The following is a 56,861-nucleotide window of genomic DNA, read 5'->3' as shown; positions in this document are numbered from 1 at the left end:
CGCGCTGTCCCTGGAACGCCTCGACGCCCTGCTCGACGCGCCGGCGCAGCGCATCGGACTCTCGGCGACCGTGGAGCCCGTCGCCGAGGTGGCCCGGTACCTCGCGGGCGGCCGGCCGGTGGAGATCGTCCGACCGCCGTCGACCAAGGAGTGGGATCTCGAGGTCGTCGTGCCGATCCCGGACATGTCGGCCCTCGGAGAGGTCATCGAGGAGGACCTCTCCGGCCCGGCGTCGGGAGCGGAGCGCCGCGCCTCGATCTGGCCCCACGTCGAGGAGCGCATCGTCGACCTCGTCGCCTCGCACCGGTCGACCCTGGTCTTCGCCAACTCCCGACGCCTTGCCGAGCGACTCACGGCACGGCTCAACGAGATCTGGGACGAGCGCCTCGAGACCATGCGCGAGGTCCGCGGCGACGGCCCGCCCGAGCCGCCCGAGCCCGCTCCACGGCATCCCGCCAGCCGCACGCCCGCGCAGCTGATGGCCCAGTCGGGGGCCTCGTCCGGCGCTCCTCCGGTGCTGGCTCGCGCCCACCACGGCTCGGTGAGCAAGGAGCACCGCCAGCTCATCGAGGAGGACCTCAAGGCGGGCCGGCTGCCGGCCGTGGTCGCCACCAGCTCCCTCGAGCTCGGCATCGACATGGGGGCCGTCGACCTCGTCATCCAGGTCGAGTCACCGCCCTCGGTGGCGTCGGGGCTCCAGCGGGTCGGCCGCGCCGGGCACCAGGTCGGGGCGGTGTCACGGGGCGTGTTGTTCCCCAAGTTCCGCGGCGACCTGGTGCAGACCGCGGTGGTCGTCGAGCGCATGCGGGCGGGCGCGATCGAGTCGTTGCGCGTCCCGGCCAACCCGGTCGACGTGCTCGCCCAGCAGATCGTCGCCATGTGCGCCCTCGACGAGTGGACGGTCGACGACCTCGAGTCCGTGGTCCGCAAGGCCACTCCCTTCGCCTCGCTGCCGCGGTCGATCCTCGAGTCGGTGCTCGACATGCTGTCGGGGCGGTACCCGAGTGACGAGTTCGCCGAGCTCCGGCCCCGCATCGTGTGGGACCGCGTCACCGGGGTGCTGACCGGGCGACCGGGGGCCCAGCGCCTTGCCGTCACCTCCGGCGGCACCATCCCCGACCGTGGGCTGTATGCCGTGTTCCTCGCCTCCAGCGAGGGCGCCGGACGGCGGGTCGGCGAGCTGGACGAGGAGATGGTCTACGAGTCCCGGGTCGGCGACGTGTTCACCCTGGGCACCTCCACGTGGCGGATCGAGGACATCACCCACGACCAGGTCCTCGTCACTCCGGCACCGGGTCTTCCCGGGCGACTGCCGTTCTGGAAGGGCGACCAGCAGGGCCGGCCCGCCGAGCTGGGTCGAGCGGTCGGCGCCTTCGTCCGCGAGGTGGTCGGGCTCTCCCCCGCCCGGGCACGCGACCGGGTGACGGCCGCCGGTCTCGACGAGTGGGCGGCGGACAACCTGCTCGGCTACCTCGCCGAGCAGCAGGAAGCCACCCGCCACGTCCCTGACGACCGGACGATCGTGGTCGAGCGGTTCCGGGACGAGATCGGCGACTGGCGCGTGGCGGTCCACTCACCGTTCGGAGGCCAGGTGCACGCGCCCTGGGCCCTGTGCGTGTCGGCCCGGATGCGCGAGCGCTACGGCGTCGACGTCCAGGCGATGCACGGCGACGACGGGATCGTGTTCCGGCTGCCCGACCTCGAGTTCGAGGACGAGGGCGCCGGGACCCGAGGGGTGGGGGCCGAGTTGCTCGAGCTGGTGCGCCTCGAGGCCGACGACGTGCACGACCTCGTCACCTCCGAGATCGGCGGGTCGGCGCTGTTCGCCGCCCGGTTCCGGGAGTGCGCGTCACGTGCGCTGCTCTTGCCCCGTCGGCGCCCCGACCGTCGCCAACCCCTGTGGCAGCAACGGCAGCGCGCCGCGCAGCTGCTCGAGGTCGCCAGCCAGTACGCGTCGTTCCCGATCGTCCTGGAGACGGTCCGCGAGTGCGTGCAGGACGTGTTCGACGTGCCCGGCCTCACTTCCCTGATGCGCTCGATCGAGGCTCGTGAGGTCACGCTCGTCGACGTCGAGTCGGCTCAGCCGTCGCCCTTCGCGCGGTCACTGATGTTCGGCTACGTCGCCCAGTTCCTCTACGAGGGCGACTCGCCGCTGGCCGAGAAGCGTGCCGCCGCCCTCGCGCTCGACCCCACGTTGCTGGCCGAGCTGCTGGGCCGGGGCGAGGGGCTGTCGCTGCGTGACCTGCTCGACCCGGCCCAGGTCACCCGCACCGAGTCCGAGCTGCAGCGCCTGGTCCCCGAACGCGCCTGCCGCGACGCCGAGGACGTGGCAGACCTGCTCCGCGTGCTGGGACCGCTGCCCCTCGACGAGATCGTCCGCAGGTCACAGGACTCGTTGGCGCGCAACGAGATCGGCGCCTGGCTCGTCGACCTCGAGGGGGCGCGCAGGCTGATCCGCGTGCGCATCGCCGGCCAGGAGCGCTGGGCCGCCATCGAGGACGCGGGTCGCCTTCGTGACGCCTTGGGCAGCTCGTTGCCGGTCGGCATTCCGCAGACGTTCCTCGAGTCGGTCCCGGATCCGCTCGGTGACCTGGTGCGCCGCTACGCCCGCACCCACGGCCCCTTCCCCGCCGCGGCCGTGGCCGCCTGGTGGGGCGTCGGTCCCGCCATCGCCCTGGACGCCCTGCGACGGCTGGTCTCCTCCGGTCGGGTCGTGGAGGGTGAGCTGCTCCCCACCGAGAACGGCGGGGGGCTGCACGGCCTCGACTACTGCGACGCCGAGGTGCTGCGCCTGCTGCGACGTCGCTCCCTGGCCGCCCTGCGCGCCGAGGTCGAGCCCGTCCCGGCCGTCGAGCTGGCCAGGTTCCTCCCGCAGTGGCAGTCGGTGGGTGGGGGCCTGCGCGGACGCGAGGGACTCGTCCGCGCCGTCGAGCAGCTGGCGGGGGCGGTCCTGCCTGCGAGTGCCGTCGAGAGCCTCGTGCTGCCGAGCCGCATCGTCGACTACTCGCCCGCGCTGCTCGACGACCTGACCAGCAGCGGCGAGGTCCTGTGGCGCGGCCACGGATCCCTGCCCGGCGACGATGGCTGGGTGTCGCTGCACCTGGCGGACACGGCCCACCTCACCCTGGCTCTCCCCGCTGATCGGGGGCTGAGCGAGGGTGAGCAGGCGATCGTCGACGCCCTGGCGGGGGGCGGCGCCTACTTCTTCCGCACCCTCGCCGATGCCCTGGGCAGCACCGACGACGAGTCCCTCCTGGCCGACCTGTGGGCGCTCGCCTGGGACGGCAGGGTCACCAACGACACGCTCACCCCCCTGCGGGCCCTTCTCGCCGGCGGCCGCACCAGCCACAAACGCGGCCGTTCCGGTCCCCGCACCACCAGGTATGCCGGTCGGCGCGGCTCGCTGGGCACCCTCTCGGGCCAGCGGGGGTTGGGTCGGCCGACCGTGCCGACCCGCAGTGGTCCGCCCTCGGGAGCCGGACGGTGGTCGCTGCTGCCCGAGGTCGAGCTGGACGCGACCGTGCGCGCCTACGCGACCGCCGAGGTGCTCCTCGACCGCTACGGCGTTGTCACGCGTGGCTCGGTGGTCGCCGAGGACGTCCCGGGCGGGTTCGCCGGCGTCTACCGGGTGTTGGCCGCTGCCGAGGAGTCGGGCCGGGTCCGCCGCGGCTACTTCGTCGAGTCGCTGGGCGCCTCGCAGTTCTCCACGACGGGCTCGGTCGACCGGCTCCGCGCGGGCGCCCGGGCGGTGGGCGACGAGGCCGACCGAGCCGTTCCCGCCATGGTGCTGGCAGCCACCGACCCGGCCAACGCCTATGGGGCGGCCCTGCCCTGGCCGGACCGGGCCACCGAGCCGGATGACGGGGCCGATGGAAGCTCGCCCGGGGCGAAGTCCGCGGGCGGCAAGCGTGGCCACCAGCCGGCCCGCAAGGCAGGCGCCCTGGTGGTCCTGGTCGACGGTGAGCTCGTCCTCTACGTCGAGCGCGGTGGCAAGACGCTGTTGTCCTGGACCGACGACGAGCAGGCGCTGCAAGGCGCTGCCGATGCCCTCGCCCTGGCCGTCCGCGAAGGTGCGCTCGGCCGGCTCACCGTCGAGAAGGCTGACGGCGGAGCCGTGCTGGGGTCAGCCCACCCGCTCGCCTCGGCGTTGGCCAAGGCGGGCTTCCACGCCACCCCGCGCGGACTGCGGCTGCGACGATGAGCGCGTCGACGGCGCCCGACCGGATCCGCCGTGCCTGAGGGCGACACCGTCTGGCGCACCGCCCGACGACTCGACCAGGCCCTCGCAGGCGCCGTGGTCGTCCTGAGCGACCTCCGCTTCCCCTCGGTGGCCACCACGGACCTGCGGGGGTCGACCACGGTCGAGGTCGTGAGCCGCGGCAAGCACCTGCTCCATCGCTTCGACAACGGCCTGACCCTGCACTCGCACCTGCGCATGGAGGGTCAGTGGCGGGTCGCGGCACCAGGTGACACGGCGGGCTGGCTGCGCCGCGACGACCTGCGCGCCGCGGTGGGGACGGACTCCTGGACGGCACTGGGGCTGCGCCTCGGGATGCTCGACCTCGTCCCCACTGCCGAGGAGGCTTCCGTGGTGGGCCACCTCGGACCGGACCTGCTCGGGAGGGACTGGGATCGCACCACAGCGCTGGCCAACCTGCGCAGCTCGGACACCACGATCGGGGCCGCGTTGCTCGACCAGCGCAACCTCGCGGGGCTCGGGACCCTGTGGGCCAGTGAGGCGCTGTTCCTCTCCCGGCTCGGACCCTGGACCCACGTCACCGAGCTCGCGGACCCGGCGCTCGAGGGTCTCGTGACCCGGGCGCAGCAGCTGCTCGACCAGGCCCGACACCATGCCATCCAGGCCAGCACGGGTACCCGTCGCCACGGCGAGGAGTCGTACGTCCACGGACGCTCGGGTCGGCCCTGCCGTCGCTGCGGAACCACTGTCCGCGTGGCGATGATCGGCCCCGCTATGCGCGAGCGCACGATGTTCTACTGCCCGGGCTGCCAGGGCGGCCTGGGACCGAGCGACGACGGTCGCCCGCAACGTCCGCTCGGCGCCAGCGCGGGGCGCGGGAGCAAGGGGACGGCGCGAAGCACGGGCCAGCGTCGAGGCTGAGCTGACGCGCGTCAGGCGGAGGCGCTAAAGGCCTTCAGGAGGTCAGGCCGCGGAGGCGGAGACCAGGCCAGTCGCCGGAAGCGGCAGCGACACCGGCACCGTGAGCGCCTCGGTCTCGGCGACACGCTCGGACACCTGCCCGAGCACCTGCGACAGTGGCAGCCGCAGAGCCCCACAGATCGATGCGAGCAGTTCGGAGGAGGCCTCCTTCTCACCGCGCTCCACCTCACTGAGGTAGCCGAGCGACACCGAGGCGGCGGCCGAAACCTCGCGCAGGGTGCGTCCTTGCGACTGGCGCTGCTCACGGAGCACGTCACCAAGTTCACGACGAAGCAGAATCATGACGCCTCCTCACTGCTCGATAGCCGGTAGCCGAAGCACCCACGGTACCCCGCGCGCCTGACGCCGCGCGCGCAGGAGCGCAGAACACGCGGTACGACGTGGTCAACGGTTCACAGCGTGAGAATCTTCCGCACCCCTCAGCAGCTCGAGCACCAGGGCCAGCGCGTGCTCCACGGTCTGACATCGGATCGACGCGCGGTCCCCGGACAGCGCCAGCTCGCGCACGGCCACCTGTCCGTCGAACGCCGCCGCCACGAACACCGTCCCGACTGGGTGGCCATCCTGCGGATCCGGGCCGGCCACCCCGGTGGTGGCGACGCCGAGGTCGGACCCCACCACCCGGCATACCCCGGTCGCCATCTGTCGTGCCACCTCGGCCTGGACCGCGCCCCCGGCTGCGAGCAGGTCGGCGTCGACGTCGAGCACGCGCGCCTTGAGCTCCGTCGCGTAGGCCACCACGGCACCCCGCACCACGGCGGACGCGCCCGGCACCGCGGTCAGCTCGGCGCAGACCAGGCCGCCGGTGAGGGACTCGGCCGTGGCGATGCTGTGCCCCCCCGAGACCAGGGCAGCGACCACCTCGCCTGCCGTGCTCATCCTTGGCGGGCGGCCCGGCGGGCGCGCTTCATCGCGGATCGCTCGCTGGTCTGCCGCATGCGCAACGCCTTGATCACGATGTCGAGGCCGGTCACGACGGTGACGACGACCGCGAGCCCGAGGACGCCATCGGCGACCCGGGTCCAGGCTCCCGCTCCAGCGAAGGAGCCCAACGGCAGCGTGAACATCAGCAGGCCGAAGAACTGCAGCGCCGTCTTGACCTTGCCGCCACGACCGGCGGGCATGACCCCGTGGCGGATGACGAAGAACCGCAGCACCGTCACCCCCCACTCGCGCACGAGCACGACGACGGTGACCCACCAGGGCAGCTCGCCGAGGACCGACAACCCCACGAACGCCATGCCCATCAGGGTCTTGTCCGCGATCGGGTCGGCGATCTTGCCGAAGTTGGTGACCAGGCCACGCTTCCGGGCGAGGTCGCCATCCACGCGGTCGGTGAGCGTCGCGAAGACGAAGACAGCGGCAGCCGTCCACCGCATTGCGGATCGTTCCCCGCCGTCGAACAGCAGCAGCCAGCCGTAGACCGGCACGAGCAGGATCCGGGTGACCGTGAGGGCGTTCGCGATGTTCCACGAGCTCGGCGGCGGGACGGCCACCGGTGTCGCGGCCGGGTCGGGCGCCGGAGCGGACTCGCTCAGCATCGCGCGGCCAGCAGGTCGATCCCCTCGGTCCCAGTCACGACGGCCCGCACGATGTCGCCGACCGCGACGTCGGGGAACTCGCCGGGGTCGAGCATGGTCACGCCATCGACGTCCGGCCCCTGGTGGGCCGCGCGGCCCACGACCGAGGTCTCCTCGTCCTCGTCGTCCCCCGCGGGGACGGACTCGACGAGCACGTCGACGACCTCACCGATGCGCTCCTCGGCACGCTGGAGGTTCAGCTCCTCGATGAGGGCGGAGAAGCGCGAGACCCGCTGCGCCACGACGTCGTCCGAGAGCTTGTCGCCGTAGGTCTCGGCCTCGGTGCCGTCCTCGTCCGAGTAGCCGAACACGCCGACGACGTCGAGCCTGGCGGCCACGAGGAACGCCTCGAGCTCGAGGAGGTCGTCCTCGGTCTCACCGGGGAACCCCACGATGACGTTGCTGCGGATGCCGGCCTGCGGCACCCGGGCACGCACCTCGTCCAGGAGCCCGAGGAACGCCTCGCGACCACCGAACCGCCGCATCGAGCGCAGCAGGGGGGCCGACGCGTGCTGGAACGAGATGTCGAAGTAGGGCACGACGCCGGGCACGGTGGCCATCGCGTCGAGGAGAGCGGGGCGGATCTCGGCGGGCTGAAGGTAGCTCACCCGCACCCGTTCGATCCCTGGGACCGCCGCAAGGTCGGGCAAGAGCTTCTCGAGCAGGCCGATGTCCCCGAGGTCCTTGCCGTAGGACGTCGAGTTCTCGCTGACCAGGAACAGCTCCTTGACGCCGCGCTCCCCCAGCCACCGCGCCTCCGCCACGATGTCGTGCGGACGCCGCGACACGAAGGCCCCTCGGAACATCGGGATGGCGCAGAAGGCACACCGTCGGTCGCAGCCGCTGGCGATCTTCAGGGGGGCCCAGGGGCGACCGTCGAGGCGGGCCCGGATGACCCGCGGCCCGGATGCCGGGAAGGGACCATCCGGGGCTTCGCCATGGCCCGGCAGCGCGACGCCCGCCGAGCCTTCCTGCCGCTGGACCGGTGACAACGGCAGCAGCCGGCGCCGGTCGGAGGGAGTGTGCGAGGCGGGAGCGTGCCCGTCGAGGATGGCGCGCAGGTGGGCCGACATGTCGACGTAGGAGTCGAAACCCAGGACCGCGTCGGCCTCGGGCAGCTCGTCGGCCAGCTGCTGGCCGTACCGCTCGGCGAGGCAGCCCACCGCCACGACCTTCTGGGTCTTCGACTGCCCCTTGCGGGCCGAGGCCTCGAGCAGCACGTCGATCGAGTCCTTCTTGGCCTGCTCGACGAACCCGCAGGTATTGACCACCGCCACATCGGCGTCGTCGGCGTCGTCGACGAGCAACCAGCCCTCAGCGGCCAGCCGCCCCGCCAGCTCCTCGGAGTCGACTTCGTTGCGGGTGCAGCCCAGGGTGACCAGGGCGACGCTGCGCTGAGCCGTCGGAGCGCCCTGTGCCGTCGAAACCATGCCCCCACTCTAGAGGTGGGTAGCGTGGCGCCATGACCGCGACAGTCGATGCGACCCCCGCCCGGATCAGCGCGCTGCTCCAGCGCCACCCCGTCGTCGACGGGCACAACGACCTCCTGTGGGAGGCGCGCGCTCGGGTGGGCTACGACTTCGCCCGGCTCGACCTCGAGGCGGGTGGCACCCCGACCCACACCGACCTGCCGCGCCTCGCGCAGGGCGGCGTCGGCGGTCAGTTCTGGTCCGTCTTCGTGCCCGCATCGATGAGCGGGGACGACGCCGTGAGCGCGACGCTGGAGCAGATCGACGCGGGTCACCAGATGGTGGCCAGGTATGCCGACCGGCTGGCTTTCGCGCGCACCTCGGACGAGGTGGCCCGTGCATGGGAGTCGGGACGGATCGCGTCCCTGCTGGGCGCCGAGGGCGGTCACTCGATCAACAACTCGCTGGCGACCCTGCGGATGCTGCACGTCCTCGGGGTGCGCTACCTGACCCTGACGCACAACAGCAACGTGGACTGGGCGGACTCGGCCACCGACGTGCCCGTCCACCAGGGGCTGTCTGCGTTCGGCGTCGAGGTCGTGCGGGAGATGAACCGGATCGGCATGCTCGTCGACCTCAGCCACGTCTCGGCCGACACGATGCGCGACGCCCTGCGTGTGGCGCAGGCGCCGGCCATCTTCAGCCACAGCTCGGCGCAGGCGGTCTGCGACAGTCCCCGCAACGTCCCGGACGACGTCCTGGAGTCGCTGCGCGACAACAACGGTGTCTGCATGGTGACGTTCGTGCCGACGTTCGTGAACGCCGAGGCGGCGGCCTGGCGCCTGGAGCTGAATGCCGTTGCGGCAGAACAGGGAATCACGCCGACCGACGCGGACGCATACACGGCGTTCTACGACGAGTACTGCCTCACCCGACCCACCCCCAAGGCGACGCTGGACGACGTCGTCCGCCACGTCGAGCACGTGCGCGACGTGGCGGGGGTCGACCACGTCGGACTGGGCGGCGACTACGACGGTGTGGCGGCCCTCCCCGCAGGGCTCGAAGACGTCACCGGGTACCCCCGGCTGCTCGGCGCCCTGGCCGACCGTGGCTGGTCCGACGACGACCTCGGCAAGCTCACCAGTGGCAACATCCTTCGGGTGATGCGGGAGGCCGAGGCGGCGGCGAGGGCGCTGCAGGAGCAGCGCGGTCCGAGCCTGGCCACCATCCGCGACCTCGACGCAGAGCCGCCGGCTCCTGGCTAGGTGCGCCAGCGCGTGATGGTCAGGCCCACGACGCGGGCGATGATCAGCGCCACGTACATCACGCCGGCGACCTGCTCGATGATCACGACCGAGCGCGCGAGCGGCAGGACCGCGGTCACATCGGACAGCCCGACGCTGGTCAGGTTGGCGAAGGACAGGTAGAGCAACTCGAGGAAGGTGCGGTGGCCCTCCCCCTGGAACGCCGTGAACGAACCGGGCTCAACTACCTGGACGGCACTGAACAGATGGGCGAACATCCACGAGACGACCGTGAAGTTCGCGCCCACGGCGAAGATCTCGTCGCGGGTCACCCAGGAGTCGTCGAAGAGGTAACGGATCAGGCCGTACCCGGTGTAGCCGTAGAACACTGCGTGCAGGATCCCCGACCAGAACACCACCGCCTGGTTCGTCGGGGCCAGGCCCTCCGCGACGGTCAGCGCCACGACCGGGACGCCGATCACCACCGCGACCCAGGTCAGGGCCGGGGTGGCGCGCACGGCATACACCGCGATCGACAGCACCAGCACGCCGAACACCCCGATGACGGTCCGCCCGATCGGGGTGTCCCCGGCGAAGGGGTACGCCAGCACCTCCAGCAGCTGGGCCGCGAGGAGCACCCCACTCGGATGTCCCTTGACGGCTGCGAGCCAATCACGCATGGCGACACCCTAGGTGGGCGTGTCACCTCTGTGCTGGCGGCTGTCAGCGCGTGGTCTCCTCGACCAGCAGGATGCGGTTGCCGTCGGGGTCGCGGAAGTACGCCATCGCCGGCACGGGACCCTCGCCGCCCATCAGGTCCTCGAACTTGATGCCGCGCGAGCTGAACTCGGCCATCGCCTCCTCGAGGTTGGGCGTGTCGAAGCCGAACGGCGCATTGCCACCAGGCTGTGGGGCCTCCTCGCCCATCGGCGGCACGAGGGCGATCACGGTGTACGCACCGGCTGGAGCCACCTCGACCCAGCGGAATCCCTCGCCGAACTCGGTGTCAGTGCGGACCTCGAAGCCGAGCAGGTCGCGGTAGAACGCGAGCGAACGGTCCTGGTCGCTCACCGGGAGGTACACGGTGCCCACGCCGGGGATGTGCTGGACGGTTGGGGTGGCGGTCATGCGGATGCTCCCTCCGAGTCGAAGTGACCACAGTAGCCGTCGCGACGGCAGCGGTACGGGTCCTCAGGGTGTGGTCCGGTGCGACTTCCAGTCCCCGACCCGACCCAGGCGTCGACGCTGCTGACTGGCAGCGCCGCGGTCGAGGGCGTGGTCGCGGTGGTCGAGCTGGTCACTGACACGAGCCCGGTGGTCGACGGGGTTGGCGTCGTCGTACTTGAACTTCGCGTCGACAGCGAGGATCTGCAGACGGACGCCGCGGATGCCGGGCAGCAGGCGTCCGTAGGGCGGCGCGTCGACGGCCACGGGGGCGTGTCCACCCTCAGGCTGGAGATCGGCGAGCTGGCTCTCGAGGATGCTCACCTTGCCGGCAGGGTCGTCGACGACGATGGGGCGACAGACGAACTGCACCGAGGCGTAGTAGCTGGTCGGCACCCCGTCTTCGTCAGGCCCGCCAGCCTTGGCACGCCAGTGGCCGGGGATGAAGGCGTAGTCCCCGACGACGGCCAGACGCACCTGCGTCGCTGCCTCGAGGTGCGGCCAGACCGGGTTGGGCCGGGCCAGGTGCAGCAGGAGCTCGCCCTCGCCGATGGTGAAGTGGGTGGGCAGCACCAAGGGCGCTGACGCGGGGTCCACGTTGTTGACGGCCAAGACACCGAAACGGTCCGTCCCGGCCAGCCAGTCGCGCCACTCCGCCGCGTCCAACGCGGCGTCCCAGGGGTGGATCAGCATCTCAGAGTCCTTTGCAGTGAGCGACACACAGCGACACACCCGGGGAGGGCGCGCGGCGCCGCCTCAGGTCGTGACGACGCTCACGCGCAGGGTACGGGCGGCCACGAGCGCCGCCAGCGAGGCGGTGACCGACATGACCAGCGCCATGGGGACGGCCGAGCCCGATCCCATCATCCCGATGAGCGGGGCTGCCGCGCCACCGATCACGAACTGCGAGGCGCCGAGCAGTGCGGCGGCGGTCCCGGCCGCCTCCCCGTGACGCGTCAGGGCGAGGGCCGGAGTGTTGGGCAGCGTGAGGCCGCACGAGAACAACAGGAACCACAGCGGGCCGAGGACCATGGGCAGGCCCCCGACTCCGGTGACCGCCGACGCCAGCAGGAGCAGCGCTGCAACCGCACCGATCGTCACGCCCGCCCGGACCAGCTGGCGCGGCTGGAACCGCTTGAGCAGGAAGGGGTTCACCTGCGACCCGGTGAGGAACCCGAGCGAGTTGAGGCCGAAGGCCAGCCCGAACTGGGTCACGCTCAGGCCGTAGATGTTCTGGAGCACGAACGAGGAACCGCCGATGTAGGAGAACAGCGTCGCGAACATGAGGCCACTGATCAGGACCAGCCCGACGAAGGTCCGGTCGCGCAGGAGCATGCCGTAGGTGCTGAGCACCGGGCGGAGGGCCATCGGCCGGCGGCGCTCGGGCGGCAGGGTCTCCCGCAGGGCGAGGCTGGCCAGCGTCACCAGCAGCACCCCGGCCACGGCGAGGATTCCGAAGACCCCGCGCCACGACGTGAGCCTGAGGATGAAACCGCCCAGGGTTGGCGCCAGCACGGGGGCGAGCCCCATGACGAGCATCAGCCGGGAGAGCATCGTCGCCGCCGCGGAACCCGCGAACAGGTCGCGCACCATCGCCATCGAGACCACCGCGACGGCGGCGTTGCCCAGCCCCTGGACCGCCCGTCCGACGGTCAGCAGCTCGATGGACGGCGCGAACGCGCAGAACACCGATGCCGCGATGTGCAGTGCCAGACCCGCGATCAGCGGCCGACGGCGACCGACGGCATCGGCGAGGGGGCCGACCAAGAGCTGCCCGAGCCCCATGCCGAGCAGGATGCCTGTCAACGTGCCCTGCACCGCCGACTCCGACGCTGCGAGGTCGCGCGTGATGGAGGGCAGCGCCGGCAGGTAGGTGTCGATGGTCAGCGGCCCGATGGCGATGAGCGCGCCGAGCACCAGGACGAAGCGCACGTAGGAGCGGCCCGTCGGAGCGGCAGTCGGAGTGAGAGTCGGAGCGGAGGTTCGAGTCGGGGTGGCGTCAGTGAGGGTCTCAGGGGCGGCAGTCACCTCTGCGCAACGACGAGGGGCACGGGATCCATTCCACCCCGTGCCCCACGTCTCGCAGTGTGTGCGCTTCGCCCGTGTCCAGCAGGCTCAGTCGCGCCCGGTGAGCTCCCAGGCGTCGAGGGACTCCTCGACCTCCTCCCGACCGGCCAGGCTCCTGGCGACCGGGTCGTCGGCGTACCGCGGGTCCGGCGCCGCGGCATACCCCGTCCGGACCTCGTCGGTGCGGTCGACGGAGTCGTGGGTCACCCCCGGTGACGAGGACAGCGCCTCGCCGTCGAAGACCGGCTCCGGGTCGGGGACCTCGTCCCCGCGCATGAGGGCCAGCGTCATCGGCAGGTCGTCGAGCTTGATGAGCACGTCACGCGCCTTGGAGCCCTCCGAGGGGCCGACCACGCCGCGGGACTCGAGCAGGTCCATGAGGCGCCCGGCCTTGGCGAACCCGACCCGCAGCTTGCGCTGCAGCATCGAGGTCGAGCCGAACTGGGTCGTCACGACGAGCTCGGTCGCCTGCAGCAGCAGCTCGAGGTCGTCGCCGATGTCGTCGTCCACCTGCTTCTTGGCCGCGACCACGGTCACGTCCTCGCGGTAGCTGGGCTTGAGCTGGCCGGTCACGTGCTTGACGACCTGCTGGATCTCGGACTCGGTGACCCAGGCGCCCTGGACGCGCATCGTCTTGGACGAGCCCATCGGCAGGAACAGCGCGTCGCCCTGTCCGATCAGCTTCTCGGCACCGGGCTGGTCGAGCACGACCCGGCTGTCGGCCAGCGAGGACGTCGCGAAGGCCATCCGCGAGGGGACGTTGGCCTTGATCAGACCGGTGACGACGTCGACCGAGGGACGCTGCGTGGCCAGCACCAGGTGGATGCCGGCGGCCCGTGCGAGCTGGGTGATCCGGACGATCGACTCCTCGACGTCTCGCGGCGCGACCATCATCAGGTCGGCGAGCTCGTCGACGATGACCAGCAGGTACGGGTAGGGGTGGATGGTCCGCTCCGACCCCGGCAGCGGCTTGACCTTGCCCGCCTTGACGGCCTTGTTGAAGTCGTCGATGTGCTTGAACCCGAACTGGGCCAGGTCGTCGTAGCGGGTGTCCATCTCGCGGACCACCCAGGCGAGCGCCTCCGCGGCCTTCTTGGGGTTCGTGATGATCGGGGTGATGAGGTGTGGGATCCCCTCGTATGCCGTGAGCTCCACCCGCTTGGGGTCCACCAGGACCATGCGCACCTCGTCCGGCGTCGCGCGCATGAGGATCGAGGTGATCATCGAGTTGACGAAGCTGGACTTGCCGGCGCCGGTGGCGCCGGCGACGAGCAGGTGGGGCATCTTGGCGAGGTTGGCGATGACGTAGCCGCCCTCGACGTCCTTGCCGACCCCCATCACCATCGGGTGCTCGTTGCCGCGCGCCGCCTGGCTGCGCAGGACGTCACCGAGGCTGACCTTCTCGCGGTCGGCGTTGGGGATCTCGATGCCGATCGCGGACTTGCCCGGGATCGGCGACAGGATGCGGACGTCCGCGGACGCCACGGCATACGCGATGTTCTTGGAGAGCGCGGTGACGCGCTCGACCTTGGTGCCGCGGCCGAGCTCGACCTCGTAGCGGGTGACCGTCGGGCCGCGGCTGAAGCCCGTCACCTGGGCGTCGATGTCGAACTGCTCGAGCACCTGGGTGAGCGACTCGACCACCCGGTCGTTGGCGGCGCTGCGCGTCTTGTGCGGCGAGCCGGGTTCGAGGATCGCGTTGTCGGGCAACGTGTAGGTGATGTCGCCGGCCAGCGCCAGCTGCTCGACGCGCTGGGGCAGCGGCGTCGTCGGTGGCGCCTCCAGGGCTGCCTTGACCTCGACGGCGGGGGTCCGCATCGGAGACGTCGGGTCGGCCGGTGCCGACGGGGCCAGCACCCCGGGCGAGGTCGGGCGCTTCTCACCCGGCCGGAACCTGCGACCGTCCGGGGCCACCAGCGCGGCCTGCTCGAACGCCTCGTCCCCCTCGAGGGGACCCTCCGGGTCGATCACGCGGCGACGACGCTTCGGCTTGTCCTCGACCACGTCGGTCGGCGCATCGGGGCCTGAGTCTGCGGCCCCTCGGTGCAGGAGGTGGTCGCGCAGCTCGGCCAGCCGGGTCGGCACCATGTGCACCGGCGTCGCGGACATCACCAGGACGCCGAAGAAGCCGAGCATCAACAGGATCGGCACGGTGCCGTAGACCGAGACCGCGGCCGCCAGCGGGCTGGAGGCCAGGAACCCGATGATGCCGCCGCCGTTGCGCATCCCGTCAGCGCCGTGCGGCGGTGACGGGATGCCTGCGGCCACGTGGGCCAGGCCGCACGCGGCGAAGGCGAGCGCTCCCAGGCCCACGCCGATGCGTGAGTTGGCCGAGTCGTCCTGCGGTGCGCGCAGGAAGCGGATGCCGAGGAAGAGCAGGGCGAGCGGCACGGCATAGGCCACGCGCCCGAACGTGCCGGCCACGACCGCGTGGATGACGTCGCCGATCGCACCGTTGAAGGCCCACCACTCGCGGGCGGCCACGACGATCGACAGGCCGATGAGGGTGAATCCCAGGCCGTCACGGCGGTGCTCGGGCTCGAGCTCGCGGGCGCTGCTGCCGACCTTGCGCACCGCTCCGCCGGCGACGTGCGCCATGCCCATCCAGGTGCCCCTGACGGCGCGCAGGGGAAACGGCAGGCCGCCACCACTGGTCTTGCCGCGGGCAGGCGACTTGCGGGGGCCGCTGCTCTTGCGGTTGGCGGGGCGTGTTGCTGTGCCACGGCCCGCGGAGGAGCGTGTCGAGGTGGACGGACGTGTCGCCATGCTCCGCAGGCTACGCGAAGGTCACACCGGACACACGCGTCACACGCGTTGCACCAGGGACCAATGTGCCGGCGACGCGCCGGATTCGGCCTCGACCGAACGGCCGACGTGCGACCTCCGATCGGGCACGAAGGCCGGACAGCCCTTACCGACGACGCACCGCTGGTGGAAGGCTGGGCCCTGCGTCTGGCGGGGCTTGTGCCGACGACCGAGCCGGTCGTCGGCACAGGCGCGAGCGGGGAACACGTCACGCGAGGCACGAGGCGCGGTGCCACCCGCAGCCCTCCCCGGCCGCCCCATCTCAGATCGCGGGAACCCGCGCCCACGTTCTGGATCCGTCCGCGCGGGGGACGCTACCCTCGACGACAGGTCATGAGTGTCAGCGCGAAGCCCCGGCTTGCTGACCAGCAACCCTCCTCCGCGGTGGGGTGCTCCGGGTGACGACCGGGCCGTCTGCACCCGCAGCCGGCAAGCGCGGACTCGTGAGCTCTCTCGGGTCCCACCCGGACCAGGAGCTGTACCCATGTCGATCGCGAGCACCCCGCCTCCCGCCTTCCGTCGCAGTGCGCCGCTCGCGCACGCCCGCGTCCAGAGCCACCTGCGGCCCGTCCCGGATGCCGGTTCGCTGGTCGAGGTCGGCCCGCTGCCGGCCGTCGTGTCCGAGTCGCTGCTGGTGCCGACCGTCGACGGCGCCGTGGACTACGCCAACTTCGACCACGCCGCCTCGACGCCGGCCCTGATGAGTGTGAAGAAGGCCGTCGACAATGCCCTGCGCACCTACTCGTCGGTGCACCGGGGTAACGGCTGGGCGTCGCGGGTGACCTCGGCCTGGTACGAGCAGGCGCGCGCCGAGGTGCGGTCCTTCGTCGGGGCCCGGGAGGGCGACGAGGTCGTCTTCACCCGCAACAGCACCGACTCGTTCAACCTCCTGGCGCGCTGCCTGCCCCGCGACACGCAGGTCTTCGTCTTCGAGTCCGAGCACCACGCGGCGCTGCTCCCCTGGCCCGCGCGCCGGACCCACCGGCTCCCCGTCCCGGGCAGCGTCAGCGACGCGCGTACCCTCCTGCGCACGGCGCTGCGCGATCACCGCGGTCGTCATCGCCTGGTCGTCCTCGCCGGCGCCTCCAACGTCACCGGCGAGATCTGGCCGGTCCGCGAGCTTGCGGCGATCGCGCGCCAGGCGGGCGCGCGGGTGGTCCTGGACGGCGCCCAGTACGCCCCGCACCGCCGGGTCGACCTCGACGACCTCGGGGTCGACTACGTCGTGCTGTCCGGGCACAAGCTCTACGCACCGTTCGGCACGGGCGTCCTGGCCGGTCGGGCCGACTGGCTCGACGCGGCGACGCCCTACCTCGCCGGCGGAGGCGCCACCAAGGCCGTGACCGACCGCGGCGTGGTGTGGCAGGAGGGCGCCGCACGCCACGAGGGCGGCAGCCCCAACGTCATCGGTGCCATCGCCCTGGCGGCCGCCTGTCACACCCTGCGAGCCCATGAGGCCGCCGTCGAGGAGCACGAGCGGACCTTGGGCCGGCGCCTGCTGGAGGGCCTGGCGGCCATCGACGGCGTGCAGACCTACTCCCTCTTCGGCCCCGAGCACGAGCGGGTGGCCGTGGCGACCTTCACGGTGGACGGCGTCGACTCCTCACTGGTGTCCGCCGCGCTGTCGGCAGAGCACGGCATCGGGGTGCGGGATGGCAAGTTCTGCGCGCACCTGTGCGTCGACGCGCTGCTCGAGACCGACCCGTATGCCGAGGGCCCGGCGACCGCGGTCCGTGCCAGCGTGGGGCTGGCCACCACGGCTGCTCACGTCGAGCGGCTGCTCGCGGCCGTGGCCGAGCTCGCGGCGCACGGCCCGGCCCACGACTACCAGCTGACCGCCGAAGGCTGGGTCGTGGCGGACGACCCCCGGGACGTCCTGCCGCCCCGACCCTGGTAGCAGGCTCCGGCCCCGCTCACCCTTGGTCGCCCGCCCGCTCGTGGGCCCAGGCGATCAACAGGAGTCGATCAGTGTGCCCAGTTGTGACGGCCGTCGGTGGGCCGCGAGTCGGCGCCGAAGTACCACGCGGCGATCGGGAGGGCGATCAGCAGAGCCAGTGCGATGAAAGTAGCCATGGCAGTAATTCTGCGCGCCGCCGCATTCTGCCACGAGTGGCAAAGATGACGCAGTACGCATTTTTTCTGCCAGCCGCTCCTCGTCGAGGGCCCAGCCCAGCCGTCAGCCCAGCCGTCAGCCCAGCCGTCAGGCCTGGATGACGACCGGGATGATCATCGGGCGGCGGCGGATCTTGCCGCCGACCCAGCCGCCGATCGCCCGGCGCATGACCTGCTCGAGCTGGTGGGAGTCGGTGACGCCGTTGCCCGTGGCCTCCGCGAGCGCCTGCTCGATCTTGGGCCGCACCTGGCTGAAGATCTCGTCGTCCTCGGCGAAGCCGCGGGCCTGGATCTCCGGGCCGGCGGCGATCTTGCCGGTGGCGGAGTCGATCACCACGATGACCGAGATGAACCCCTCGTCGCGCAGGATCCGGCGGTCCTTGAGCAGCGCCTCGTCGAACTCGCCCACCGAGGAGCCGTCCACGTAGACGTAGCCACACGGCACCGCGCCGACGATCCGGGCGACACCGTCGACGAGGTCGACCACCACGCCGTCCTCGGCCAGGACGACCTGCTCACGCGGGATACCCGTCTGCACCGCGAGCTCGGCGTTGGCGACCAGGTGGCGCCACTCGCCGTGCACCGGCATGACGTTGCGGGGCTTGACGATGTTGTAGCAGTAGAGCAGCTCGCCGGCGCTGGCGTGACCGGAGACGTGCACCTTGGCGTTGCCCTTGTGGACGACGTTGGCGCCCAGGCGCATGAGCCCGTTGATGACCCGGTAGACGGCGTTCTCGTTGCCGGGGATCAGCGACGACGCCATCAGCACCGTGTCGCCCACGCCCACATCGATGCGGTGGTCGCGGTTGGCCATCCGGGACAGGGCCGCCATCGGCTCACCCTGGGAACCGGTGCAGATGAGCACGACCTGGTCGTCGGGGTAGTTGTCGAGCTTCTTGACGTCGACCAGGACACCGTCCGGCACGTGGAGGTATCCCAGCTCGGCCGCGATGCCCATGTTGCGCACCATCGAGCGGCCCACCATGGCGACCTTGCGGCCGGCCGTCTCGGCGGCGTTGAGCACCTGCTGGACCCGGTGCACGTGCGAGGAGAAGCAGGCGACGATGATCCGCCGCTGGGCGTCGCGGAACACCTTGTCGATCGCCGGCGCGATCTCCCGCTCCGGGGTCGTGAACCCGGGGACCTCGGCGTTGGTCGAGTCCGTCATGAACAGGTCCACGCCCTCCTCCCCCAGCCGGGCGAAGGCGCGCAGGTCGGTGAGCCGGTTGTCCAGCGGCAGCTGGTCCATCTTGAAGTCACCGGTGTGCAGGATCGTCCCGCCGGGCGTGCGCACGAAGACGGCGAGCGCGTCGGGGATCGAGTGGTTGACCGCGACGAACTCGCAGTCGAAGACGCCGAGCTTCTCGCGCATCCCCTCCTTCACCCCCAGGGTGTAGGGGGTGATGCGGTGCTCCTTGAGCTTGGCCTCGATGAGCGCCAGCGTCAGCATCGACCCCACGATGGGTATGTCGCGCTTCAGCCTGAGCAGGTAGGGCACCGCCCCGATGTGGTCCTCGTGGCCGTGCGTGAGGACGATCGCCTGGATGTCGTCGAGGCGGCCCTCGAGGTACTCGAAGTCCGGCAGGATCAGGTCGACGCCGGGGTGGTGGTCCTCGGGGAAGAGCACGCCACAGTCGATGACCAGCAGCTGGCCGGCGTGCTCGATGACGGCCATGTTTCGGCCGACCTCGCCGAGGCCGCCGAGGGCGATGATGCGGACGCCGTTCTTCGCCAGCGGCCGGGGGAGGTTGAGCTCGGGGTGGGGATGACTCACAAAAGTCCTGACTCGGTGAGACCGGCGCGCAGCTGCACGACCTGGTCGGGGGTGGCTTCGACGAGGGGCAGGCGCACGGTCGCGGAGTCGATGACCCCGAGCTCGACCAGGGCGGCCTTGGCCATGATGGCTCCCTGCGTGATGTTCATGACGGCGTTGACGGCCGGGACCGCCTGCCGGTTGAGCTCCTGCGCCCGGGCCAGGTCGCCCTTGTCGACGGACGCGAGCATCTCGGCCCAGAGGTCGCCGGCGACGTGCCCGACGACGGACACGACGCCGATGGCGCCGTTGGTCAGGTGGGCGAGGTTGAGGGCGTCGTCGCCGCTGAACCACAGCAGGTCTGTCTGCCGCATCACCTCGGTCGCGGCGAACAGGTCGCCCTTGGCGTCCTTCACCGCCCGGATGCGCGGGTGGCGGGCCAGCCGCAGGTGGGTCTCGGTGTGGATGGGCACCCCGGTGCGGCCCGGGATGTCGTAGACCATGACGGGCAGCTCGCTGGCGTCGGCGACCGCCTCGATGTGGCGGGCGATCCCCTCCTGGGGAGGCTTGTTGTAGTACGGGGCCACGACCAGGAGCGCGTGGGCCCCCGCCTTCGTCATGGCCCTGGCGAGCTCGACCGAGTGGGCGGTGTCGTTGCTGCCCGCCCCCGCCGTGATCGCGGCCCGGTCACCGACCGCCTCGAGGACGGCCTTGAGCAGGTCGACCTTCTCGGCGTCGGTCGTGGTGGGTGACTCCCCCGTCGTGCCGCTGACGACCAGGCCGTCGTGGCCGTGGTCGACCAGGTGGGTGGCCAGTCGCTGGGCGGCGTCCAGGTCCACGGTGCCGTCGGGACGCATCGGGGTGACCATGGCTGTGACCACCCGGCCGAACGGAGACGTCGCACTCATACCGGCAGGTTATCGCCCCGGGGTGCACCGCTCGCGTCCTGCACACCCCGTGGTCGCTGATTTGGCGGGAAGGCGCCGACGCGTGGCGCCAACGACCTCACCCCCGGTGTCCCCGGCCGGGGTTACGCTGCGTCCGTGCAGCAGTATCTCGACCTCCTCGACCACGTCATGACGACCGGCACGGACAAGTCCGACCGCACGGGCACCGGCACCCGCTCGGTGTTCGGGTACCAGATGCGGTTCGACCTCTCCGAGGGCTTCCCGGTGCTCACGACCAAGAAGCTCCACCTCAAGTCGATCATCGGCGAGCTGCTGTGGTTCCTGCGCGGCGACTCCAACGTGCGGTGGCTCCAGGAGCGCGGCATCACCATCTGGGACGAGTGGGCCGACGAGCACGGCGACCTCGGACCGGTCTACGGCTACCAGTGGCGGTCCTGGCCGACCCCGGACGGCGGACACGTCGACCAGATCGCCAAGGTCATCGAGTCGATCCGCACCAACCCCGACAGCCGACGGCACATCGTCTCGGCGTGGAACGTCGCCGACGTCGACTCGATGGCGCTGCCGCCGTGCCACACGATGTTCCAGTTCTACGTGTCCCCGGCCGTGGACGGACGCCGGGCCAGGCTGTCCTGCCAGCTCTACCAGCGGTCCGCGGACATCTTCCTGGGAGTCCCGTTCAACATCGCCTCCTACGCCCTGCTGACGATGATGGTCGCGCAGGTCTGCGACCTCGAGCCCGGCGACTTCGTGCACACCCTCGGCGACGCGCACCTCTACTCGAACCACTTCGAGCAGGCCAGGCTCCAGCTGACCCGCGAGCCGCTCCCCCTGCCGCAGATGAAGATCGCCTCCGGCAAGGACATCGACCAGTTCGACCTCGGCGACTTCGAGCTGGTCGGCTACCAGGCCCACCCGTCGATCAAGGCTCCGATCGCGGTCTGAGCCGCGCGCCTTCGGCCGACTGCTCCCGACCGCCGTCTTGGCACGGTCGCTACCCTGAGCACATGACCAATGTGACGCTCATTGCCGCCGTCGGGCGCAACGGCGTCATCGGGGCGGACAACGACATGCCGTGGCACCTGCCCGAGGACTTCGCGTTCTTCAAGCGGACCACGATGGGTCACCCGATGGTCATGGGACGCAAGACCTTCGACTCGATCGGCCGGGTGCTGCCGGGCCGCCGGACCATCGTCGTGACGCGCCAGCCCGACTGGAGCCACCCCGACGTCGAGACCTCTCACTCGCTCAGCGAGGCACTGTCGCTCGCCGGTCCGGCAGCCGAGGTGTTCGTCTGCGGGGGCGGCCAGGTCTACGCCGAGGCGATGCCGTGGGCGCACCGGTTGCTGATCACCGAGGTCGACCAGTCACCCGAGGGTGACGTGCGCTTCCCGGCCATCGACCCGGCAAACTGGCACGAGACCGGACGCGAGCCGCGCGACGGCTTCAGCTGGGTCACCTACGAGCGCGCCTGACGCGGTCCGCAGGACCGATGGCAGGATGCAGGGCATGGTTCACCAGCACGACCACGTCGGCCACCCGGCCACCCCAGGGCCACTCGCCGACGCCAGCGTGCGGGTGGCGCGCGAGTCCGACGCCCCTGCCGTGGGGCTCGTCCAGGCCACCGTGTGGCGCGAGGCGTATGCCGCCGTGCTGCCGCCGGACGTGCTGGAAACCTTTGAGCCACAAGCCTTCACGGCCGTGTGGCGCCGGTCCCTGGCCGCGCCTCCGCAGGGGGTGTACCGGCTGTTGGTGGCTTGCGCTGGAGACCAGGTCGTCGGGTTCGCCGCCATCGGTCCGAGCCAGGACCCTGACGCGTCGCCGGGCACCGGCGACCTGTCCGCCCTCGGCGTCCACCCCCAGGCGCGTCGGGTGGGGCACGGGTCGCGCCTGCTCAACGCGGCGGTCGACACCCTGCGCGGCGCGGGTGCGGACAGGCTGCACACCTGGGTGCTGGCCGACGACGAGGGGACGCGGGCCTTCCTCCTCGACGCGGGCCTGCACCCCGACGGCGCCTTCCGCGACCGGGTGATCTCCCCCGAGGGCGACACTGCGCGCGAGGTGCGGCTGGTCGCGGACATCACCCCGGAACCCCCGGCCGGGTGAGCACGGCCCTCTCCCCGGAGCGTCGGGCCCGCGTCATCCGGCAGGCCCTGTCGGTCGCCGTGGCGACCGGGACCTACGGGATCAGCTTCGGCGCCCTCTCGGTCGCCTCCGGCCTGTCCATCCTGCAGACGCAGGCACTGTCGCTCCTGTTGTTCTCGGGCGGCTCGCAGTTCGCCTTCGTCGGGATCATGGCCGCCGGGGCCTCCGGGGGCCCGGCCGCCATCGCCACGTCCACCCTGCTCGGAGTGCGCAACGGCCTGTACGGCCTGCAGGTCGCGCGGATGCTCGACGTGCGCGGGCTCCGCAAGGTCTTCGCGGCCCAGCTCACCATCGACGAGTCGACAGCCGTGGGGGTCGCACAACCCGAGGCAGCCGCGGCACGCCTCGGGTTCTGGACCACTGGCCTGGGGGTCTTCATCCTGTGGAACGTGGCGACTCTGGTCGGGGCCATCGTGGGGGACGCCATGGGCGACCCGCGTCGCTACGGGCTCGACGCTGCGGCGGCCGCCGCCTTCTGCGCCCTCCTGTGGCCCCGTCTGAAGTCGAAGGACGCGGTGGCCATCGCGGCACTCGCCGCGGTCATCGCCGTGCTCGTCGCCCCGCACGCCCCGGCCGGCGTCCCCGTCCTCGTGGCTGCCTGCACCGCGCTGCTCGCGGGCGTGTGGCGACGCGCCCACCACGACCCAGCGCCGCCGCACCAGTGGCCACACGACGCGCCGGGGACCACGGGCACCGCTGGACCGGAGACCGTGACATGAGCACCTGGACCGCCCTGCTCATCGCCAGCGCGCTGGCCTTCGTGCTCAAGTTCCTCGGCTATGTGGTGCCGGCCTCGTGGCTCGACGGCGAGAGGACCACCAGGATCACCTCGGCCCTGCCGATCGCCCTGCTGGCCGCCCTCGTCGGCGTCCAGACCCTGACCTCGGCCCACGGCACGGTCACCCTCGACTCGCGGGCCGGCGCAGTCGGCGTCGCCCTGGTGGCGCTGCTGCTCCGTGCACCGTTCATCGTCGTGGTGGTGCTGGCCGCCCTCGTCGCGGCAGGGTTGCGGCTGCTCGGCTTCCCCTGACGGCATGGCCTCAGGGCATTCCGGCCCGCCACGCGCGGACTGCGGCACGGTAGTGGGCCTGCTCGCCCTTGCGGTCCTGGGCGAGCCGGCAGGCCTCCGCCTGCGCGAGCTCGTCGGCCCAGGCGCCGTCGGCCCCGGTGGCGCGGGCCTGGGCCATCATCCGCGCGCCGTCGCGGGCCAGCCGGACGAGGGGGACCATCGCCAGCAGCGCCACCACGGGGATGAGGATGACGGCGACGCCGAACAGCACGGCCACGGGCCGACCGTCCCGGACCAGCTCCACCCCGCGCCAGCCGATCGTCACGGAGTAGAACCCCAGCACCGCGAGCAGGACGACCGCGGTGACCTTCTCGCGCACTCAGTCGTCCAGGCCGAGGTAGTGCTCGAGACCGACCGTCAGTCCCGGGTGCGCGGCGACGCCGCGCACCCCGGCGAGGACCCCGGGCATGAAGGAGGTCCGGTCGAACGAGTCGTGGCGCAGGGTGAGCATCTCGCCCTCTCCCCCGAGCAGCACTTCCTGGTGGGCGACCAACCCCCGCAGCCGGACCGAGTGCACCGGTATGCCGTCGAGGCGGCCACCGCGGGTCCCCTCGGGGTCCTGGGTGGTGGCGTCCGGGACCGCACCGAGACCGGCCTCCGCGCGGGCAGCGGCGATGAGGCCGGCGGTGCGGGCCGCCGTGCCCGAGGGGGCGTCCACCTTGGCGGGGTGGTGCAGCTCGATGACCTCGGCCGACTCGTAGAACCGCGCCGCCTGCTGGGCGAACCGCATCATGAGGATGGCGCCGATCGCGAAGTTGGGGGCGATCAGGACGCCGACCGTGGGGCGCTCGGCGAGCTGGTCGCGCACAGCGGCCAGGCGCCGGTCGTCCCACCCGGTCGTGCCGACGACCACGTGGACACCACGGTCCACGCAGTGCGCCACGTTGGCCGGTGAGGCGTCCGGCACCGAGAACTCCACGACGACGTCAGCCCCGCCGAGGTCTGCGAGGTCGTCGCCCTGGTCGAACGTCGCGACGAGCTCGAGGTCGGGGGCCTCGGCGACCGCCCGGCATACCTGCGAACCCATCCGGCCGGCGGCGCCGATGACGGCCACCTTGATCGTGTCACTCACGATCGCCAGCGTAGCGAGCGACGTGTCAGGGCAGATCCTCGAGGGCCACGTCGGGGTCGGCCAGCTGGTCCGGCGGCACCACCGACCTGGACCGGATCAGTGACTTGAGGGCATCCCCGACGTCCCACACGTTGACGTTCATCCCGGCGGTGACCCGGCCGTCCCGCAGCCAGAACGCCACGAACTCCCGCGCCGCGAGGTCGCCGCGCACGACGACCTCGTCGTCGGGGCTCCCCAGGCCGTGGTACTCCATCCCGAGGTCGTACTGGTCGGTGTAGAAGTAGGGAAGCTCCGGCTCGGGCCCCTCCTGGTCGAGCATCGCGGCGGCGACCAGGGACGGCTGGTTGAGGGCGTTGGCCCAGTGCTCGACGCGGATGCGCTGCTGGAGGAACGGGTGCTCGACGTTGGCGACGTCCCCCACCGCGAAGACGTCAGGGTCGCTCGTGCGCCCCGTCGCGTCGGCCGTGATGCCGTTGTCGACGTCGAGCCCGGCCGCCTCGGCGAGCTCGACGGCGGGCGCCGCGCCGATGCCGACGACGACGGCGTCCGCCGGCACGACCACCCCGTCCGCCAGCCGCACCCCGGTCACGGCGGAGTCGCCCTCCACGGCCTCGACCGTGACCCCCGTGCGCAGCTCGACGCCGTGTGCGCGGTGCAGGTCTGCGAACACCTGGGCGACCGTCGGCCCGAGCACCCGCACCAGGGGAAGGTCGAGTGCCTCGAGCACGGTGACCTCGGCCCCCGCCTCGCGCGCGGCAGCGGCCACCTCCAGCCCGATCCACCCTCCCCCGATGAAGACGATCCGCCGCCCGGGGACGAGCACGGCACGGATCGCCTGGCTGTCCTCGATGGTCCGCAGCGAGAACACGCCGTCGAGGTCGGCGCCGGGGATCGTGAGCCGTCGCGGAGTGCTCCCGGTCGCCAGGACCACGCGGTCGTATGCCGTGCGCTCACCGGTGTCGGTCACGACCTCGTGGGCGTCACGGTCGATCCCGCTCACCCGGGTGCCCGTGCGCAGCTCGACGTCGTGGGCGGCATACCAGTCCTCGTCGTGGACGAAGACGTCCTCGAGCTTCTCACCGGTCTTGAGGTAGTCCTTGGACAGCGGCGGTCGCTCGTACGGCAGGTGGGGCTCCCCTGCGAAGAGCACGATGCGCCCCTCGAAGCCCCGCTCGCGCAGGGCCTCGGCGGTCTTGGCGCCAGCCAGCCCGCCACCGATCACGACGAAGGTCCGCTCAGCTGTCATGGGGACAGCCTTCGGGGTGCGCCGCCCCGACGCAAGCGGGCCGGCCCACCGTGAGGTGGACCGGCCCGCTGTGTTCAGCAGAGACCGCGGGTCAGGCTTCAGAGCCCTCGGGACGGTCGTCGCCGCCACGGCCGCCACGACGGCGGTTGCGGCTGCGTCCACCCTCACGACGCTCGCCACGGTCCTCGCGGTCCTCGTGGTCGGCGCGGGGGGCATCGGCCTCGGCAGCGCCGTCCGACGCAGCGTCGGAGGAGGGAGCCTCGTCATCTGCCTCGGCGTCGCCGCCCTCGCCCTCGGCCAGCACGGCCGCCAGCGAGAGCTTGCCGCGCGGGTCGATCTCCTTGAGCTCGACCTGGACCTTCTGGCCCACGGCCAGGACGTCCTCGACGGCGTCGATCCGCTTGCCACCGACGAGCTTGCGCACCTCGGAGATGTGCAGCAGGCCGTCCTTGCCCGGCAGCAGGGAGATGAACGCACCGAACGTCGTGGTCTTCACCACGGTGCCCAGGAAGCGCTCGCCGATCTCCGGCATCTGCGGGTTCGCGATGGCGTTGATCTGCGCCCGGGCAGCCTCGGCCGAGGGGCCGTCGGTCGCACCGATGTAGATCGTGCCGTCGTCCTCGATCGAGATCTGGGCGCCGGTCTCGTCCTGGATCTGGTTGATCATCTTGCCCTTCGGCCCGATGACCTCGCCGATCTTGTCGATCGGGACCTGCACCGAGATGACGCGGGGAGCGAAGGGGCTCATCTCGTCGGGCGCGTCGATGGCCTCGTTCATGACGTCGAGGATGTGCAGGCGAGCGTCGCGGGCCTGGGTCAGCGCGCCGGCCAGCACCGAGGCGGGGATGCCGTCGAGCTTGGTGTCGAGCTGGATGGCCGTGACGAACTCGCGCGTGCCGGCGACCTTGAAGTCCATGTCACCGAAGGCGTCCTCGGCACCGAGGATGTCGGTCAGCGCGGCGTACTGCGTCTGGCCGTCGACCTCGTCGGACACCAGGCCCATGGCGATGCCGGCGACCGGGGCGCGCAGCGGCACACCGGCGTTGAGCAGCGCGAGGGTGGAGGCGCAGACCGAGCCCATCGACGTCGAGCCGTTGGAGCCGAGAGCCTCGGACACCTGGCGGATCGCGTAGGGGAACTCCTCGCGGGTCGGCAGCACCGGCATGAGCGCACGCTCGGCGAGCGCTCCGTGACCGATCTCGCGACGCTTCGGCGAACCCACCCGACCGGTCTCACCGGTGGAGTAGGGCGGGAAGTTGTAGTTGTGCATGTAGCGCTTGCGCGTCACCGGCGACAACGTGTCGAGCTGCTGCTCCATGCGGAGCATGTTCAGCGTGGTGACACCCATGATCTGGGTCTCGCCGCGCTCGAAGATGGCCGAACCGTGCACGCGCGGCAGCACCTCGACCTCCGCGCTCAGGGCGCGGATGTCGGCGAGGCCACGGCCGTCGATGCGGACCTTGTCGCGCAGGATGCGCTGACGGATCAGCTTCTTCTGCACGGACCGGTAGGCCGCGGACAGCTCCTTCTCGCGTCCCTCGAACTCAGCGGCGAGCTTCTCCTTCATGGAGTCCTTCAGCTCGTCGATGCGGTCCTCGCGCTCCTGCTTGCCGGCGATGGTGAGCGCCTGCGCCAGGTCGTCGGAGGTCGCGGCCTCGACGGCGGCATACGCGTCGTCCTCGTAGTCGAGGAAGATCGGGAACTCCTGGACCGGCTTGGCGGCCTTGCTGGCCAGCTCGGCCTGGGCCTCGCACAGGACCCTGATGAACTTCTTGGAGGCCTCGAGGCCCTCGGCGACGACCTCTTCGGTCGGGGCCTGCTTGCCCTCGTTCTTGACGAGGTTCCAGGTGGACTCGGTGGACTCCGCCTCGACCATCATGATCGCGACGTCATCGCCCGCGATGCGGCCGGCGACGACCATGTCGAAGGTCGAGCGCTCGATGTCGGAGAAGTTCGGGAACGCGACCCACTGGCCGTCGATCAGCGAGACGCGGACGCCACCGATCGGACCGGAGAACGGCAGACCCGAGATCTGCGTGGAGGCGCTGGCCGCGTTGATGGCGAGCACGTCGTACTGGTGGTCGGGGTTGAGCGCGAGCACCGTGATGACGACCTGGACCTCGTTGCGCAGGCCCTTGGTGAAGGTCGGGCGCAGCGGGCGGTCGATCAGGCGGCAGGTGAGGATCGCGTCGGTCGACGGGCGACCCTCGCGGCGGAAGAACGAGCCGGGGATCTTGCCCGCGGCATACATCCGCTCCTCGACGTCGACCGTCAGGGGGAAGAAGTCGAAACCTTCGCGCGGGGACTTCCCGGCGGTGGTGGTGGAGAGGAGCATCGTGTCCTCATCCAGGTAGGCGGCAACGGCGCCGCCGGCCTGCTTGGCCAGGCGTCCGGTCTCGAACCGGACCGTGCGGGTGCCGAACGAACCATTGTCGATGGTCGCTTCGGCGAAGTGGATCTCTGGACCCTCCATTGGGCCCTCCTTCTCTTCTGTTGAGAGTCATGTCTCTCAGCTGAACCTTGTGCATCGTCGTTGTGCACGGGTTTCTGTCGTTCACATGCTGTCGTTCACATGCTGTCCTGCCTGCGTCCCTGAGTCGGAACGCAGTCATGCGGGCCGGCATCGATGCCGGCCCCATGCGAGAGGGACGGCCCTCATGGAGGACCGTCCCTGTCGAATGCTTAGCGGCGCAGACCGAGGCGCTTGATCAGCGAGCGGTAACGCTCGACGTCGACGCTCTCGAGGTAGCGCAGCAGCCGGCGACGCTGGCCGACCAGGAGGAGCAGGCCGCGGCGGCTGTGGTGGTCGTGCTTGTGCTGGCGCGAGTGCTCGGTGAGGTCGAGGATGCGCTGCGTCAGCATCGCGACCTGGACCTCGGGGGAACCGGTGTCGCCCTCGTGCGTGGCGTACTCGGACATGATCTTCTGCTTGACGTCTGCGCTCAACGGCATGGGTCGGCACTGCTCCTTCGTGTGATCGTTGCGCGGTGCACCAGGGCTGGTTCACCTGGGCTCTCTGGATCCGCGGCCGGTCTACGGCGTCACCAAGGTTACCAGCGGCGTGCTCCGCAGCCCTAATCGCCCGCGCACGGAGCCAGCCAGGGGACAGCAGGGCGCGAAGCGATGGTTGGATGGCGACATGCAGATGCCCAAGCACAGTGACGAGGCCAAGGCGCACTTCCGGGGTCTGATCAGCGAAGCACCAGGTGTCGAGGTCAAGCCGATGTTCGGCAGCCTCGGCGCGTTCGTCAACGGCAACATGTATGCCGGGCTGTTCGGCGACGCCGTGGGCGTCAAGCTCGACGAGGCCGGGATGGCCGAGCTCGCGGGGATGCCGGGCAGCGGTTCGTTCGGACCCCAGGAGCGCCCGATGAGCGGGTGGCTCTCGCTGCCGTCCGACCTGTCCGACGAGGAGCTGTCCACCTGGACGGACCGGGCACGCGACCACATCGCCACGTTGCCGCCGAAGGTCAAGAAGCCGAAGAAGTAGTCCCGGCCGACCACTCGTCCGCCAGCAGGGCATAGATCGCCAGGTCGGTCCACTGCTCCTTGAACCACGAGGCCTTCTCGAACAGCGCCTCGCGACGCATGCCCAGCCGCTCACAGATCCGCGACGAGGGGGTGTTCTCCGGTTCGAGCTGGGCCCACACGCGGTGCACTCCGAGTGAGCCGAAGGCCGCCTCCAAGAGGGCGCGAGCCGCCTCCGTGGCGTAGCCCTGCCCCGCCAGGTCCGGGGCGAAGACCCAGCCGATCTCGGCCTGCCGCCCGTCGGCGCCACCCAGACCGGCCAGGTGGATGAGCACGTCACCGATGACGCGCCCGTCGAGCTCGACCGCCAGGGTCAGGATCGGGGACCTCTCGTCGACCCGCCCGGCCGTGGCCCGCTCGGCCACGAGGTCCGCCACGTCCTCGCGGGTCTTGGGCTCGCCGGGGATGTACCGCACGACGGACGGCACCGACCGGTAGGCGAAGACGTCCTCCTCGTCCCCCGGGCGGAAGCTGCGCAGGGTGAGCCGAGGGGTCGTGATCGGCAGGCTGACACGCGGCATACCGGCAGCTCAGAGGTTGATCATGTGACCGGCGATGCCCTCGACGGCTTCCTTGACCGCCTCGGACAGCGTCGGGTGCGCGAAGACGTTGCGCGCCACCTCGTCGGCGGTGAGGTCCCACTTCTGGGCGAGGGTCAGCGCGGGGAGCAGCTCGGTGACGTCGGGGCCGATGAGGTGGGCGCCGATGATCTCGTTGTGCGTCGCGTCAGCGACCACCTTGACGAAACCGACGGCGTCGCCGAGCCCCATCGCCTTGCCGTTGGCGGAGAACGGGAACTTGGCGACCTTGACGTCGAAGCCCTTCTCCTGTGCCTGCGCCTCCGTGTAGCCGAACGACGCGATCTGCGGCTGGCAGTAGGTCGCCCGCGGGATGAAGTCGTACTCGACCGGCATGGTCTCGGCACCCGCCATGGTCTCGGCGGCGACGACGCCCTGGGCCTCGGCCGTGTGGGCCAGCATGAGCTTGCCCGTCACGTCGCCGATCGCGTAGACGTTGTCGACGTTGGTGCGGCAGTGGTCGTCGATGACGATCGCGCCGCGCTCGGTGGCCACCCCGAGTGCCTCGAGGCCGTAGCCCTCGAGCCGCGGGGCGAACCCGATCGCCTGGAGGACCTTGTCGGTCTCGATGACCGTCGAGTCGCCTCCCGCCGCGGGCGACACGGTCACGCGGACCTTCTCGCCACTGTCGTCGATCGACTCGACCTTCGTGGACAACAGGACGGTGATGCCGAGCTTCTTGTAGTGCTTGAGCAGCTCCTTGGACACCTCGGCGTCCTCGGTGGGCACCATCCGGTCGAGGAACTCCACGATGGTCACGTCGACACCGAAGTTCTTCAGGACGTAGGCGAACTCGACGCCGATCGCGCCGGAGCCGGCGATGACGATCGAGCCGGGCAGCTGGTCGGTGAGGATCTGCTCCTCGTAGGTCACGACCCGGTCGGACAGCGAAGTGCCCGGGATCAGCCGGGTGGTCGCGCCCGTGGCGATGATGAGCTTGTCGAAGGTGACCGTCTGCTTCTCACCGGAGTTCAGGGCCACGTCCATCGACGTCGGGCTGGTCAGCGTGCCCCAGCCGTCGATCTCGGTGATCTTGTTCTTCTTCATCAGGAAGTGCACGCCCTTGACGATGCCCGCCGACACCGACCGCGAGCGCGCGTGCGTCGGGCCGAACGACATCGTCGCGTCGCCCTCGATCCCGAACTTCTCCTTCTCGTGCTGAAGGATGTGCGACAGCTCGGCGTTGCGCAGCAACGCCTTCGAGGGGATGCACCCGACGTTGAGGCAGACGCCGCCCCAGTACTTGGACTCGACCACCGCCGCCTTGAGACCGAGCTGGGACGCGCGGATCGCCGCGACGTACCCGCCAGGACCAGCACCGAGAACTACGACATCGAAGTCAGCCATGGCGTCAGCCTACTGACACCACCGGACGGCCCCCACCGGTGGTGGACCTCACCTCAGGGTGCGCAGGACCTCGTGGATGGCCCGCGCCGCGGGCGCCGCGGTGGCCGCACCCAGCCCGCCGTGGCCGATCACGACCACGACGGCATACCTCGGCTTCGTGGCCGGTGCGTAGGAGGCGAACCAGGCGGTGTCCTGCGCGCCGAAGGACTCGGCGGTCCCGGTCTTGCCCGCGATCGGCCACTGCTTCAACGGGAACCCCGCGAACGCACCCGCCGCCGACCCCTGCGTCACGACCCCCTCGAGCGCCCCGTGCAGGAAGGCGAGGGTCCCTGGCGGGAAGGGCACCGTCCCGGTCCGCACCGCAGCCACCGGCTCGGTCGCGCCACGCGGTCCCACGAAGGCGCGCGCGACCTGCGGCTTCCACAGCGTCCCGCCGTTGGCGATGGCCGCGTAGACCTGGGCCATCTGCAGCGGCGTCACCGTGATGTCCCCCTGGCCGATGGCGAAGTTGGCGGCGTCGCCGGCCCGGAACTGGAACCCCGTGCGGCAGTTCTCGACGGCCAGCGCCCGCAGGTATGCCGCGCGGCTCGGGTCGGTGGCCGCCACCTCCGGGTAGCCGGAGGTGCCACGCCTGCAGGTCTGCGCCCGGGTCTGGTCCCACTGGCGCTGCTTCCACGCGCGGCCCGGGATCCGGCCGGCCTGCTCCCCCGGCAGGTCGATCCCGGTGGGCCGGCCCAGTCCGAACGCGTCGGCCATCGCGACGAAGGGGTCGTGGGCATCGGACGTCGCCGCGAGTCCACCCTGGGCAAGCCAGGACCGGTAGGCGAAGTCGTAGAAGATCGTGTCGCAGGAGACCTCCACGGCCTTGCGCAACGAGATCGGTCCGTACGCCCGCGACTCGAAGTTGGCGAACCTGCGGTTCCCGATGGTGTAGCTGGACGTGCAGTCGTACGTCCCACCGAGTGAGTTCCCGGCCCGCACCGCGGCCGGCAGGCTGACGACCTTGAAGGTGGACGCCGGCGAGAACGCCGCGGAGGTCACGCGAGAGACCAGCGGGGTCCCCGCCGTGGGGGCGGTGAGCCGCGCGAACTCCGAGGCCGTGACACCACCGGTCCAGACGTCCGGGTCGTAGGACGGGTAGCTCGCCGCCGCGACGACGCCGCCGTTGGCGACGTCCAGGACCACGGCCGCGGCCGAGTCGGCCCGGTAGCCGCGGGTCCGCGCGGACGCCACCGCCGTGGCGAGCGCAGCCTCCGCCGCCGACTGCACCCGGGCGTCGAGGTTGGTCACGACGTCCAGGCCGGGGACGGGGTCTGTCTGGCGGAGCGTCCGCGTGACGATGCCGCGAGGGTCGACCGCGACCGTGCTCGTCCCGGGAGTGCCTCGCAGGCGGGCGTCGTACTGCTGCTCCAGACCTGACCGACCGACCAGGTCCAGGTCGCCGATGGCGCCGTGGGACGCCGCCACGTCGTCGGCGTTCGACCGCGCGAGGTAGCCGAGCAGGTGGGCTGCGTTGACCGTCTTCTTCGCTGGGTAGTCACGCACAGGCTGGGCCGACACCCCCACTCCGGGAAAGAGATCCGGACGTTCGAGCAGGCTCAGGGCCCTGCGCGGATCGACCCCGCTGACCAGCGGGATCGGCACGTAGGCCGAGCCTGCCCAGCAGACTGGCGGCCGCGGGGCGTCCTTGACCCCGCACAGCTGGGTGCGCCCCCAGAGCTGGTCGACGTCCGACCCCAGCACTGCGGCGACGCGACGCACGAGGTCGCGTCCCCCGTCCTTCGACTCGACCAGCACCGACCGGTCGAGGGTCACCACGGTCTGCGTCGTGTTGTCCACCAGGGGCAGTCCGTTGCGGTCGAGGATGCGGCCCCTGACGGCGGGTTCGGTGACCGTGCGGGTGTCGAGGGTGGCCGCCGCCCGCTCGTAGTCCGCGTGACCCACGATCTGGACCTGTCCCAACCGCGTGACCAGGGTGGCCATGAAGCACAGGACCACGAGTCCGAGCACCCACATCCGCGGCGAGTGGTCGCGGACCGAGCCGGAGCGCCTCACCGCGCGATCACGGGCTCGCCTCACCGACGCCTCCCCACCAGCCACTGCTCGCACCCGACGAGCAGCGGAACGAGGGCAGCACACAGCACCACGGTGAGCACCAGACGGAGCCCGAGGACGCCCCACTCCACCGCCGCTCCGGACAGCGCCGCCACGGTGAGGCGCCCAGCGGCGACGACGACCGCACTGCCCAGGCCCACGACCGCGACCCAGCCGAACGGCGTCTCGCCCTCGCGCCGGCCGGCGCCGGCGAGCAGGCCCGCGGCGGCATACGTCAGGGCTGCCGTGCCGAGCACCGACGAACCGGGCGGCATCAGGTCGACGAGCCACCCCGCCGCGAGACCGAGCCGGCCCCCGCGGGACACCCCGGTGCGCAGGGCGCCCGCCACGACAATCGGTAGGACCAGGTCCGGGAGCACCAGCTGGGAGCGGGCGGCCAGGGTGACCGAGGCCACCGCGGTGACGAGCAACAGCAGGCCGCGAAGGGCGAGAGCCAGGTGGGGCAGGGGCACGGTCAGCCGCCCCCGGTGACGGTGGGCCTCGGCGTGGACCGCGGGCCGGTGCGCAGGATGCCGACCACGCCGAGCGCGGTGACGTCGGCTGCGGGACGGACAGCCGCGGTGGGCGTGAGGTCGCCCGGCGCATCGTCGACCCGCATCACGGTCCCCACCCGGATGCCCGCCGGGAAGGGCGAACCCCCGGCGCTGCCCATGGTGGTGACCACGTCACCCGGACGCACCTGGCCCCGCTCGACGACGGTGAGGTTGAGCTCGCCGGCCGCCCGGCGGTGCGGGCCCTGCGCCCCGCTGCCCACCGCGCCCAGCGTGCCCGCCGAACCGACCTGGACTCCCACGACGAGGTCCGCGCTGCCGATGAGCAGCACGTCGCAGGTCCACGGCGAGACCGCCACGACCCGTCCGACGAGACCCCCGGCCCCGACCACGGACAGGTCGGGCCGCACCCCGTCGCGCGACCCCGCGTCGAGGGTCACCCGCTCGGGCCCGGCTGCACCCTCGCGACCGACCGCGACGACCCGCGCGGGGACGAACTCTCTCCCGGACAGGTCGGGCGACCCCAGGAGCGCCTGGAGCTGGTGGCCTGCCATGGACTGCTCGGCCCCCTGGTCGTGCAGGACGAGGTCCCGCGCCTGCTGGGCGCCTGTGAGGTCCTGCCGCGACCCGGGCGCGAGCACGCGTTCGAGCGGCCCGAGGACGGCACCACCGGCGGAGCGCAGCTGCGGCACGCCCGGACCTCCCGCCACGTCGACGCAGAGCGCGACGACCGTCAGGCCCAGCAGCACCGCGAGCAACCGGCGTCGGGAAGGGGTGCGCATCCTCAGAAGCGGCGGTTCTCGATGAGCACGCGCTCGAGGGTCGAGAACTCCTCGACGCAACGCCCGGAACCGCGCACCACCGCGCGCAGCGGGTCGTGCGCCACCCGGACGGGGACGCCGAGCTCGTGCCGGAGCCGTTCGTCCAGCCCACGCAGCAGGGCGCCGCCACCCGTCAGCGTGATCCCGTTGTCCAGGATGTCGCCGGCCAGCTCGGGCGGGCAGACGTCCAGCGTCGCGCGGACCAGCTCGACGACCTGCAGGACCGGGCCCTCGATGGCGCGGCGGACCTCCTGGCTGGTGATGGTGACCGTCTTGGGCAGTCCGGTGACCAGGTCGCGGCCTCGCACGCGGGTGCTCGTCTCCTCGCTCAGGGGGAACGCCGACCCGGCGGCCACCTTGATGTCCTCGGCGCTGCGCTCGCCCAGCAGCAGCGAGTACTCGCTCTTGACGTGCGCGATCACCGCCTGGTCGATCTCGTCGCCCCCCACCCGGACGGAGCGCGCGGTCACGATGCCCCCGAGGCTGATCACCGCGACGTCGGTGGTGCCGCCGCCGATGTCCACCACCATCGACGCCGAGGTCTCGTTGACCGGCAGGTCCGCGCCGATGGCCGCAGCCATGGGCTCCTCGATGACGTAGACCCGTCGGGCGCCGGAGCGGACCGCGGCGTCCTCGAGGGCGCGGCGCTCGACGCCGGTGACCTCACTCGGGACGCAGACGACCATGCGCGGCCGGACCAGGCGCGACGGGCGCACCCGGTCGACGAAGTACCGCAGCATCTGCTCGGCCACGTCGGCGTCGCAGATCACCCCGTCGGCCAGTGGCCGCACCGCGCGGACGTGACCCGGCGTGCGGCCCAGCATCTCCTTGGCCCGCGTGCCGGCGGCGACCAGCCTGCCGGTCGCGGCCTCGACCGCCACGACGGACGGCTCGTCCAGGACCACCCCGCGGCCCCGCTCGTAGACCAGGGTGTTCGCGGTGCCGAGGTCGATCGCCAGGTCTCGACCCAGCGTCATCCAGCCACGTCCGCCACTCACGACCGCGATGCTAGGTGGGCGGCACGTCAGGATCCGGGAGCCGCGCCCGCGGCATACCCAGACTGGTGCGGATGTGACTGGTGTGACTGACTTCAGCCCACCGAGGACACGACGCGCCGCGGATCCGCGCCGTCCGTCGCCGGAAGCACGGCGCGCCGTGGCTCCGATCGGGAGATGGCGGCGCGCAGCCGCCAGGCGGCGAAGACGGCCAGCAGGCTGATCGCGACGTGCAGCCCGATGAACACGCTGCCGAACCCGGCCCCCAGCACCACCCCGGCCACCAGCGGGCCGACAGCCGAGAAGCCGGTCTGCAGGGCCGTGAACAGGCCCAGCGTGGTCCCGACCAGGCCCGACGGAGCCAGGCTCGCGGTCAGCGGGTTGAGCACGGGGGCGTACATCGTCTCGCCGACCGCGAAGATGCCGAAGGTCGTGACGAACAGCGCTGCCGACAGCTCGGGGGCGAGCGACGCGGCGGAGAGCACGAGCCAGGACAGCGTCCAGATGGCGCCGACGCCCATCAGCAGCGTCGCGCCACCGCGCCGGGCGGTGAGCCTGACGACCAGCATCTGCAACACGATGATGACGACGCAGTTGACCGCCGCGGCAAGGCCGATGGTGGTCTCGTGCACGTGCAGGACGGTGAGCGCGTAGGCCGGCAGGCCCGACTCGAACTGGGCATAGAAGCCCAGCGCCAGGGTCACCGTGATCAGTGCCGTCCAGCGCAGCGCCGGGATCGCCCAGATGGCACGCAGCGCCTCGCGGGGGCTGGCCGCACCCATCCGGTCAGCGGCCAGGGGCGCCTCCGTCGAGGGCACCGGCACACCCCATCGCCGGGCACCGGCGACGAGCAGGAGCAGACCCGAGAGCAGAAAGCCCCCCGCGGCCGTGGAGAAGGCCGGCCACATGCCCGAGGTGCGGTGCAGGTCGACGACGTAGCCCGCCCCGAAGGCCCCGACCGCCATGCCGAGGGACTGGCCGGTGAACTGCCACGCGAACACGCGGCGACGGTCCGTGCCGCCGACCCAGCGCAGGACGAGGACGGACTGGGCGGGGGCCGCGGCGGTGATGCCGAGGCCGAAGACGAACATGCCGACGAGGAAGGACACCGGGCTGTTGGCCCAGATCAGCGAGGCTGCGCCCGCGGCGGCCACCACCTTGGCGCCCACGGCGACCAGCACCGGCGACATCCGGTCCGACAGGCGACCACCCACCGGGGCAGCCAGCAGGGCGCCCACCGAGAAGAGGCTCGACGCGGCCGCCGCCACCAGCGAGCCCCAGCCGCGGGTCGTCGCCGCGTAGGCGTACTGGTAGGGCAGGACGGTGCCCCAGCCGAGCATGGCAACGGCAGAGGCGAGGATCAAGAGGCGGGCGCGCATGGTCAGGTCAACAGTTCTTCAGGTTCGAATATTTCGATATCGAAATCTTAGCATGCGAAGATAGGGCCATGCCTCCGAGGTCCAAGAGCGCCCAGAGCGCGCAAGAGCAGTACCGCGAAGCGGTCGCGACCTATGTCGCGGCCGGTGGCGACGAGTCCGTGCAGCGGGTCATCACGGCCGTCAACTCGCTGGGCCGCAAGCTCGAGCAGTGGTACACGCGCCAGCTCGTGGACCTCGACCTCTCGCACGGCGAGTGGTCAGTGGTTGCCCAGCTGGCCACCGCGGACGGCAAGCCGCTCACCCCTAGTCGGCTGGCCGACGCCAGCAACGTGGCCGCGTCCTCGATGACGCACCGGCTCGACCGGATGACCGAACGCGGCCTGGTGCGCCGCTCCCCCGACCCGCAGAACCGCACCCGGGTGCTCGTCGAGCTCACCGACCACGGGTGGGAGCTGTTCGAGGCGGCCGTGCGGGAGGCCAACGTGGTCGAGTCCGACACCCTCGCCGGGCTGACGCGCGAGGAGCGCGACCAGCTGGCCGCGCTCCTCGAAGTGGTGATCAGCGGTCTGGACGACCTGGAGACGACCTAGGTCGCCAGCCCCGGGAACCAGATCGCGATCTCGCGCGCGGCCGACTCCGGGGAGTCCGAGCCGTGCACGATGTTCTCCTGGACCTTCTTGCCCCAGTCGCGGCCGAGGTCACCGCGGATGGTGCCGGGCAGCGCCGCGGTCGGGTCGGTGGCGCCGGCCAGCGCACGGAACCCCTCGATGCAGCGGTTGCCCTCGATGACGACGGCGGTCACCTGGCCGCTCGACATGAACTCGACCAGCGGCTCGTAGAACGGCTTGCCCTCGTGCTCGGCGTAGTGCTCGGCGAGCTGCTCGCGGGTCGGGGTGGTCACCGCGAGCGCAGCGAGGGTGTAGCCCTTCGCCTCGATCCGGCGGAGCACCTCACCGCTGAGGCCGCGGGCGAAACCGTCGGGCTTGACCAGGACAAGGGAACGTTCGGTCTGCGTCGTCACGCCGGCAAGCCTACCGAGCACCCGCAGGCACTAGCGTCGCGGTGTGCGATATGTGGCGGGGACGAGCGACCGCCTCGGGCATGCCGCCTGGCTGGCGCAGCCCGCCTACCTCGTCGCGGAGGTGGCCCTGGCCCTTCTGGCCGGGGTGCGCTACTCGCTGGCCGACGACACGATCAGCGCCCTGGGGACCTCGTGCTCGCCCGGCGAGGGCGGGTGCTCGTCGGCCCCGCTGCTCATGAACCTGACGTTCATCGGGTTCGGCATCCTCCAGGCGCTGGGGGCCCTTCCCCTGCTCAGGGACCGCGGCCGACCCGGCGTCGTGGGCTGGCTGTGGGTCGTGGCCGGGGTGTCGTCGGTGGGGGTCGGACTGCTGCCCGTGGACGCGCACCGCACCACGCACTCGCTGGTCGCGCTCCCCGTCTTCGTGGCCCAGCCGCTGGCGCTGCTGCTGCACGCCCGGCTGCTCGCGCCCGGGCGGCTGCGACAGGTGGGCCTGGCGCTGGCGACGGTGGCCCTGGCCGGCGTCGTGGCCTTCGCCGCCCTGCTCGGTGCCGACCACTGGTCGGGCCTGCTCGAGCGGGCCGCCATCTGGCCGGCGAAGCTCTGGCTACCGCTGGCTGCCCTGGCCGCCGCTACGGCTGCCGGGCGGGGTCCGTCTGCTGACGCGCCGCCACCTGGTCCTCCACCCGGCGGCACAGCACCAGCGAGCCCACCCACAGCACCAGGAAGATGAGCCCGACGCCGAGCATGGCGGGCACGACGAGCGCGCTGGCGAAGGTCAGCACCTGGATGAGCCAGCCCAGCGTGACGCCCCACGGCCGGCGCATCATGCCCGCGGCGAGGAAGCACAGCAGCGCAAGACCGATCCCGGTCCACAACCATGCGTGGCTGCGGTCGTCGCCTGTGGCGCTGGCCAGGCCACGGGCCACCAGGGCGCCGAGGAAGACCACGATCCCCTGGCTGCCCAGCACGGTCGCGAGCATCCGCCAGGTGAACTTGCCCAGCGCGCCGTAGAAGACGATGCCCTTCATCGACCGCCCCGGTTCGAGTCACGGAACCTGGTGAGCAGCCAGAAGGCCACGGCGACCACGATCACGACGACGACCATCTTCCCGAACATGCTCCGAGGGTATGCCGTGGGGCCGGCACCCAGCCGGACCGGTCCCTTCGGGAGTCAGGCGTCGGTCGCGCCGAGCAGCATGCGCACCTCGGCAGCGGTGGTCACCGAACCCGTCGCGAGCACCCCTCCGCCGACACCGCCCTCGTCGGCCAGTCCCGCCGCGACGTCGAGGGCGTCCGGCAGGTCCTGGACCACGGTCACCCGGTCCTCGCCGAAGATGTCGACCGCCAGCTCGCCCAGGTCGTCGGGCCGCATGGCGCGCGGCGACGTCGTGCGCGAGACCACCACGTGGTCGAGGACAGGCTCCAGGACCTCGAGCATCTCGGTGGCGTCCTTGTCCTTGAGGATGGCGATGACCCCAACGATCTTCGCGAAGTTGAACGAGTCCTCCAGGGCGTCGCGCAGGGCCAGGGCACCGGCGGGGTTGTGCGCCGCGTCGACGATGACTGTCGGCGAGCGCCGCACGATCTCCAGACGACCGGGCGACGTGACGCGACCCAGCCCCGCACGGACGACCTCGGGGTCCAGCCGTTGCTCGCCGGCACCGAAGAACGCCTCCACCGCGACCACGGCCTGGGTCGCGTTGTGCGCCTGGTGGGCACCGTGCAGGGGCAGGAACAGGTCCTCGTAGTCGCCCCCCAGACCACGGATGGCGATCTGCTGGCCGCCCACACCGACGTCACGGGTGAGCAGGCCGAAGTCGTTGCCCTCGAAGGCGATCCGGGCACCGACCTCCGCCGCGCGGTCGGCGAGGACCTGGGCCACGTCAGGTTCCTGGACCCCGATCACGGCGAGGGCGTCAGCCTTGATGATGCCGGACTTCTCGGTGGCGATGTCGACGACGTCGTTGCCCAGGAAGTGCTGGTGGTCCAGCGCGATGGGCGTGACAACGGCGACCGACCCGTCGGCGACGTTGGTGGCGTCCCAGCTGCCGCCGAGGCCCACCTCCACGATGGCGACGTCGATGGGCGCGTCGGCGAACGCGGCATACGCCACGGCGACGAGCACCTCGAAGTACGTCATCCGCGGACCACCGTCGGCCACCGAACGGGCGTCGACGATCTCGATGACGGGCAGCACGTCGTCGTAGGCGGCGAGGAACTTCTCGGCACTGATCGGCTCGCCGGAGAAGGCGATCCGCTCCCGCACGCTGTGCAGGTGCGGCGAGGTGAACCGGCCGGTCTTCAGGCCCATCTCGCGCAGCAGCGAGTCGATGATCCGGGTCGTCGACGTCTTGCCGTTGGTCCCCGTGAGGTGGATGACCGGGTAGGTGCGCTGCGGGTCGCCCAGCAGCTCCATCACGGCGGCGACCCGGTCCAGGCTGGGCTCCAGGTCGTGCTCGGGAGCCCGGGCGAGGATGGCCTCCTCCGCCTCCCGCATCGCCTTGACGACCTCGAGGTTGTGCGCAGCCTCGCGCTGGGCGGCATCAGGAGCAGGCATGTGGTTCAGTCTCCCATTCCGTCAGAGCTTCATGACCTTGATGCGCACCGGTTCCCCGTCGCCGACGGTGGCCTCGGCCACGTCGCCACGGCGGGGCAGCGCGTCGAGCTGCGGCGCGCTGCCGAACTGGCTGGCCAGCGTCTCCTCGACGATGAGCCCCTGGTGGGCCACGGTCGCCTCCCACACGGCCGGGGACCCGGTGACCGTCAACGAGATCCGGTCCGACACGTCGAGCCCCGCGTCACGCCGGGCCTGCTGGACGGCTCGCACGATGTCGCGGGCCAGGCCCTCCTGGGCCAGCTCGGCGGTGACCTGGGTGTCGAGCACCACGAAGCCGCCACCGGGCAGCATCGCGGTCGCCTTGGCAGCGCCCTGCTGCTCGGAGTCGACGACCATCTCGAGGGTGTACTCCCCCTCGAGGAGGTCGAGTCCGCCGGCAGTCACGGTACCGTCGGCCGCCACCGACCAGTCGCCCGACTTGCTGCCCTTGATGGCCTGCTGCACGTCCCGCCCGAGCCGGGGACCTGCGGCCCTGGCATTGACGGTCAGCCGCTGGGTGATGCCGAAGTCGGCCTCGCTCGCCTCGCCCAGGTCACGCAGCGTGACCGTGCGCACGTTGACCTCGTCGGCGATGATCCCGCCGAAGTCCTTGAGGGCCAGCGCATCCTTCGTCACCACGGTGAGGTCCTGCAGCGGCAGCCGCACGCGCAGGCCACCGGCCTTGCGCAGCGACGACGCCACGGAGCAGACCTCCCGCGCGCGGTCCATCGCCGAGACCAGTGCGTGGTCGGCCGGCAGGTCGGTGTGGTCCGGCCAGTCGGTGAGGTGGACCGAGCGGCCCCCCGTGAGTCCGCGCCAGATCTCCTCGGTGGTGAGCGGGAGCAGCGGCGCGGCCACGCGGCATACGACCTCCAGGGCCGTGTAGAGCGTGTCGAAGGCCTGCTTGGCACCATCACGCTCGGACCCGGCCGCGGAACCAGAACCGGAACCGGTGCCGGTGTCCCAGAACCGCTCGCGCGAGCGACGGACGTACCAGTTGGTCACCACGTCGAGGAAGCCACGGGTCGTCTCGCAGGCGTTCGCCACCTCGTAGCCGTCCAGCTGCTCCTGCATGGTGCGGACGTACTCACCCAGCTTGGCCAGCAGGTAGCGGTCGAGAGGGTCCGTGGAGGCCGTCGACCACTTGGCCTCGTAGCCCTGGCCGCCACCCCAGGCGTTGGCGTACAACGAGAAGAAGTACCAGGTGTTCCACAGCGGGATGAGCACCTGGCGCACGCCGTCGCGGATGCCCTGCTCCGTGACGACGAGGTTGCCGCCGCGCAGGATCGGGCTCGACATGAGGAACCAGCGCATGGCGTCGGCGCCGTCGCGGTCGAACACCTCGCGCACGTCGGGGTAGTTGCGCAGCGACTTCGACATCTTCTGGCCGTCCGAGCCGAGCACGATGCCGTGGCTGACGCACGAGGAGAAGGCGGGTCGGTCGAACAGCGCGGTCGCGAGGACGTGCAGCGTGTAGAACCAGCCACGCGTCTGGCCGATGTACTCGACGATGAAGTCGCCCGGGAAGTGGTGCTCGAACCACTCGGCGTTCTCGAACGGGTAGTGCACCTGCGCGAACGACATCGAGCCGGAGTCGAACCAGACGTCGAGGACGTCCTCGACGCGGCGCATGGTCGACTGGCCCGTGGGGTCGTCCGGGTTGGGCCGGGTGAGCTGGTCGATGAACGGCCGGTGCAGGTCGGTGACCTCCACGCCGAAGTCCGCCTCCAGCTCGGCGAACGAGCCGTAGACGTCGAGGCGCGGGTAGGCGGGGTTGTCGGACTTCCACACCGGGATCGGACTGCCCCAGAAGCGATTTCGCGAGATCGACCAGTCACGGGCGTTCGCCAGCCACTTGCCGAACTGGCCGTGCTTGACGTGCTCGGGGACCCAGGTGATCTGCTCGTTGAGCTCGAGCATCCGGTCCTTGAACTTGGTGACCTCGACGAACCAGCTCGAGACCGCCATGTAGATCAGGGGCTGCCTGCACCGCCAGCAGTGCGGGTAGGAGTGGTCGTAGGTCTCCCGGCGCAGCAGCACGGTGCCCTCGGTGACCGAACCCGTCTCGCCCTCGCCGCGGGTGCGAGCCTTCAGGTGCTCGATGATGAGCGCGTTGGCGTCGAAGACCTGGACACCCTCGTAGTCCGTGACGGGGTAGGTGAAGCAGCCGTCGGGACCCACCGGGATCACCGGCTCGATGCCCGCGGCATCGGTGACGACCTTGTCCTCCTCACCGAAGGCGCCGGCGGTGTGGACCAGCCCGGTGCCGTCCTCGGTGGTGACGAACTCCGCGGGGAACACCCGGTGCGCGCGCTCGTGGCCGAGGTAGTAGGAGAAGGGCGGGGTGAACGACCGCCCGACGAGGTCGCTGCCCTTGAGCCGCTCCACGATGCGCGAGGCCGGGTCGGCGACGGCGTCGCTGTCGGAGCCGAAGAGGTCCTTGGCATAGGCCGCGAGCCGCGCCTCGCCGATGAGGTAGCGCTCGGTCGTCCCGGTGACGTCGGACTCGACCACGACGTAGTCGATGTCCGGGCCGACCATGATGCCGAGGTTGGCCGGCAGCGTCCACGGCGTCGTCGTCCAGACGAGGGCGAGCTCCCCCGTCTCCAGGCGCAGGCCGACGGTGACTGCCGGGTCCTGGCGGTTCTGGTAGACGTCGTCGTCCATGCGCAGCTCATGGTTGGACAGCGGCGTCTGGTCGTTCCAGCAGTAGGGCAGGACGCGGAAGCCCTCGTAGACGTACCCCTTGTCGTACAACGCCTTGAAGGCCCAGATGACCGACTCCATGTAGTCGGGGTTGAGGGTCTTGTAGTCGTGGTCGAAGTCGACCCACCGGGCCTGCCGGGTGACGTAGTCCCGCCACTCCCCCGTGTACTTCAGGACCGACTCGCGGCACTTGGCGTTGAACTTCTCCAGGCCCAGCTCGAGGATCTCGTCCTTGGTCTTGATGCCCAGCTGGCTCATCGCCTCGAGCTCGGCGGGCAGCCCGTGGGTGTCCCAGCCGAAGCGCCGCTCGACCCGGCGTCCGCGCATCGTCTGGTAGCGCGGGATCAGGTCCTTGACGTAGCCGGTGAGCAGGTGGCCGTAGTGCGGCAGCCCGTTGGCGAAGGGCGGACCGTCGTAGAAGACGAACTCGTTGTCACCGTTCGTGCCGGCAGAACGGTTCTCCACGGACGCGACGAAGGTGCCGTCCTCGTCCCAGTACCGCAGGACCCGCTCCTCGATCTCGGGGAAGCGCGGAGACGCGGGCACGCCGAGGGCAGCCCCCGGGGCGTCGTTCGGAACGGTGTCGCTGGAGACCTTCGGATAGGTCATGGTGTCGGCGGTCCTCACATCACTCGTGCTCCCACACGAGGACGACGTCGCCGGGATTCCCGGCGCCACCGCGGTGCCACCTCGCTTGCCGCACGCGCGCGCCCGGAGGCCCGCGGCACACGACCGCTCTTGCTCAAGGTTGTGACGGACCCACCCGTCCGGTTCTAGTGAGCCACCACTCCCCGCGTCTGCCGCGTGGCGTCGTGACCGTTCTTCCGGAGGCTCCCCGGTGATGGCCGGTTCACTGCCTGTGCCGCCAAGTCTAGCGGGCGTGACGCACGGCACGTGCGCACGGCGGGAGGCGGCAGGTGCGCGGTGTAGTCTGAGCCTCGTTGCCCCCACGGCAATACAGGCAATACAAGCAAAACAGGCAACACCACGACGCGACAACCAGGGGAAGCCGGTCCAACTCCGGCGCTGACCCGCAACCGTAGGCCGCACTGAACCGCGGCGAGCCGGAACACCTGGATCGCGAAGCGGCTCCATTTCCGTCGAGGTACGCGGGGCGGAGCCCGGACACCAGGTCCGAGGCCGCCCCCCGATGTCGCTGAGCGACGCCGGGGGTCTTTCACGTTCCGGTGCCGGTGCACCCGTCGCGACACCGTTCGCATTGAAGAGGCACCATGCACCGCATCCCGCGCAGCGCCCGCACGTCCGCTGCCCTCGCCCTGGCCCTCGGGGCCGCTCTGGTCCTGCCCGGCGCGGCGTTCGCCGGCACGACCGGGCCCACCCCCGCCAGCACCACGAGCAGCACCACGAGCAGCACCACGAGCACGAGCAGCACCACGAGCACGAGCAGCACCACGAGCACGAGCAGCACCGCCACGACGGCGCCGAGCAGCCCGACGACCCCTGCCACCGGCCCGACGTCCCCGACTTCCAGCGCCACGTCCACCACCGGGACGCCAGGGACCACGAAGACCAGTGCGGGCAGGGGAACCTCCGGGACGGCCCCGAAGGCGAAGCTCGCCGCGCCACTTGCCCGCCGCCCGTTCGGCACCCGCGCGGCCCTGAGCGCCGCCGCCGTGCCGGGCACCCCCTCCACCAAGGCCGGCTACGCCGCCGGGTTCATCGCGCGCACCCTCGCGGCTCGGGCCGACCACTACAACTACCCGGCCTCGACGTACTTCGACGGCGGCAACACGATCGACGCCGTCCTGGGGCTCGATGGCGCCGGGGTCGGCCTCACCCAGGCCGACGCCACCACCAGCTACCTCGCTGCGCACGTCAACGACTACGTGGGCTACCCGGACCCGGCGAACCCCTCCAGCCCCGAGACGTATGCCGGGCCGCTGGGCAAGCTCGTCATCGGCGTGGTCGCGCAGGGCGGCGACCCGACCGCCTTCGGTGGTCAGGACCTCGTCGCCCGCCTCCAGGGCCTGATAACCGCGAGCGGACGATTCTCCGACAAGTCGAACTTCGGCGACCCGAGCAACCCGACCGGCGACTACTCGAACACCATCGGGCAGGCGCTGGACGTCATCGCCATCGGGCGCGCCACGAGCTCGGTGCCCCAGGCGGCCAGCAACTACCTGCTGGACCAGCAGTGCACGGACGGTGGGTTCCGCGGCAACCTGGACGTGGCCAACACCCCGTGCACGAGCGACGCCGACGCCACCGCCTTCGCGGCTCAGGCGCTGGTCGGCCTGCTGGGCGAGACCGATCCCGCGACGGTCAAGGCGCTGCAGTGGCTCGCGTCCCACCAGGCGGCCAACGGCGGCTTCCTCAACCAGGACGGCCAGTACAACGCCAACACCGCCGGCGTCGCCGCTCAGGCCTTCGCGGCCGGGGGCCTTGCGGTGCAGCTGGCCCGGGCGCAGGCGTTCATCGCCAGCCTGCAGCTCGACTGCGGCTTCGCCACCGCGCTGCGCGGCGGCATCGCGTTCACCGCGGCGGACCGCGCCACCCTCAAGACAGCGCCCACCACCACGGCTGCCCTCGACCGGGCCCTGCGGGCGACGCCCCAGGCCACCCTCGGCCTGGCCGGGGGTTCCCTGCTCACGGTCACCGGCGAAGGGGCCACGGCCACCGCGCCGACCCTGAGCTGCCGTCCCACCCCACCGACGACCCCGTCGACGACCACCACCACGACGACCCGGCCAGCCTCCTCGACGTCGACCACCGCGGCGGCCCCGGTCCCGGCCGACTTGGGCGCTTCGGGTGACCCCGGATCCGCCACCCCGGGCAACCTGGCCTTCACCGGCGCCGACGTGGCGGCAGCGACCCTCCTCGGAGCGATGCTGCTGGTCGCCGGAGTGGGCGCCATCCTGCTGGCGCGGCGCAAGGGCGAGCACGCCTGATGCGGTGCCTCGCGCGCCTCGTCGCGGCCGCGGCGCTCGTCGTCGCCGGCGGCCTCACCCTCCCGGGTGGGGCCGCCCAGGCGGCTGCCTGCGCCAACAGCACGGGCGTGACCGTCGTCATCGACTACGGCTCGAGCAGCAGCACGCTCTGCGCGGCTGACGACACGTCCGCGATGAGGGTCCTCCAGAAGGTCGCCACCGTCACGAGCCCGACCCAGTACCCCGGCACCGTGGTCTGCAAGATCAACGGCGTTCCGGCGAGCCAGACCTGCCAGCGGATGCCCCCGGCGAGCGCCTACTGGGCCTTCTTCCACGCGTCCCGCGGTGGCTCGTGGACCTACAGCAGCTCGGGGGTGGCTGACTACAACCCGGCCCCGGGGAGCGTCATCGGGTTCGCCTTCGGCTCGGGCGGAGCCCCGCGAAGCGCACCTCCCGCGGCGACGACCCCCACACCGACACCCAAACCGACACCCAAGCCGAGCCCGTCGTCCTCGAGCCGTCCGCCGGCCCCGAAGCCGACGCCCAAGCCGGCGCCGAAGCCGGCGGGCACCACCCCGGCCCGGCCGAGCGGCGCCAGCAGCTCGCCCTCGACCCCTGCGGCAGGCGCAGCCGCCGGCACCCGCCCGGGTTCGTCGGCGGGCGCGAGCGCGGGAACCGCACCGAGGACGACCACCCCCGGCGCCCTCACCTCGACGACCTCGTCCGCCACGACGTCAGCCGGCACCACCACGTCGCCCGGCTCCTCCGGCAGGGCTGAGGCGGACAGCGCCTCGAGCGCCACCTCGGACTCCGGTTCGCCCGTGACCCTCCTCGCCGGTCTGGGGCTGGTGGGCCTGGTCGCCGCCGGCGCGGCATACCTCGCGGTGCGCCGCCGGGCGTCGACGTAGCCACGCCGTGCGCACCGCAGGCACCCCGCTGCCCCGCCACCTGCACCCCGTCGCCTGGTGGGTGTGGGCCATCGGGCTCGCGGTGGCCTGCTCGCGGACGAGCAACCCGCTGCTGCTCCTGCTGGCGGTGAGCGTCGCCAGCCTGGTCGTCGCCGCCAAGCGCGGCAGCTCGCCCTGGTCGCGCGCGTTCCGGCTCTACCTCGTGCTCGGCGCGTTCATCATCGTGTTCCGGGTCGTGCTGCACGTCCTGGTGGGCTTCAAGTTCGGCACGACGCGGCTCTACTCGCTGCCCAGCGTCGACCTGCCCGGGATCACGCTGCTCGGCCCGCTCTACCTCGAGGGCGTCCTCGCCGCCGCCGCGGAGGGACTCCGGCTCGCGAGCCTGATCACCTGCATCGGCGCGGCCAATGCCCTGGCCAACCCCAAGCGGCTGCTGCGCGCCCTCCCCGGCGCCCTGCACGAGATCGGCACGGCTGTGGTCATCTCGGTGACGGTGGCGCCCCAGCTCGCCGAGAGCGTCCAGCGCGTCCGCCGGGCCAGGGTGCTGCGTGGCGAGGGCGGCACCGGGATCCGGTCGGTCGGCCGGGTCGCCCTGCCCGTCCTCCAGGACACCCTCGACCGGTCCCTGTCCCTCGCGTCGGCGATGGACTCCCGCGGCTACGGCCGGCGCACCGACCAGCCGGCCACCACCCGCCGCCTGACCGCGGCGCTGACGCTCAGCGGTCTGCTGGGCGCCGGGATCGGCGTCTACGGCCTGCTCGACGGCACCGCGCCCGCGCTGATCGGGATGCCGATGCTCGTCCTGGGGCTGGTCCTGGCCGCCCTCGGCATGCGCATCGGTGGCCGCAGCGTGCAGCGCAGCGTCTACCGGCCCGACCCGTGGGCACTGCCCGAGTGGCTCGTCGCGGCCTCGGGCGTGACGTCCGCCGCCCTCATGGTCGTCCAGGCAGCGCGCGCACCCGATGCCATGGTGCTGCCGCTCGAGCCGTTGGCTGCTCCCGCGCTGCCCCTGATCGCCGTGCTCGGGATCCTGCTCGCCGGGGTCCCGGCGTTCGTGGCCCCCACCCCACCGGTGGCCCGAGGAGGTGGCGGCCGATGACCACCCGGCCGATGCGCACCGACGCCACCGCACCCGTCGTCTTCGACGCCGTCACCATCAGGTATGCCGGCAGCCCCCGCCCCGCCCTGCGCTCTGCCTCGTTCGTGCTCGAGGAGGGCGAGCTCGTCGTGGTCACCGGCCGCACCGGCTCGGGGAAGTCCACCCTGCTGGGAGCCGTCAACGGGACGGTCCCGCACTTCACCGGCGGACACCTGTCGGGACGGGTCACCGTCTGCGGTCGGGACACCCGCACGCACCGGCCGCGTGACCTCGCCGGGGTCGTGGGCGTGGTGCGCCAGGACCCGCTGGCCGGTTTCGTGACCGACACGGTGGAGGAGGAGCTCGCGTACACGCTGGAACAGCTCGCGCTCGATCCCGCGACCATGCGACGCCGGGTCGAGGAGGTGCTCGACCTGCTGGGGATCGCGGACCTGCGCGAGGCCCCGTTGAGCGACCTGTCCGGCGGCCAGCAGCAGCGCGTGGCCATCGGGTCGGTGCTCACCGCGAGCCCGCGGCTCCTCGTCCTGGACGAGCCCACCTCCGCACTGGACCCCACCGGTGCCGAGGAGGTCCTCGCGACGCTCTCGCGCCTCGTGCACGACCTCGGCCTGACGGTGGTGCTGTCCGAGCACCGGCTCGAACGCATCGTGGGCACCGCTGACCGCGTCATCGTGGTCGGCGACGACGGCACGGTGAGCGACGGCAGCCCGCAGCACGTCATGGCCAGCGCACCGCTCGCCCCGCCAGTCGTCCACCTCGGGCGGTGGGCCGGCTGGGATCCCCTGCCCCTGACCGTCAGGGATGCCCGGCGGGCAGCCACCCACCTGCGCGAGGATCTCGCGCGTCACGGGGGTGCCGCCCCTGACGCCGAGGGCGCCGATCGCGTCGACGATCCCGACCACCCCGACCACCCCGACCACCCCGACCACCCTGACCACCCCGGCCGCGGATCCCATGCGCCGCACCGGGTTTCGGCCGCGGGTCTGCAGGTCACCCACGGCACGGTGTCGGCTGTGCGCTCTGTCGACCTGGCCCTGCGGGACGGCGAGGTCGCGGTCCTCATGGGCCGCAACGGTTCCGGCAAGTCCTCCCTGCTGTGGGCTCTGCACGGCACCGGCCACCGCAGCTCCGGGGAGGTGTCCGTGCTGACCACCGCCGGTGACCGCGTCGACCCGGCCTCCGAGTCGCCCAGGGTGCGGCGCAGCCACGTCGGGCTCGTGCCGCAGAGCGCTCCGGACCTGCTCTACCTGGACTCGGTGGGGGCCGAGTGCCGCCAGTCCGACCACGAGGCGGGTGCCGAGCCCGGCACGACGCGCGGCACCCTCGACCGGCTCGCACCCGGCATACCGGAAGACCACCACCCGCGGGACCTGTCGGAGGGGCAGCAGCTCGCTCTGGTCCTGGCGATCCAGCTCGCCGCGGCCCCCGGTGCGTTGCTCCTCGACGAGCCGACGCGTGGTCTGGACTACCCGGCGAAGGCGGTGCTCGCGGACCTGCTGCGCGAGCTCGCGACCAGCGGCCGGGCGCTCGCGGTGGCCACCCATGACGTGGAGTTCGCCGCGACGGTGGCCGACCGGGTGGTCGTGATGTCGGAGGGCAGGGTCGTCGCGGACGGCCCGGCTGCCGACGTCCTGTGCGACTCCCCCGCCTTCGCACCGCAGGTCGCCAAGGTCCTCGCGCCCGCGCGGCTGCTGCGGCTCGACCAGGTTCAGGCCGCGGTGGCGGCGACGATCGGGAGTGGGCGCTGATGTCCTCGCCGACCAGGGCGGTGGCGCTGCGCCCGCGCTCCACGGCGGCGCTCGTCCTCGTCTCGCTGGCCGGGCTGCTCGCGTTCGGGTGGCCGCTCTTCGCCACCGCCGGCTCGCGGCTGGGCCACAGCGCCGACGCGCCGCTCTTCTTCGCGCTGCTGCTGCCGCTGTTGATGGCCGTGGTGCTGTTCGAGATCAGCGAGGGCGGCCTGGACGTCAAGGCCGTGGCGATGCTCGGCGTCCTGTCCGCCGTCGGCGCGGCCCTGCGACCGCTGGGGGCCGGCACGGCAGGGCTGGAGACCGTCTTCTTCCTGCTCGTCCTCGGAGGTCGGGTCTTCGGTCCGGGCTTCGGTTTCGTCCTGGGATCGACCACCCTGTTCGCCTCCGCGCTGATCACCGGTGGGGTCGGTCCGTGGCTGCCCTACCAGATGCTGGGTGCCGCCTGGGTGGGTCTGGGGGCGGGGCTGCTGCCCCGCGTCCCCCCACGCTGGGAGCTGCTGCTGCTGGCCGCCTACGGCGCCGTGTCCGGGCTGCTCTACGGCGTGGCCCTCAACTTCTCCTTCTGGCCGTTCACCACCGGGCTGTCGGGCGACCTGTCGTTCGTCGCCGGCGCGACGCCGTGGGAGAACCTGCGCCGGTTCGGCGTCTTCTCGCTCGCCACCTCGGCCTGGTGGGACCTGGGTCGGGCCCTGACGAACGTCGTCCTCATCGCGGTCACCGGCCGCGCCGTGCTCGGGACCCTGCGTCGCGCCTCGCGCCGAGCAGCTTTCGACGCAGAGGCGGGCTTCGACGAGCAGGCGGGCTCCCACGAGCAGGCGGGCTCCGACGAGCAGGTGGCTGCGCGGCCTACGCTGCAGGAATGAGCACCGACACCTCGTTGCCCATCCGCACGGTCACCGACCCGGACATCAAGGCCACGTATGCCGTGGACCAGTCGGTGGGTGCGACGGCTCCCAGCCAGTTCGAGGTGGTCCGGGCCCGGGATCTCGAGGACGTCGTCGAGGTGCTGCGCTGGGCGCACGAGACGCGCACGCCGGTCGTGCCGCAGGGTGCCCGCAGCAGTCTCACCGGCAGCTCGGTGGCCATCGAGGCAGGCGTGGTCCTCAACACCGAAGGCCTCGACGCGATCAGCACCGTCGACCCGCTCGAGGCCCTGGCGGTGGTCGGCCCCGGGGTCATCACCAAGGACCTCAAGGACGCTGCCGCCGCGGCTGGCCTGTTCTACCCGCCGGATCCCGCGAGCTCGGCGTTCTGCACCATCGGGGGCAACGTCGCGACCAATGCCGGAGGCCTGTGCTGCGTCAAGTACGGCGTCACCGCCGACTACGTGCGCGCCCTGCAGGTCGTGCTGCCCGGTGGTGAGGTGATCCGCACCGGCCACCGCACCGCCAAGGGCGTGGCCGGGCTCGACCTCACCGGCCTGTTCGTCGGGTCGGAGGGCACCCTCGGGGTCATCACCGAGGTCACCACCCGCCTCGTGCCCGCCCCCGACCCGGCGCTGACGGTGCTCGCGACGTTCGGCTCCCTGGAGGCTGCGGGGCGCGCCATCGTCGCCCTGCGCCTCGAACGCCACCTCCCCTCGCTCGTCGAGCTGCTCGACCGCGCGGCGGTCGCGGCCGTGCAGTCGCTCGCCGACTACGGCTTTCCACAGGACTGCGAGGCGGTGCTGCTGGTCCAGTCCGACCGGCCCGGACACACCGCCGACGACGTCCAGCGGTATGCCGCGGTGCTCGCCGAGGCGGGGGCCGTGGACGTGGCCGTCGCCGACGACGCCGCCGAGGCCGACCTGCTGCTCGCCGGGCGGCGGGCGCTGAGCCCGGCCCTCGAGGCCAAGGGCCCCCGCTACCTCGAGGACGTCTGCGTCCCCGTCGGGCGGCTCACCGAGCTCATCCGGTCCGGGCAGGAGGTGGCCGCGCGACACGGTCTGGAGATCGTCATGGCCGGCCACGCGGGCGACGGCAACCTCCACCCGAGCATCTTCTTCGACGCCGACGACGCGTCCAGCCGTGCGCGCGCGCACCAGGCGTTCACCGAGATCATCACGGCCGCGCTCCGGCTGGGCGGGACCATCACCGGCGAGCACGGGATCGGCACGCTGAAGGCGCCCTGGCTGGCGGAGGAGCTCGGGGAGCGGGAGCTGGAGCGCCAGCGCGCCGTCAAAGCCCTGTTCGACCCGCGCGGGATCCTCAACCCCGGCCGCGTCTACTGGTCCTGACCCGTCGGCCCGCCGCCGAGGGGGCGACTGGTAGAAACAGGGGCATGAGCCGTCTCGAACTCGACCGCAGTGAGTCCTGGCTGACCCGCGAGGAGCTCGACGCGGCGCGCGAGCGGCTGCCGATCCTCTACGTCGACGCGGTCCCGGTGCGGGTGGACGAGAGGGGCGCCCTGACCGCGGTGGGTCTGCTGCTGCGCGCCTCGGACGGGGCGATCAACCGCGAGCTCGTCTCCGGTCGGGTGCTCTACCACGAGCGCGTGCGCGACGCGCTGATCCGGCACCTCGAGAAGGACCTCGGGCCGATGGCACTGCCCCAGGTCCCGGCCAGCCCGCAGCCGTTCACGGTCGCCGAGTACTTCCCCACGCCGGGCGTCACCCCGTTCCACGACCCGCGGCAGCACGCGGTGTCGCTGGCCTTCGTCGTCCCGGTCGCGGGAGACTGCCAGCCGCAGCAGGACGCCCTCGACCTCGCCTGGCTCACGCCTGACGAAGCGGTCGCCCCCTCGATGCTCGAGGAGATGGACGGCGGCCACGGGGTGCTGCTGCGCCAGGCGATGGCCCACCTCGGACACGCCGTCTGAACTCCCACGATCCCCCTCCCGCCGGATGATCACCCCGAGCATGACGTAGGCGTTCCGCACAAGAGACTCAGCCGATCTAGGGCCGAACGGTTGAGGCGCATCGACCGAGTGCGGGAGCAGAATGGTCGCGTGCCGTGGGAAATCGCCACATATCTCCTCGGCGCCCAAGGGGGCGTCGAGGATGATTTCGCGCGGCTCTACGACGTGACCAACCCCGTCCTGGTGCGCTACCTGCGCGTCATCACCGACGCCGGTCCGGACGAGCTGGCCGAGCTGGCCCTCGGCGCCTGGACGGCCGCCCTGCCCCAGCTGACGGCCTGTCCCCCTGACGAGGACGCCTGGCTCGAGCTGGTCATCGGGTCCGCGGCCGTGGCCGCGGGCGGCAGCCTCAGGGGTGAGGGTGGCGGCGCATCGACCGCAACCGCGAACCCGGCCCCGGACGAGCTGGACCGCGCCATCGAGGCCCTGCGGGCGTGCCCGCCGGACGAGGCCGACGTCCTGGCGATGGGGCTGATCGCCAACCTGGGTCGCGATGCGACCGCCCGCCTGACCGGTCACGAGCCGAGCGCCGTGCTCGCCCTCGTGCAACGCGGGCAGGAGCACCTGCCGATGTCGCTGGAGTCCCTGACCGCGGCCCTGCGCGCGCCGGCTCGGGCCGGCGAGGTCGCCGACCTGCAGCGCGTCTCCCCTCTCATCGCCACGGCCCTCGCCGGGCCTGTCCCGATCGCCGGGGGCGACACCGAGGCCGTGCAGGCCACGAGTGTCGCCGTGGCGCTCTCGGCGACGCATGCTCGCCCCGGACTCCCCGTCAGTGCGCTCACGGAGCCGTCATTGGCCGAGCTCCTCGGCATGGAGTCGGCCGCGGCGTCTGGGGTCGTCGGCCTGAGCGCTTTCCGGTCCGCGGCAGGGACCCCGAGCCGGTCCGCCCGGGTCGGGGTGGGCGCTGGGGTCTGGCTGCTCGCGGTGGGCGGCGTGGGCACCGCGGCTGCGATGACCGGCTTCGTCACCGCGGCCATCGATGGCATCTTCGGCAACCACAACGCCGCTCCCCTGGTCACGGCAGAGGGTCCGGCCACACCGGGGACACCGTTCCCGGGTGGGAACACGGGTGGCGGCACAGGTGGGAACACGGGTGGCGGCACAGGTGGGAACACGGGTGGCGGCACAGGTGGGAACCCGGGCGGCGGCACGGGTGGCAAGGTCCCGTCCGGCCCGGGCACTCGACCCGCTCCCAAGGGGCACACCTCGACACCCCCCGGTCCGCAGCAGGCGACGGGTGGAGGCAGCGCCCAGGCCGTCTCGCTTCCCGGAAGGTCCCGAACGATCCAGATCGTGCTGACCTCCTTCGGCGTCCCCACCGACTCGGTCCCGGCCACACCCACCGTGATCCCGACGACCCCGACCGTTCCGACGACGCCGACCATTCCGACGACCCCGACGGGAGTCGTGTCGGGGCCTGTCCCCGTCCCGCCGGTGAGCGTTCCCCCGGCCTCCCAGGGCAACGGCAAGGGCAACGGCGACAAGACGGTCGCGCAGGCAGGACGGCAGGCTGAGCGCGAGGCCAAGGCCACCGCCAAGGCTGCCGCGAAAGCCGCCGCCAAGGCCGAGCGCGAGGCCAAGGCCACCGCCAAGGCCGCCGCGAAAGCCGCCGCCAAGGCCGAGCGCGAGGCCAACGCCACCGCCAAGGCCGAGCGCAAGGCCAGCTCGAAGCACAAGGGGCTCGGCCACGCCACGTCCACAGCAAAGGGCCACGCCGAGACCACGGCCCACGGGCACAAGGCCCACGGGAAGGCCCACGGACACACCAAGGCCTGAGGCTCGACGCCGGGTCGAGGGGTCCTGGCCGCTCGCGCTCGTGGATCAGGTCGCGCGACGACGGCGGTCGGCGACGTCCATGGCGTCTGCTTCCTCGGGCGTCGGCGCGGTGCCGCCCAGCCGGACCGGGAGCAGGTGCCGCTCGGAGTCGGGCCAGGCGGGATAGGCCGCCTGGTCCGCGCGGAGCTGGGCATCCATGGCTGCCCGGACCCGAGCCGTGGCCGCAGCGGCGTTCTCGTCGGCCCCCACCACGATGGGCTCCCCGACCGTGATGAGCAGCGGAATGTGGTGGCGGCCCATCCTGCGGGGCTGCCCCTTGGTCCAGACCCGCTGCGACCCCCAGATCGTGGTCGGCAGGATGGGCACACCGGCATCCTGCGCGAGCCGCGCGGCGCCTGACTTGAATGCCTTGAGCTCGAAGGACCGCGAGATGGTGGCCTCGGGGAACACGCCGATGATCTCGCCTGCCCGCAGCGCGTCCCTCGCCGCGTCGAACGAACCCAGGCCCGCCTCCCGGTCGACCGGGATGTGGCGCATCCCCTTCATCAGCGGTCCCGCGACGGGGTTGGACCAGATCGACTTCTTGGCCATGAATCGCACGTACCGGCCGGCGTGGACGCCGACCAGCCCGGCATACGTGAAGTCGAAGTAGCCGGTGTGGTTGATGGCCATCACGGCGCCGCCGTGCCGAGGCACGTGCTCGGTGCCCGTCATGGTGAACTGGAGGCCCTGGGCGGCGAACAACGCGCGGGCCACCCCGATGACGGGGGTGTAGACGGGTTCCATGGGGCAACCCTAGGGGTCCAGTGGTGAAGCGGTGCTGAGGGAGCCGCCCGGCGCAGGCCCCGGCCTCCCCGCAACCGGTTGGTCACCCGGCGCGGGGGGATGGGAAGATTCACGCCATGACCGATGCACCCACCACGTCCGGCGCCGCCACGATCCCCGACAAGCCCTCGATCGACGGGCTCGAGGACAAGTGGGCGCAGGTATGGCGGGACCAGGGCACCTACACCTTCGACCGCGTCACAGCCCTCGCGAAGGGCCGGGAGTCCGTCTTCTCCATCGACACCCCGCCGCCCACCGCGAGCGGCAGCCTGCACATGGGGCACGTGTTCTCCTACACCCACACCGACTGCATGGCCCGCTACAAGCGGATGCAGGGTCTGGAGGTGTTCTACCCGATCGGCTGGGACGACAACGGGCTGCCGACCGAGAAGCGCGTCCAGAACTACTACGGGGTGCGCGGCGACGCTGCGCTGCCCTACGTCGAGGGCTTCGAGCCGCCGCACCGGGGGGACGCCAAGAGCCTCAAGGCCGCCGACACGCTGCCGATCTCGCGGCAGAACTTCATCGAGCTGTGCGACGAGCTGACCGTCGAGGACGAGAAGGCCTTCGAGTCGCTGTTCCGCCGGATGGGCTTCAGCCTCGACTGGGACATCTCCTACCGCACCATCGACGACCACTCGCGGGCCACCGCGCAGCAGGCGTTCCTGCGCAACCTCGCCCGGGGTGAGGCGTACCAGTCCGAGGCTCCCGGCCTCTGGGACGTCACCTTCCAGACCGCGGTCGCGCAGGCCGAGCTGGAGGCCCGCGACTACCCCGGCGCCTACCACCGCGTCGCCTTCCACGGCGCCGACGGCCCGATCCACATCGAGACCACCCGCCCCGAGCTCATCCCGTCCGCCGTGGCGCTGATCGCCCACCCCGACGACGAGCGGTATGCCGCGTTGTTCGGGACCACGGTCCGGTCCCCGCTCTTCGACGTCGAGATCCCGGTGGTCGCCCACTCCGCCGCCGAGCCCGACAAGGGCGCCGGCATCGCGATGTGCTGCACCTTCGGCGACCTGACCGATGTGCTGTGGTGGCGTGAGCTGCAGCTGCCCACCCGCTCCGTCATCACCCGCTCGGGACGCATCCAGGCCGAGACCCCGCAGTGGCTGGTGGGCGGTCCGGGCGAGCGGCTGTTCGCCGAGCAGGTGGCCGGCAAGACCACGTTCGCCGCACGCGAGGCGATCGTCGCCGCCCTGCGCGAGTCCGGTGACCTGGACGGCGAGCCGAAGCCCACGCAGCGCAAGGCCAACTTCTACGAGCGCGGCGAGAAGCCGCTGGAGATCGTGACCTCGCGCCAGTGGTACATCCGCAACGGCGGCCGCGACGCCGAGCTCAACGCCGAGCTGATCGAGCGCGGGCGGCAGGTCGACTTCCACCCGGCGTTCATGCGCGCGCGCTACGAGAACTGGGTCACTGGCCTCAACGGCGACTGGCTGGTGTCGC

50 protein-coding genes and 2 riboswitches (2 of these 52 cut by a window edge) are annotated in these 56,861 nt (G+C 71.8%); of the genes, 21 read left to right on the top strand and 29 right to left on the bottom strand.

The genetic code is table 11. The annotated features are described in order from the left end of the window. Positions 1-4,201: the 3' portion of an ATP-dependent helicase gene (locus BJ986_RS12860; RefSeq protein ID WP_179422336.1), read on the top strand. Its footprint begins 548 nt before the window's first position; the window shows 4,201 of its 4,749 coding nt (coding positions 549-4,749); its start codon lies off the left edge, out of view; the stop codon is at positions 4,199-4,201. A 30-nt stretch (positions 4,202-4,231) separates the two neighbouring features. After that, the gene (locus tag BJ986_RS12855; RefSeq protein ID WP_179422335.1) at positions 4,232-5,119 is read left to right on the top strand and encodes a DNA-formamidopyrimidine glycosylase family protein; all 888 of its coding nucleotides are present in this window, start codon (positions 4,232-4,234) and stop codon (positions 5,117-5,119) included. Positions 5,120-5,161: 42 nt separating this feature from the next. Here the strand turns inward: BJ986_RS12855 and BJ986_RS12850 are convergent, their stop codons facing one another. The 4 genes from BJ986_RS12850 to rimO form a co-directional block, all read right to left on the bottom strand. Continuing rightward, positions 5,162-5,461 carry a helix-turn-helix domain-containing protein gene (locus tag BJ986_RS12850; RefSeq protein ID WP_179422334.1) on the bottom strand — a complete coding sequence of 100 codons (300 nt, stop codon included), beginning with the start codon at positions 5,459-5,461 and terminating at the stop codon, positions 5,162-5,164. A gap of 102 nt (positions 5,462-5,563) precedes the next feature. Then, on the bottom strand, positions 5,564-6,058 hold the full coding sequence (locus BJ986_RS12845) for a CinA family protein (RefSeq protein ID WP_179422333.1): 495 nt from the start codon (positions 6,056-6,058) through the stop codon (positions 5,564-5,566). Then, positions 6,055-6,720: a CDP-alcohol phosphatidyltransferase family protein gene (locus BJ986_RS12840; RefSeq protein ID WP_179422332.1), complete on the bottom strand. Its 666-nt coding sequence runs from the start codon at positions 6,718-6,720 to the stop codon at positions 6,055-6,057. Before BJ986_RS12840 ends, BJ986_RS12845 begins: the two co-directional genes overlap by 4 nt. Further along, on the bottom strand, positions 6,714-8,189 hold the full coding sequence (rimO, locus tag BJ986_RS12835) for a 30S ribosomal protein S12 methylthiotransferase RimO (protein WP_179422331.1): 1,476 nt from the start codon (positions 8,187-8,189) through the stop codon (positions 6,714-6,716). Before rimO ends, BJ986_RS12840 begins: the two co-directional genes overlap by 7 nt. 32 nt (positions 8,190-8,221) lie before the next feature. Between rimO and BJ986_RS12830 the strand changes: the two genes are divergently transcribed. Then, on the top strand, positions 8,222-9,433 hold the full coding sequence (locus BJ986_RS12830) for a dipeptidase (RefSeq protein WP_179422330.1): 1,212 nt from the start codon (positions 8,222-8,224) through the stop codon (positions 9,431-9,433). Here BJ986_RS12830 and BJ986_RS12825 read toward each other — a convergent pair. From BJ986_RS12825 to BJ986_RS12805, 5 genes are all read right to left on the bottom strand, one after another. Further along, on the bottom strand, positions 9,430-10,092 hold the full coding sequence (locus tag BJ986_RS12825) for an ion channel (protein WP_179422329.1): 663 nt from the start codon (positions 10,090-10,092) through the stop codon (positions 9,430-9,432). The genes BJ986_RS12830 and BJ986_RS12825 overlap by 4 nt on opposite strands. Positions 10,093-10,135: 43 nt before the next feature. After that, the gene (locus BJ986_RS12820) at positions 10,136-10,540 is read right to left on the bottom strand and encodes a VOC family protein (protein WP_179422328.1); all 405 of its coding nucleotides are present in this window, start codon (positions 10,538-10,540) and stop codon (positions 10,136-10,138) included. Between the two features lie 63 nt (positions 10,541-10,603). Next, positions 10,604-11,269, bottom strand: coding sequence for an FMN-binding negative transcriptional regulator (locus BJ986_RS12815; RefSeq protein ID WP_179422327.1), 666 nt, complete (start codon positions 11,267-11,269; stop codon positions 10,604-10,606). 63 nt (positions 11,270-11,332) lie between these two features. Then, positions 11,333-12,508: a multidrug effflux MFS transporter gene (locus BJ986_RS12810; RefSeq protein ID WP_337795262.1), complete on the bottom strand. Its 1,176-nt coding sequence runs from the start codon at positions 12,506-12,508 to the stop codon at positions 11,333-11,335. A gap of 183 nt (positions 12,509-12,691) precedes the next feature. Then, on the bottom strand, positions 12,692-15,409 hold the full coding sequence (locus BJ986_RS12805) for an FtsK/SpoIIIE family DNA translocase (RefSeq protein ID WP_179422325.1): 2,718 nt from the start codon (positions 15,407-15,409) through the stop codon (positions 12,692-12,694). Positions 15,410-15,777: 368 nt separating this feature from the next. After that, a riboswitch (SAM riboswitch) is annotated at positions 15,778-15,890 on the top strand. A 42-nt stretch (positions 15,891-15,932) separates the two neighbouring features. Here BJ986_RS12805 and BJ986_RS12800 point away from each other — a divergent pair. Further along, positions 15,933-17,345 carry an aminotransferase class V-fold PLP-dependent enzyme gene (locus tag BJ986_RS12800; RefSeq protein ID WP_179422324.1) on the top strand — a complete coding sequence of 471 codons (1,413 nt, stop codon included), beginning with the start codon at positions 15,933-15,935 and terminating at the stop codon, positions 17,343-17,345. A gap of 303 nt (positions 17,346-17,648) precedes the next feature. On the opposite strand, the gene BJ986_RS12795 is transcribed toward BJ986_RS12800, so the two are convergent. Continuing rightward, positions 17,649-19,334: an RNase J family beta-CASP ribonuclease gene (locus BJ986_RS12795; RefSeq protein ID WP_179422323.1), complete on the bottom strand. Its 1,686-nt coding sequence runs from the start codon at positions 19,332-19,334 to the stop codon at positions 17,649-17,651. Continuing rightward, positions 19,331-20,221, bottom strand: coding sequence for a 4-hydroxy-tetrahydrodipicolinate synthase (dapA, locus tag BJ986_RS12790; protein WP_179422322.1), 891 nt, complete (start codon positions 20,219-20,221; stop codon positions 19,331-19,333). Before dapA ends, BJ986_RS12795 begins: the two co-directional genes overlap by 4 nt. 135 nt (positions 20,222-20,356) lie before the next feature. On the opposite strand from dapA, the gene BJ986_RS12785 reads away from it, so the two are divergent. The 5 genes from BJ986_RS12785 (at position 20,357) to BJ986_RS12765 (ending at position 23,396) form a co-directional block, all read left to right on the top strand. Beyond that, positions 20,357-21,166 (top strand): thymidylate synthase, encoded by an 810-nt coding sequence (locus tag BJ986_RS12785; protein WP_179422321.1) that lies wholly within the window; start codon positions 20,357-20,359, stop codon positions 21,164-21,166. A gap of 62 nt (positions 21,167-21,228) precedes the next feature. Next, positions 21,229-21,696 carry a dihydrofolate reductase gene (locus tag BJ986_RS12780; protein ID WP_179422320.1) on the top strand — a complete coding sequence of 156 codons (468 nt, stop codon included), beginning with the start codon at positions 21,229-21,231 and terminating at the stop codon, positions 21,694-21,696. 34 nt (positions 21,697-21,730) lie between these two features. Further along, a complete protein-coding gene (locus BJ986_RS12775; protein WP_238338096.1) occupies positions 21,731-22,327 on the top strand; it encodes a GNAT family N-acetyltransferase in 597 nt (198 codons plus the stop codon). Next, complete coding sequence (locus BJ986_RS12770) at positions 22,324-23,085, top strand: AzlC family ABC transporter permease (protein WP_179422318.1); 762 nt, start codon at positions 22,324-22,326, stop codon at positions 23,083-23,085. Before BJ986_RS12775 ends, BJ986_RS12770 begins: the two co-directional genes overlap by 4 nt. After that, positions 23,082-23,396 carry an AzlD domain-containing protein gene (locus BJ986_RS12765; protein ID WP_179422317.1) on the top strand — a complete coding sequence of 105 codons (315 nt, stop codon included), beginning with the start codon at positions 23,082-23,084 and terminating at the stop codon, positions 23,394-23,396. Before BJ986_RS12770 ends, BJ986_RS12765 begins: the two co-directional genes overlap by 4 nt. 10 nt (positions 23,397-23,406) lie before the next feature. Here BJ986_RS12765 and BJ986_RS12760 read toward each other — a convergent pair whose 3' ends face one another. The 5 genes from BJ986_RS12760 to rpsO all read right to left on the bottom strand — a co-directional run bounded on the left by BJ986_RS12760 (position 23,407) and on the right by rpsO (position 28,705). Beyond that, positions 23,407-23,754 (bottom strand): hypothetical protein, encoded by a 348-nt coding sequence (locus BJ986_RS12760; protein WP_179422316.1) that lies wholly within the window; start codon positions 23,752-23,754, stop codon positions 23,407-23,409. Continuing rightward, positions 23,755-24,507, bottom strand: coding sequence for a 4-hydroxy-tetrahydrodipicolinate reductase (gene dapB, locus BJ986_RS12755; protein WP_179422315.1), 753 nt, complete (start codon positions 24,505-24,507; stop codon positions 23,755-23,757). It abuts the gene before it with no gap. A 25-nt stretch (positions 24,508-24,532) separates the two neighbouring features. Continuing rightward, positions 24,533-25,753, bottom strand: coding sequence for an NAD(P)/FAD-dependent oxidoreductase (locus BJ986_RS12750; protein WP_179422314.1), 1,221 nt, complete (start codon positions 25,751-25,753; stop codon positions 24,533-24,535). Positions 25,754-25,844: 91 nt separating this feature from the next. Then, positions 25,845-28,226, bottom strand: a complete 2,382-nt coding sequence (locus BJ986_RS12745; RefSeq protein ID WP_179422313.1) for a polyribonucleotide nucleotidyltransferase — start codon at positions 28,224-28,226, stop codon at positions 25,845-25,847. Positions 28,227-28,435: 209 nt separating this feature from the next. Continuing rightward, positions 28,436-28,705, bottom strand: a complete 270-nt coding sequence (gene rpsO / locus BJ986_RS12740; protein WP_056923573.1) for a 30S ribosomal protein S15 — start codon at positions 28,703-28,705, stop codon at positions 28,436-28,438. Positions 28,706-28,892: 187 nt separating this feature from the next. On the opposite strand from rpsO, the gene BJ986_RS12735 reads away from it, so the two are divergent. Beyond that, complete coding sequence (locus BJ986_RS12735; RefSeq protein WP_179422312.1) at positions 28,893-29,243, top strand: TfoX/Sxy family protein; 351 nt, start codon at positions 28,893-28,895, stop codon at positions 29,241-29,243. Here BJ986_RS12735 and BJ986_RS12730 read toward each other — a convergent pair. The 7 genes from BJ986_RS12730 to BJ986_RS12700 all read right to left on the bottom strand — a co-directional run bounded on the left by BJ986_RS12730 (position 29,224) and on the right by BJ986_RS12700 (position 37,007). Further along, positions 29,224-29,802: a GNAT family N-acetyltransferase gene (locus BJ986_RS12730; RefSeq protein ID WP_179422311.1), complete on the bottom strand. Its 579-nt coding sequence runs from the start codon at positions 29,800-29,802 to the stop codon at positions 29,224-29,226. The genes BJ986_RS12735 and BJ986_RS12730 overlap by 20 nt on opposite strands. A gap of 9 nt (positions 29,803-29,811) precedes the next feature. Then, positions 29,812-31,206 carry a dihydrolipoyl dehydrogenase gene (gene lpdA / locus BJ986_RS12725; protein WP_179422310.1) on the bottom strand — a complete coding sequence of 465 codons (1,395 nt, stop codon included), beginning with the start codon at positions 31,204-31,206 and terminating at the stop codon, positions 29,812-29,814. 48 nt (positions 31,207-31,254) lie between these two features. After that, a complete protein-coding gene (gene mrdA, locus BJ986_RS12720; RefSeq protein WP_337795252.1) occupies positions 31,255-33,261 on the bottom strand; it encodes a penicillin-binding protein 2 in 2,007 nt (668 codons plus the stop codon). Between the two features lie 20 nt (positions 33,262-33,281). Then, positions 33,282-33,773 carry a hypothetical protein gene (locus BJ986_RS12715; protein ID WP_179422309.1) on the bottom strand — a complete coding sequence of 164 codons (492 nt, stop codon included), beginning with the start codon at positions 33,771-33,773 and terminating at the stop codon, positions 33,282-33,284. Positions 33,774-33,775: 2 nt separating this feature from the next. Further along, positions 33,776-34,594, bottom strand: coding sequence for a rod shape-determining protein MreC (gene mreC, locus BJ986_RS12710; protein WP_179422308.1), 819 nt, complete (start codon positions 34,592-34,594; stop codon positions 33,776-33,778). Between the two features lie 2 nt (positions 34,595-34,596). Further along, on the bottom strand, positions 34,597-35,610 hold the full coding sequence (gene mreB / locus BJ986_RS12705; RefSeq protein WP_179423850.1) for a rod shape-determining protein: 1,014 nt from the start codon (positions 35,608-35,610) through the stop codon (positions 34,597-34,599). Positions 35,611-35,723: 113 nt separating this feature from the next. Next, positions 35,724-37,007, bottom strand: a complete 1,284-nt coding sequence (locus BJ986_RS12700) for an MFS transporter (RefSeq protein WP_179422307.1) — start codon at positions 37,005-37,007, stop codon at positions 35,724-35,726. 68 nt (positions 37,008-37,075) lie between these two features. Between BJ986_RS12700 and BJ986_RS12695 the strand changes: the two genes are divergently transcribed. Continuing rightward, the gene (locus tag BJ986_RS12695) at positions 37,076-37,597 is read left to right on the top strand and encodes a MarR family winged helix-turn-helix transcriptional regulator (RefSeq protein WP_179422306.1); all 522 of its coding nucleotides are present in this window, start codon (positions 37,076-37,078) and stop codon (positions 37,595-37,597) included. Here BJ986_RS12695 and ndk read toward each other — a convergent pair. Beyond that, a complete protein-coding gene (gene ndk, locus BJ986_RS12690; RefSeq protein ID WP_179422305.1) occupies positions 37,594-38,028 on the bottom strand; it encodes a nucleoside-diphosphate kinase in 435 nt (144 codons plus the stop codon). The genes BJ986_RS12695 and ndk overlap by 4 nt on opposite strands. 43 nt (positions 38,029-38,071) lie before the next feature. Between ndk and BJ986_RS12685 the strand changes: the two genes are divergently transcribed. Next, entirely contained in the window at positions 38,072-38,761 is a 690-nt protein-coding gene (locus BJ986_RS12685) for a DUF998 domain-containing protein (RefSeq protein ID WP_179422304.1), read from the top strand. On the opposite strand, the gene BJ986_RS12680 is transcribed toward BJ986_RS12685, so the two are convergent. From BJ986_RS12680 to BJ986_RS16810, 4 genes are all read right to left on the bottom strand, one after another. Further along, a complete protein-coding gene (locus BJ986_RS12680) occupies positions 38,661-39,059 on the bottom strand; it encodes a DUF4233 domain-containing protein (protein ID WP_179422303.1) in 399 nt (132 codons plus the stop codon). The genes BJ986_RS12685 and BJ986_RS12680 overlap by 101 nt on opposite strands. Positions 39,060-39,202: 143 nt before the next feature. After that, positions 39,203-40,588 (bottom strand): bifunctional folylpolyglutamate synthase/dihydrofolate synthase, encoded by a 1,386-nt coding sequence (locus BJ986_RS12675; protein WP_179422302.1) that lies wholly within the window; start codon positions 40,586-40,588, stop codon positions 39,203-39,205. Between the two features lie 21 nt (positions 40,589-40,609). Continuing rightward, complete coding sequence (gene ileS, locus BJ986_RS12670) at positions 40,610-43,942, bottom strand: isoleucine--tRNA ligase (protein WP_179422301.1); 3,333 nt, start codon at positions 43,940-43,942, stop codon at positions 40,610-40,612. Between the two features lie 394 nt (positions 43,943-44,336). Then, a riboswitch (cobalamin riboswitch) is annotated at positions 44,337-44,463 on the top strand. A 47-nt stretch (positions 44,464-44,510) separates the two neighbouring features. Next, on the bottom strand, positions 44,511-44,987 hold the full coding sequence (locus tag BJ986_RS16810; protein WP_179422300.1) for a hypothetical protein: 477 nt from the start codon (positions 44,985-44,987) through the stop codon (positions 44,511-44,513). Between BJ986_RS16810 and BJ986_RS12660 the strand changes: the two genes are divergently transcribed. The 8 genes from BJ986_RS12660 to BJ986_RS12625 all read left to right on the top strand — a co-directional run bounded on the left by BJ986_RS12660 (position 44,968) and on the right by BJ986_RS12625 (position 54,587). Continuing rightward, a complete protein-coding gene (locus BJ986_RS12660; protein ID WP_179422299.1) occupies positions 44,968-46,242 on the top strand; it encodes a prenyltransferase/squalene oxidase repeat-containing protein in 1,275 nt (424 codons plus the stop codon). The genes BJ986_RS16810 and BJ986_RS12660 overlap by 20 nt on opposite strands. After that, positions 46,242-47,129 carry a hypothetical protein gene (locus BJ986_RS12655; protein WP_179422298.1) on the top strand — a complete coding sequence of 296 codons (888 nt, stop codon included), beginning with the start codon at positions 46,242-46,244 and terminating at the stop codon, positions 47,127-47,129. The genes BJ986_RS12660 and BJ986_RS12655 overlap by 1 nt, the downstream gene beginning before the upstream one ends. Positions 47,130-47,136: 7 nt before the next feature. After that, positions 47,137-48,228 (top strand): CbiQ family ECF transporter T component, encoded by a 1,092-nt coding sequence (locus BJ986_RS12650; protein ID WP_179422297.1) that lies wholly within the window; start codon positions 47,137-47,139, stop codon positions 48,226-48,228. Continuing rightward, positions 48,225-49,976, top strand: coding sequence for an ABC transporter ATP-binding protein (locus BJ986_RS12645; RefSeq protein ID WP_238338094.1), 1,752 nt, complete (start codon positions 48,225-48,227; stop codon positions 49,974-49,976). The genes BJ986_RS12650 and BJ986_RS12645 overlap by 4 nt, the downstream gene beginning before the upstream one ends. Then, positions 49,976-50,839 carry an ECF transporter S component gene (locus BJ986_RS12640; protein WP_179422296.1) on the top strand — a complete coding sequence of 288 codons (864 nt, stop codon included), beginning with the start codon at positions 49,976-49,978 and terminating at the stop codon, positions 50,837-50,839. Before BJ986_RS12645 ends, BJ986_RS12640 begins: the two co-directional genes overlap by 1 nt. Next, positions 50,836-52,191 carry an FAD-binding oxidoreductase gene (locus tag BJ986_RS12635; protein WP_179422295.1) on the top strand — a complete coding sequence of 452 codons (1,356 nt, stop codon included), beginning with the start codon at positions 50,836-50,838 and terminating at the stop codon, positions 52,189-52,191. The genes BJ986_RS12640 and BJ986_RS12635 overlap by 4 nt, the downstream gene beginning before the upstream one ends. Before the next feature lie 44 nt (positions 52,192-52,235). Further along, entirely contained in the window at positions 52,236-52,772 is a 537-nt protein-coding gene (locus tag BJ986_RS12630; RefSeq protein ID WP_179422294.1) for an NUDIX hydrolase family protein, read from the top strand. Between the two features lie 129 nt (positions 52,773-52,901). Then, complete coding sequence (locus tag BJ986_RS12625) at positions 52,902-54,587, top strand: hypothetical protein (RefSeq protein ID WP_179422293.1); 1,686 nt, start codon at positions 52,902-52,904, stop codon at positions 54,585-54,587. Positions 54,588-54,632: 45 nt separating this feature from the next. On the opposite strand, the gene BJ986_RS12620 is transcribed toward BJ986_RS12625, so the two are convergent. Beyond that, complete coding sequence (locus BJ986_RS12620; protein WP_179422292.1) at positions 54,633-55,373, bottom strand: lysophospholipid acyltransferase family protein; 741 nt, start codon at positions 55,371-55,373, stop codon at positions 54,633-54,635. A gap of 116 nt (positions 55,374-55,489) precedes the next feature. Here BJ986_RS12620 and valS point away from each other — a divergent pair, with 116 nt between their 5' ends. Beyond that, positions 55,490-56,861 carry the 5' portion of a valine--tRNA ligase gene (gene valS / locus BJ986_RS12615; protein WP_179422291.1) on the top strand. 1,304 nt of this gene lie beyond the right edge of the window, so 1,372 of the gene's 2,676 nt are visible here — the first part of the coding sequence; the start codon lies at positions 55,490-55,492; its stop codon lies beyond the right edge, outside the window.

Origin of the sequence: Pedococcus badiiscoriae (assembly GCF_013408925.1) — a bacterium.
GTDB classification, from domain to species: Bacteria; Actinomycetota; Actinomycetes; order Actinomycetales; family Dermatophilaceae; genus Pedococcus; species Pedococcus badiiscoriae.
This window is presented reverse-complemented; position numbering and strand designations above follow the sequence as displayed.

Coding starts and splice junctions, on each gene's coding strand:
- BJ986_RS12850 (WP_179422334.1), bottom strand. CDS start 5,461: ATGATTCTGCTTCGTCGTGAACTTGGTGACGTGCTCCGTGAGCAGCGC.
- BJ986_RS12845 (WP_179422333.1), bottom strand. CDS start 6,058: ATGAGCACGGCAGGCGAGGTGGTCGCTGCCCTGGTCTCGGGGGGGCAC.
- BJ986_RS12840 (WP_179422332.1), bottom strand. CDS start 6,720: ATGCTGAGCGAGTCCGCTCCGGCGCCCGACCCGGCCGCGACACCGGTG.
- rimO (WP_179422331.1), bottom strand. CDS start 8,189: ATGGTTTCGACGGCACAGGGCGCTCCGACGGCTCAGCGCAGCGTCGCC.
- BJ986_RS12830 (WP_179422330.1), top strand. CDS start 8,222: ATGACCGCGACAGTCGATGCGACCCCCGCCCGGATCAGCGCGCTGCTC.
- BJ986_RS12825 (WP_179422329.1), bottom strand. CDS start 10,092: ATGCGTGATTGGCTCGCAGCCGTCAAGGGACATCCGAGTGGGGTGCTC.
- BJ986_RS12820 (WP_179422328.1), bottom strand. CDS start 10,540: ATGACCGCCACCCCAACCGTCCAGCACATCCCCGGCGTGGGCACCGTG.
- BJ986_RS12815 (WP_179422327.1), bottom strand. CDS start 11,269: ATGCTGATCCACCCCTGGGACGCCGCGTTGGACGCGGCGGAGTGGCGC.
- BJ986_RS12805 (WP_179422325.1), bottom strand. CDS start 15,409: ATGGCGACACGTCCGTCCACCTCGACACGCTCCTCCGCGGGCCGTGGC.
- BJ986_RS12800 (WP_179422324.1), top strand. CDS start 15,933: ATGTCGATCGCGAGCACCCCGCCTCCCGCCTTCCGTCGCAGTGCGCCG.
- dapA (WP_179422322.1), bottom strand. CDS start 20,221: ATGAGTGCGACGTCTCCGTTCGGCCGGGTGGTCACAGCCATGGTCACC.
- BJ986_RS12780 (WP_179422320.1), top strand. CDS start 21,229: ATGACCAATGTGACGCTCATTGCCGCCGTCGGGCGCAACGGCGTCATC.
- BJ986_RS12775 (WP_238338096.1), top strand. CDS start 21,731: ATGGTTCACCAGCACGACCACGTCGGCCACCCGGCCACCCCAGGGCCA.
- BJ986_RS12765 (WP_179422317.1), top strand. CDS start 23,082: ATGAGCACCTGGACCGCCCTGCTCATCGCCAGCGCGCTGGCCTTCGTG.
- BJ986_RS12750 (WP_179422314.1), bottom strand. CDS start 25,753: ATGACAGCTGAGCGGACCTTCGTCGTGATCGGTGGCGGGCTGGCTGGC.
- BJ986_RS12745 (WP_179422313.1), bottom strand. CDS start 28,226: ATGGAGGGTCCAGAGATCCACTTCGCCGAAGCGACCATCGACAATGGT.
- rpsO (WP_056923573.1), bottom strand. CDS start 28,705: ATGCCGTTGAGCGCAGACGTCAAGCAGAAGATCATGTCCGAGTACGCC.
- BJ986_RS12735 (WP_179422312.1), top strand. CDS start 28,893: ATGCAGATGCCCAAGCACAGTGACGAGGCCAAGGCGCACTTCCGGGGT.
- BJ986_RS12730 (WP_179422311.1), bottom strand. CDS start 29,802: ATGCCGCGTGTCAGCCTGCCGATCACGACCCCTCGGCTCACCCTGCGC.
- lpdA (WP_179422310.1), bottom strand. CDS start 31,206: ATGGCTGACTTCGATGTCGTAGTTCTCGGTGCTGGTCCTGGCGGGTAC.
- mreC (WP_179422308.1), bottom strand. CDS start 34,594: ATGCGCACCCCTTCCCGACGCCGGTTGCTCGCGGTGCTGCTGGGCCTG.
- mreB (WP_179423850.1), bottom strand. CDS start 35,610: ATGACGCTGGGTCGAGACCTGGCGATCGACCTCGGCACCGCGAACACC.
- BJ986_RS12700 (WP_179422307.1), bottom strand. CDS start 37,007: ATGCGCGCCCGCCTCTTGATCCTCGCCTCTGCCGTTGCCATGCTCGGC.
- BJ986_RS12695 (WP_179422306.1), top strand. CDS start 37,076: ATGCCTCCGAGGTCCAAGAGCGCCCAGAGCGCGCAAGAGCAGTACCGC.
- BJ986_RS12680 (WP_179422303.1), bottom strand. CDS start 39,059: ATGAAGGGCATCGTCTTCTACGGCGCGCTGGGCAAGTTCACCTGGCGG.
- BJ986_RS12675 (WP_179422302.1), bottom strand. CDS start 40,588: ATGCCTGCTCCTGATGCCGCCCAGCGCGAGGCTGCGCACAACCTCGAG.
- ileS (WP_179422301.1), bottom strand. CDS start 43,942: ATGACCTATCCGAAGGTCTCCAGCGACACCGTTCCGAACGACGCCCCG.
- BJ986_RS12655 (WP_179422298.1), top strand. CDS start 46,242: ATGCGGTGCCTCGCGCGCCTCGTCGCGGCCGCGGCGCTCGTCGTCGCC.
- BJ986_RS12645 (WP_238338094.1), top strand. CDS start 48,225: ATGACCACCCGGCCGATGCGCACCGACGCCACCGCACCCGTCGTCTTC.
- BJ986_RS12640 (WP_179422296.1), top strand. CDS start 49,976: ATGTCCTCGCCGACCAGGGCGGTGGCGCTGCGCCCGCGCTCCACGGCG.
- BJ986_RS12635 (WP_179422295.1), top strand. CDS start 50,836: ATGAGCACCGACACCTCGTTGCCCATCCGCACGGTCACCGACCCGGAC.
- BJ986_RS12630 (WP_179422294.1), top strand. CDS start 52,236: ATGAGCCGTCTCGAACTCGACCGCAGTGAGTCCTGGCTGACCCGCGAG.
- BJ986_RS12620 (WP_179422292.1), bottom strand. CDS start 55,373: ATGGAACCCGTCTACACCCCCGTCATCGGGGTGGCCCGCGCGTTGTTC.